This is a genomic window from Acidovorax sp. KKS102 (genome assembly GCF_000302535.1).
Lineage (GTDB): Bacteria > Pseudomonadota > Gammaproteobacteria > Burkholderiales > Burkholderiaceae_C > Acidovorax.
In genome coordinates this window covers 1,595,303-1,652,973 of the sequence record NC_018708.1, presented here as the reverse complement: position 1 = coordinate 1,652,973, position 57,671 = coordinate 1,595,303, and the positions used below count along the sequence as shown (strand labels likewise).

The window sequence follows — 57,671 nt, the reverse complement described above, 5'->3', positions numbered from 1 at the left end:
CCTGGGCCAGACGCAGGAATGGGTGCAGACCCTGGCGCAGTACCCCTTGGCCGGCCTGCTGGTACCGGCACCGCACTACATCCGCCCGTCGCAAGACGGGTTGCTGCTGTGGTTCCGCACCCTCGCCGACGCTAGCGCCGCGCCGCTGTTCATCTACGACATCCCCTACCGCACGGGCGCCACGCTGGCCACCGACACCCTGCTGGCACTGGCCGAACACCCACGCATCCGCGCCATCAAGGACTGCGGCGGCAATGCAGCCAAGACCCAGACACTGATCGCAGACGGGCGCCTGGCCGTGCTGGCGGGCGAAGATGCGCAAATGTTCACCACCCTGGCCCTGGGCGGCCACGGCGCCATTGCCGCCAGCGCGCACTGGCAGGCTCCGCGTTTTGTGGCCTTGATGGAGTTGCTGCGCGCGGGTGACCTGCCGGAGGCCCGCCGGGTGTGGCAGGCCTTGCTGCCCTGGGTGGAGGCGTGCTTTGCAGAACCCAACCCGGCGCCACTGAAGGCCGTGCTGGCCCACGCGGGCTGGATGCGCAATGAACTGCGCGCACCGATGACAGCGGCCTCCGCCGCGCTGGAGCAGCGGCTGCAGGCCCTGCCCGGGCTCAGCCCCCGGTAACCGGGGGGAAGAAAGCCACCTCGGCCCCGTCGGCCAGGGTGGCGGACTCGTCGCTCAAGGTCTGGTTGAGCGCCATGCGCACGGCGCGGCCCCGCGCCAGGCTGCTGGCGTGGGCACCGCCGCGTGCGATGAGTTCGTCGCGCAAGGCGCCCAGCGTGGTGGCGGCGGTTTCGACCGCCTCACTGCCTTGCCCAATGGCTTCGCGGATCGATGCGAAGTAGCGCACAGTGATCTTCATCCCAGCAACTCCGAAAACGCGATGAATTGCACGGTGTCGCCCGGCGCAATCGTCTGGCCCGCCGGGTTGTCCACCACGCCGTCGCCCCAGGCCGCCGAGGTCAGCACGCCCGAACTCTGGTTGCTGAACAGGTCCAGCCCGCCCGCCGCGTTGAGCCGCACGCGCAGAAACTCGCGGCGTTTGTCGGCCTTGGGCCATGTGAAATCGGCACGGACCGCTACGGCTTGCGGCGCCACGTCCTGCACGCCCTGCAGCCGCAGCACAAAGGGCCGCACCAGCAGCGCAAAGGTGAGAAAGCTCGACACCGGGTTGCCGGGCAGCCCCATGAAGTGGGCGGCACCGCCTTCTCGCTGGATCTGGCCGTAGGCAAACGGCTTGCCGGGCTTCATGGCGATCTGCCACAGGTCCAGCGTGCCCAGAGTCTCTACAGCCGGCTTGATGTGGTCTTCCTCTCCCACGCTCACGCCGCCGCTGGTCAGGATCAGGTCGTGTGCGCTGCTGGCCTGGCGCAGGGCGTCGATGGTGGCGTCGCGCCGGTCGGGCACGATGCCAAAGTCGGTGACCTCGCAGCCCAGGCGCAGCAGCATGGCGCGCAGGAAAAAGCGGTTGCTGTTGTAGATGGCGCCGGGGCGCATCTGCTCGGGCGGCACCTCGCCGGGCATGACCAGTTCATCGCCCGTGGAGAACAGTGCCACGCGCGGACGGCGCGCCACCTGCAGCTGGTGCAGGCCAATGCTGGCCGCCAGCCCCAGTTCGGCCGGAGTGAGGCGCGTGCCCGCTGGCAGCACCACCGCACCCCGGGTGATGTCCTCGCCCGCACTGCGAATCCACTGACGCGCTTGGGGCACAGCGTTGATCCGCACCGAACCCAGGCCATCGGCCGCCGCCAGGGCCTCGCAGTCCTCCTGCATCAGGATGGCATCGGCGCCTGCAGGCACCGGCGCGCCGGTGAAGATGCGCGCCGCCGTGCCAGGCAGCAGCGGGTCGCCCGCACTGCCCGCAGGAATGCGCTGCGACACGGGCAACACCACACCGGCCGCCGCCACATCAGCGCAACGCACGGCATAGCCGTCCATCGAGCTGTTGTCCTGCGGGGGCACTTGCAAGGCCGACACGCAGCTCTGCGCCAGCACGCGGCCGTCGGCGTCAAAGGTGGTGACCGTGTCGGTGCCAGGCAGCGGCTGGGCTTGCGCCAACAGATCCGCCAGCGCCTCGTCCAGCGGCTTGAGGGGCTTCATTGCGGGGCGCATGGCAGCAGCCCCCCGTGCAGTTCCCAGTTGTATTCAAAGCGGTGTTCGTACTGGATGAGCCAGTCCACCACCTGGTCGGGAGCGTTGAGGTCCAACAGCGGCAGTTGAGTGGGCACCGGCAGGCTCTCGGGCGCATCGGTGGCCACGGCCACCACAAAGTCATCTTCCGGGTAGCGCACGGGTTTGGCCAGTTGCCCGGGCTCGGGCGCGCGCCAGACCTCGATCTTGAGCAGGTCGCTATCCTTGAAGCCTTCCACCAGCACCCAGTCCACGCCCTGGTACAGCTCGGCCAGCAAGTGGTGCACGCTGAGCGTGGCGGGCTGCTCGAACTCGCGCACCAGCATCAGGCGCTTGTCCGATGCGGCAACCACCTCGAAAGCCCCCGCCTCACGGTGGCGGTAGGTGTCCTTGCCCGGGTGGTCCACATCAAAACTGTGGTGGGCATGCTTGACCACCGATACGCGCAGCCCCCGCAGCCGCAGTGCGGGGATCAACTGCTCGACCAGCGTGGTCTTGCCACTGCCGGAGAACCCGGCAAAACCGACAACCTTCATCCACTGCTCCTTGATTAGCTATGCTATTTATAGCTTGCAGCGCATATCTGACTATCGCTTGGGGCGATTTTGATCACAAAACCGGGCCATCCCGACCTGCAAAGCGCCTACTGGCACCTGCGGCCGGAATGCCCGGGCTGAGCCGTCACCCCACCCGATTCAAGCGCAATGGCGCTCGATGTAGGCCTTGACCAGATCCACATCGGCGGGCATCACCTGCACCCGCTTGGGCAAGTCTTCGATGCCGGCAAACTTGGCTGGCCGCTCGGGCGCATGGCCCAGAGCTTCGACGATGGTCTCGGCAAACTTGATGGGCAGCGCCGTCTCCAGCACGATCATCGGCACGTTGGGGTCCTGATGGTGCTCCAGGGCCACCTTCACCCCGTCGGCGGTGTGGGTGTCGATGGTTACTCCATGGCGCTGGTAGTTGTCGCGGATGGTGGCCAGGCGGTCGGCATGGGTGCTCTTGCCGCTTTCAAAGCCGTACTTGGCAGCAGCATCGGCAAAGCACGGATCCTGGCTCAGATCAAACCGCCCGTCCTTGGACAGGGCATCGCCAAACAACGCCTTGGTGCGCGCGCCGTCGCGGCCCAGCAGGTCGAACACAAAGCGCTCGAAGTTGCTGGCCTTGCTGATGTCCATGGACGGGCTCGACGTTTCGTGCGTGTCCGCGCTGCCACGCACGCGGTACACGCCGGTGCGGAAGAACTCGTCGAGCACATCGTTCTCGTTGGTGGCCACCACCAGCTTGGCAATGGGCAGGCCCATCATGCGCGCCACATGGCCTGCGCACACGTTGCCGAAGTTGCCGCTGGGCACCGTGAAGCTGACCTTCTGGTCGTTGGTCTCGGTGGCCTGGATATAGCCCGCAAAGTAGTACACCACCTGCGCCAGCAGGCGCGCCCAGTTGATGGAGTTGACCGTGCCGATCTTGTACTTGTGCTTGAAGGCGTGGTCGTTGGAGACGGCCTTGACGATGTCCTGGCAGTCGTCGAACACGCCCTCGATGGCGATGTTGTGGATGTTCTCGTCCTGCAGGCTGAACATTTGCGCCTGCTGGAAAGCGCTCATGCGACCGTGCGGGCTGGTCATGAACACACGCACACCCGCCTTGCCGCGCATGGCGTATTCGGCCGCGCTGCCGGTGTCGCCGCTGGTGGCGCCCAGGATGTTGAGCTGCTCGCCACGGCGGCCCAATTCGTACTCGAACAGGTTGCCCAGCAACTGCATGGCCATGTCCTTGAAGGCCAGTGTGGGGCCGTTGGACAGGGCTTCGAGCCACAGGCTGTTTTCCAGGTGGCGCAGGGGCACGATCTCGCCCGTGCCGAACACTTCAGCGGTGTACGTCTTGGCGCACAGGGCCTTCAGGTCGGCAGCGGGGATGTCGTCGATGTAGAGCGACAGGATCTGGAACGCCAGCTCTGCATAGCCTTGCTCGTGGTAGGCCTTGCGCAGGCGCGTGAGCATGGCGTCATCCACCTGCGGGTAGTGCTCGGGCAGGTACAGGCCGCCATCGGGCGCCAGGCCTTCGAGGAGGATGTCGCAAAACTGCTTGCGGTCTGCATGGCCGCGGGTGCTGAGGTACTTCATGAGGGGTTCCCGTCGGTATCGGTGAATGGGGTGAACTGGCTAAAAGCTGATGCCGTACACACGGATGTCAATGTAGAGACGCGAGGCGATCAGCAGGAAGAACCCGCCGATCAGGATGAGCCAGTGCAGTGCACGGTCCTGGCGGTTGTCGGTGCGCTCCAGCAGCACAAAGTAGAGCCACGCGGCCAGAAAGCTGCCCGCCCCGTTGAGGATGGCCTGCAGGGCCAGTGCGACCAGCAGGCCAAACCAGAACGCCAGATGCCAGCGCGGCAGATCGACATGCGCCATCTTGAGCAGCGCCGACAGCGTGAGAGCGGCAACCAGCGTGGGCATGGCGGGGCGGCATCATGGCGCGGCGTGGTCCATCATCAGTTGAGCTCTTCCTTGCGAATGCGCGTGATGGGCGCCAGCACGGTAGGCAGGGCCTGCATTTGTGCAATGACAGCATCCATCGTGCCTTCGCGGGTGTCATGGGTCAGGATGATCAGGTCGGTCTGGGTAGAGCCCTCGCCGCCCACTTCGTCCGCCTCGCGCTGCAGCACGGCGTCAATGCTCACACCCGCTTCGGCCAGCAGGCCCGTGACCTTGGCGAGCACGCCGGCCTGATCGGCCACACGCAGACGCAGGTAGTAGCTGGTGACCACTTCGCTCATCGGCAGCACGGGCAGCTGGTCCATGGCACCTTGCAGCGTGTTGGCCTGGAAGGCCAAGTGGGGCACGCGGTGTTCTGGGTCGGCCGTGTGCAGGCGGGCAATGTCCACCAGGTCGGCAATCACGGCGCTGGCTGTGGGCTCGGAGCCCGCGCCCTTGCCGTAGTACAGCGTGGTGCCCACGGCATCGCCCTGTACCACCACGGCGTTCATCGCGCCTTCCACGTTGGCGATCAGGCGCTTGGAGGGCACGAGGCTCGGGTGCACGCGCAGCTCGATGCCCTTTTCGGCGCGCTTGGTGATGCCCAGCAGCTTGATGCGGTAACCCAGCTGCTCGGCGTACTTGATATCGGCGGCGGAGAGCTTGGTGATGCCTTCCACATAGGCCTTGTCGAACTGCACGGGGATGCCGAAGGCGATGGCCGACATGATGGTGGCCTTGTGCGCGGCGTCCACGCCTTCGATGTCGAAGGTCGGGTCGGCCTCGGCGTAGCCCAGGCGCTGGGCTTCCTTGAGCACCACATCAAAGTCCAGGCCCTTGCTGCGCATCTCGGACAGGATGAAGTTGGTAGTGCCGTTGATGATGCCAGCGATCCACTGGATGCGGTTGGCCGTGAGGCCTTCGCGCAGCGCCTTGATGATGGGGATGCCACCAGCCACAGCGGCCTCGAAGGCGACCATCACGCCCTTGGCCGATGCGGCCGCAAAAATCTCGGTGCCGTGCACGGCCAGCAGCGCCTTGTTGGCAGTGACCACATGCTTGCCCGCCGCGATGGCTTCGAGCACCAGGGCGCGGGCGATGCCGTAGCCGCCGATCAGTTCGATCACGATGTCGATGTCGGGGTTGGCGATGATGGCGCGGGCGTCGTTGACGACCTGGATGCTGTCACCCACCACGGCCTTGGCGCGCGCCACGTCCAGATCGGCCACCATGGTGATCTCGATGCCACGGCCAGCACGGCGGCTGATTTCGTCCTGGTTGCGTGCGAGCACGTTGAACACGCCGCTGCCGACGGTGCCGATGCCCAGAAGGCCTACTTGGATGGGTTTCATAGCAATGGGAAGAGAAAGAAAAACAATGATTCGGGAAGGATGTATGGGGCGAGGTGTCGAGCAGCAGATCCGTCAACGGGTGACATAGGTCGGCAGCTGCCAGGCGCCGCCCGCAAAACCACGGCACATGCCATCGCCAGACTCGCTGCGCAGCACAAAACCCTGGCCGTCGAACTGCCACTCACGCACCCACCAGCAGTCGCCAATGCCACGGCCCTTCATCGCCGAATGCACCATGCCCGAGGCGGGATCGAAATCGCCGTCCACGTCCTGCAAGGGCTCTGGCTTGTAGGGCGGGCGGTCGTTGGCCACCCACAGCAAGCTGCTGAAGTTGTAGGCACCCATGCCGCAGGGCACGGACAGCAGCACCTTGCGATCCGTGAGCCGGTAAACCTGCACGTTGGCGGGGTTGAACGCATCGTCGCCATTGCACTGGCCCTCAGTACTGGCGCGGTCCAGCGCAGCCACCAGCGGCTTGGCCAGCGCGGCATCGCCCTTGCGCGCAGGCAGCGGGGTCACCGCCTTGATCACGGGAGCAGGCAAAGGGGGCAGCACGGCAGCCTCTGGCTTCGTGCCTTTGCGCACCAGGGCGCCCGGTGTGCCCACCCGGCCCTGGGCCTCGTCCATCTTGAGCAGAACTGCGGTGACACCCGCCAGCGACAGTACCCAACGGTCCTTGCCAGCGGCCACCGTGGCCTCTTCATTCTTGAGCAACTCCTGCAGCAGGCGGGGCACCTGGGCCGCAGGCACGCTGGGGGTGTCGCCCTTGAGCCCCGGCAACGAGAGTGCACCCACCTTGAGGTGCAGCGACGCTGGAGAGGCTTTCTCGGTGGACACCTGCAGGTCCACCAGCACCGGAGTATCAGGCCCTGCCTCGCGGGTCATGCGCATGGAGACCGGCTCTGATTCGCCACCCTCCGACTGGTACCCCACGGCCCTGCAAGTGCGGGTGTTGTCGCACTGCAAGGCCCAGTCCTTGTGCTGGAAGCTCACAGGCTCCTTGCCCTTGTCGGCAGCGTGTACGGTGCCGAGCAAGCCCGTCGCCACCAGCACGCAGGCGGCAACATGCCGGGCGAGGTCAAGAGCGGAGGGGCTGCGCATGGAGCGTATCGCCTTGTTGTCCGGGCAACGCGACGGATCAGGCCGCGACGGCTGCCGCAGTGGTCTGCTTGCGCTTTCGGTATTGCTCCAGGAAGCGCGCCACACGGCCAATGGCATCGCGCAAGTCGTCTTCATGCGGCAGAAACACGATGCGAAAATGGTCGGGCGCGGGCCAGTTGAACCCCGTGCCCTGCACCAGCATGACCTTGGTTTCCTGCAGCAGCTCCAGGAAAAACTGTTGGTCGTCCTCGATGGGATACACGGCCGGATCCAGGCGCGGGAACATGTAGAGCGCGGCCTGCGGCTTCACACAGGTCACACCGGGAATGGCCGTGATCAGCTCATACGCCAGGTCACGCTGTTTGCGCAGACGGCCGCCTTCGCACACCAGTTCGTTGATGCTCTGGTAACCCCCCAGCGCCGTCTGCACAGCCCACTGGCCGGGCACGTTGGCGCAAAGGCGCATGTTTGAGAGCATGTTCAGGCCCTCGATGTAGTCCTTGGCAGGCTTCTTGTCGCCCGACACCACCAGCCAGCCAGCGCGGTAACCGCAGGACCGGTAGCTCTTGGACAGCGAGTTGAAGGTGAGTGTGAGCACATCCTCGCTCAGCGAGCCAATGGCCGTGTGCTTGGCGCCGTCGTACAGCACCTTGTCATACACCTCGTCCGCAAAGATCACCAGGCCATGTTCGCGGGCGATGGCCACGATGCCCTTGAGCAACTCGACCGAGTACAGCGCCCCTGTGGGGTTGTTGGGGTTGATGACCACGATGCCTTTGGTGCGCGGCGTGATCTTGGAGCGGATGTCGTCCAAGTCAGGCATCCATCCATTGGCTTCGTCACACAGGTAGTGCACCGGGGTGCCGCCCGACAGGCTCGCCGCAGCTGTCCACAGCGGGTAATCCGGCGACGGCAGCAGCAATTCGTCGCCCGTATCCAGCAACGCATTGGTGGCCATCACGATCAGTTCGCTGGCGCCATTGCCCAGGTAGATGTCGTCCAGCGCAACGCCCTTGATGCCCTGCTTCTGGGTTTCATGCATCACGGCCTTGCGGGCTGCGAAGATGCCCTTGCTGTCCGAATAACCCGCTGAATTGGGCAGGTTGCGGATCATGTCCTGCTGGATTTCTTCGGGGGCATCAAAGCCAAACACGGCCAGATTGCCAATGTTGAGCTTGATGATCTTGTGTCCGTCTTCCTCCATCTGCTTGGCCGCGTCCATGATCGGGCCCCGGATGTCGTAGCAAACATTGGCAAGCTTGGCGGATTTTTGGACGGTTTTCATGCGCTGACAGTAGTGCGGTGGGGTCAGGAGGCCGCCGGGGCCGGCGCCCTCAGGCGAAACCTATAATTTGACCACAGAACCGTTGCCATCCCCCGGCGGAAGGCGCTGCTGCCATGCCCCGGAGCCCCCCAGGCTCACCCATTCACGACATGAAATTCCAGCCCGACCGCTCCAACGCACAGACCATCAGCGGCTACGGCCCCGGCTGGATCGGCATCGACGCCGACAAGATCACCCACAGCGTCGTCATCGGCTCTGGGGGCCTGCGCCAGCCCTGGCCCTGCGCCCGCTTTGAGGACCTGACCCCGGAGCATTTCGCCCAGCTGGCCGGACTAGAGACAGAACTAGTCATATTTGGCAGCGGCCTGCGCAACCGCTTTCCACCGCCCGCCTGGCTGGCCCCCCTGATCACGCGGCGACTAGGGCTGGAGACCATGGACACCCAGGCAGCCTGCCGCACCTACAACATCCTGGCGAGCGAAGGGCGCAACGTGGTCGCAGCGCTGATCCTCGAAGTCTGAGCGCAAGGCGGGCTACCGGCCTAAGGGCTTGCAGCGGGCGAGCTGACAACCTATGCACAGGCATGCCGAAGTACCCACCGACCCGCGCCGGACACACTGTCTTACATTTGGCCGGGAACCGATTTCAGGGTAAAATTACGGGTTGCGGTCGGGGGCACCACCAAGAGCAATAACACACCCACTCCCCCGGCTTACCAACGACTACATCCTGAGAGATTGAAGTGATATGGCGATCGTTGTCAACAAACCCCTCCCCGAATTTGAAGCCAACGCAACCGGTGGTATCAAGGTCTCCAACACCTCCCACCTTGGCCAAATTCTGGTTCTCTACTTCTATCCCAAGGACAACACGCCGGGCTGCACCACGGAGGCCATGCAGTTTCGCGACAAGTACAAGGATTTCGTGAAGGCCGGCGCCGCTGTGTTCGGCGTCTCGCGCGACAACATGAAGTCGCACGACGACTTCAAGGAAAAGCTGGAACTGCCCTTCGAGCTGATCGCTGACACCGAAGAGAAGATGTGCCACATGTTCGGCGTGGTCAAGAACAAGATTATGTACGGCAAGAAGGTCAAGGGCATTGAGCGCAGCACCTTCCTGATTGGCCCTGACGGCCTGCTGGTGCAGGAATGGCGCGGCCTCAAGGTGCCTGGCCATGTGGACGAAGTCCTCAAGACCGTCAAATCCCTCAAGGCCCTGAAGAAGGCCGCCTGAGCCCAGCACGGATTGCACAGGGTTCGATTGCGCTATTGCATTCCATCGGGGGTCATTGGAGCATCCACGCGACACACCGCCCGATTTGCCTCGGCAAGACACATGGAGTGGGCATAATGGATCAATGCCCCTGGTTACTGCACCGCTAGCCCTCACCCAAAAAGCCGCCTTGGCCTCCAGGCGGCTTTTTGCTTTCTGACCCATCCGTTACTCCTTTACCGACCGAGGCCCTGCCACCATGCCCCTGCCCCCCGCCCCCAGCCGGCGCGCTGCACTCCTCGCGCCAGAAGCCTTTGAAGTCACGGCCCGCCCTCGCGTAGCGACCACCTCCGCCAACGAACCGGTGGCCGCGCCCCAGCGCACTGCGGCAACCCCAGCCCGCGCCGGCCGCAAGGCAGACAGTGTGGCCTCTGCGCTGGCAGCGCCCGAAGCCGCACCGCTGGTCCAGGTCGAGACCCGCGCCCGCACACCCGAACCGGTCACCGCTCCCGTGGCTCGCAGCACCGGGACCCGCAAGGCACGAAGCACCAGCGCTGCGGCGGCCGTTACCCCCAGCACCGCACCAGCCACCGCAACCACCACCCGAGCCCGCAAATCTGCATCACAAGGCCCGACCAAGCTCTTCGTGCTGGACACGAATGTGCTGCTGCACGACCCAACCAGCCTGTTCCGCTTTGAAGAGCACGACATCTTCCTGCCGATGATCGTGCTGGAAGAACTGGATGGCCACAAGAAGGGCATGACCGAAGTCGCCCGCAACGGGCGCCAGGCCAGCCGCACGCTCGACGCGCTGGCGGCCGCCCAGGGCGCAGACATGGCCAAGGGTCTCAAGCTCGACTCCACTGGCCAGCGCGCCGCAGGTGGCCACCTGTTCTTCCAGACCGTACCGCTGGACTACAGCCTGCCCACCAGCCTGCCCCCTGGCAAGGCCGACAACCAGATCCTGGGCGTGGTGGAAGCGCTGCGCAAACTGCATGCCCCGCGCGAGGTCGTGCTGGTATCCAAGGACATCAACATGCGCGTCAAGGCGCGCGCCCTGGGCCTGAACGCCGAGGACTACCAGAACGACAAGACGCTGGAAGACGGCGACCTGCTGTACGCCGGCGTGCTGGCCCTGCCACCAGACTTCTGGACCAAGAGCGGCAAGAACGTGGAAAGCTGGCAGAGCGGCGCCCACACCTACTACCGCATTGGCGGGCCCATCGTGCCGCAGCTGATGATCAATCAGTTCGTGTACTTCGAGGCGCCCGGCGAACCCAGCCTGTTCGCGCGTGTGAGCGAAATCCGCGAAAAGACAGCCGTGCTGCAGACGCTCAAGGACTATGGCTCTGCCAAAAACGCGGTGTGGGGCGTAACCACCCGCAACCGCGAGCAGAACTACGCCATGAACCTGCTCATGGACCCCGAGATCGACTTCGTGACGCTGACCGGTACCGCTGGCACCGGCAAGACCCTGCTGGCCCTGGCCGCAGGCCTCACCCAGGTGCTGGACGACCGCCGCTACACCGAGATCATCATGACCCGCGCCACGGTGAGCGTGGGCGAGGACATCGGCTTCCTGCCCGGCACCGAAGAAGAGAAGATGGGCCCCTGGATGGGCGCGCTGGACGACAACCTGGAGTTCCTGGCCAAGGGCGACGGCGGCAACGCCGGCGAGTGGGGCCGTGCGGCCACCAACGAGCTGATCCGCAGCCGCATCAAGATCAAGAGCATGAACTTCATGCGCGGACGCACCTTCCTGAACAAGTACGTGATCATCGATGAGGCGCAGAACCTGACGCCCAAGCAAATGAAGACGCTGATCACCCGCGCAGGCCCTGGCACCAAGATCATCTGCATGGGCAACCTGGCGCAGATCGATACGCCGTATCTGACCGAAGGCTCGTCCGGGTTGACGTACGCGGTAGACCGCTTCAAGGGCTGGCCACACAGCGGCCACATCACGCTGGCGCGGGGCGAACGCTCACGCCTGGCGGACTTCGCTAGCGAGGTGCTCTGAGTTGGCGGCAGGCTGGGTTGCAGCACTGAAGCTGGTGCCCTGGGGCGACGTCATCGAGGCGACGCCCCAGATCCTGCAGGCCGCTAAAAAGCTGCTGGGCACCACACAGAAAGGGAATGCCGACGCTGCAGCGGACGCACTGGAAGGCCGCACTGGTGGCGAACCCGCCATGCCAGTCGCCTTGCAGCTCCAGCATCTGCGCGACCGGGTGGCGCAGTTGGAGCGGGAGCAGCAAGAGTCGGCTGTGCTGATCCAGTCGCTGGCCGAACAGCATGCCCAGGTGGTGCGAGCGGTAGAAGTGCTACGGCAGCGCCAGCAACGGCTCACAGTAGCCGCAGGCATCCTGGCCGTGGCATGCACGGGGTTGCTGGTGTGGATGCTGCAGCAATAGTGCCAATGTGTATGCTGCGCGACTGGCGCCACAGACGCGGGACTGCATAGCTCCCGCCCTCATTCGCTATAAATTCAATAGCTTCCAGCGCATATGAATCGTGCGCTAGCAGCTATTTTTGCTAGAAATCATCGCCCGAACCCATCGCCAGGTTCTCAAAGCGCGTCTGGTTCTTCTGGAAGAACAGCTTTACCGTACCAGTAGGGCCGTTACGCTGTTTGCCGATGATGACCTCGGCCACGTTGGGCTCCTTGGAGTCCTTGTTGTAGTAGTCGTCGCGGTAGATGAACATGATGATGTCCGCGTCCTGCTCGATGGCGCCGGATTCGCGCAGGTCGGACATCATCGGGCGCTTGTCGGTGCGCTGCTCCACCGAACGGTTGAGCTGCGACAGCGCAATCACCGGGCACTGCAGCTCCTTGGCCAGCATCTTGAGGCCCCGGGAGATTTCGCCCAGCTCGGTCGCCCGGTTGTCGGCACTGCCTGCGCCCGAGCCGCTCATGAGCTGCAAATAGTCCACGACGATCAAGCCCAGCTTGCCGCACTGGCGCGCCAGGCGCCGTGCATTGGCGCGCAGCTCGCTGGGCGTGAGCCCGGGGGTTTCATCGATGTGCAGCGACACCGTACGCAGCTTCTCGATGGCCTCAGTCAGGCGCGGCCACTCGTCGTCGGTGAGCTGGCCGGTACGCAAATGCCCCTGGTTCACGCGGCCGATGGAGCCCACGATACGCACCGCGAGCTGGGCGGCGCCCATTTCCATGGAGAAAATGGCGACGGGAAGGCCTTCGTTCAGCGCGACGTGCTCGGCAATGTTCACCGCAAACGAGGTCTTGCCCATGGAGGGGCGCGCCGCCAGCACGATCATGTCCCCCGCCTGCAGCCCCGAGGTCATGCGGTCCAGGTCGGCAAAGCCGGTGGGAATGCCGGTCACGTCCACCGGGTTGTCGGCCATCTCCTGCACCTTGTCGAGCAGGTCGATCACCAGCGTGTCGAGCGACTGGAAGCCCTGTTTGGTCCGCGATCCCTCTTCGCCAATGGCAAAGATCTTGGCCTCGGCCTCGTCCAGAATGCGCTCCACGGTCTTGCCTTGCGGGTTGAAGGCATTGGTGGAGATTTCATCGCTGGCCGTGACCAGCTTGCGCAGGATGGCACGCTCGCGAACGATCTCGGCATAGCGCCGGATGTTGCTGGCGCTGGGCACGTATTGCGCCAGGTTGTTGAGGTAGGCGAGCCCCCCCATCTCCTGTGCCTTGCCCTGGTTCTGCAGGTGCTCGAACACCGTGATCACATCGGCTGGCTTGCTGGCATTGATCAGCGCGCCGATGGCGGTGTAGATCATCTGGTGTTCATGGCGGTAGAAATGGCTCTCCACCAGCAAGTCACCCACGCGGTCCCAGGCGTTGTTGTCCAGCAGCAGCCCCCCCAGCACGCTGGACTCCGCCTCGATGGAGTGCGGTGGCACACGCAACTGGGCAATCTCACGGTCCGGCACGGGCGTGAATCCATCATCAAGGGGTGGGAAAACGGCAGACATGGAATCCTCGGAGTCAACCCGGCATGCTATCGCCCGCACGGCGCGTCGTCATGGCACAAGTCTGTGGATAAGGCGGGGGTAACCCGTGGGCAACCGTGTACAAACCACGGTCACACAAAGACAAAAGCCGCCCGAGGGCGGCTTTGTCGAAAAGTCCGAACGGACGATCAGGCGGTTTCGCCGTAGACCGACACGTTGACTTCCACCACCACGTCGGTGTGCAGAGCCACGCTCACAGCGCTATCGCTCACGACCTTGATCGGGCCGTTGGGCAGGCGGATTTGCGACTTGGCAACCTTGTAGCCTTGCTTGTTCAGCTCTTCGGCGATGTCGTGGTTGGTCACGGAACCAAACAGACGGCCATCCACGCCAGCCTTTTGGGTCAGCTTGACGGTGGTACCGGCCAGCTTTTCGCCTTGGGCTTGGGCTTCTGCCAGCTTGGCAGCAGCGGCCTTTTCGAGTTCAGCGCGCTTGGCTTCGAACTCTGCCTTGGCGGCTTCGGTGGCGCGGCGGGCGCGACCAGCGGGGATCAGAAAGTTACGGGCGTAGCCGTCTTTGACCTTGACGATTTCACCGAGGTTGCCGAGGTTCACAACCTTGTCGAGCAGAATGATTTGCATGGGTTGTGCTCCTTAGATCTTGTGCTGGTCGCTGTAAGGCACCAGGGCCAGGAAGCGGGCGCGCTTGATGGCAGTGTTCAGCTGACGCTGGAAGATGGCGCGCGTGCCGGTCAGGCGTGCGGGGATGATCTTGCCGTTTTCGGCGATGAAATCACGCAGCGTGTCGACATCCTTGTAGTCGATTTCTTCAACACCGGTCACCGTGAAGCGGCAGAAGCGCTTGCGCTTGAACAGCAGGGACTGTGTGTTGCGCTTTGGGCGCTTGTCTTTGTTGAACTTCTTGAACGTGGCCATTGCGGACCCCTTGAAAATTAATTTTGTTGAATATCCTGGATGTGCAGCACTGCAGTCTTGCCGTTGCGCGGCGTGGCCAGAAACCCAGAGAAAGTCCAGAGACTTCCGATGTTCTGCCTTGCCAGTCGCTCGGCCATCGCTCCAAACGCGGTGGCCTTCATGGCAGCCTTGACTTCGCGGGGGCGACCTGCCTCGGTTTGCTGGGACTCGTGTTCGAGGCGCAGCGAGATGGCAGGCAATCCGGCGGGCGTGTATCGCAGGGGTTCAGCCTCTGCGATACAGGCGGTCAAGACGACGCGGTTCTCCACTCCAAAGAGAGAAGAGAATCAGCGCTCGCCAGCCGCTGCGTATTCAGCTTGGCTGGCCTTGCGGGCTTCTTCGCGCTCCACGGTCTTCATCATGGAGGAAGGACCGGTTTCAGCCTTCTTCTTTTGCACGGTCAGGTGGCGCAGCACGGCGTCGTTGAACTTGAAGGCGTGCTCCAGTTCAGCCATCACAGCCTGGTCGGCTTCGATGTTTACGCACAGGTAGTGGGCCTTGGCCAGCTTGTTGATCAGGTACGCCAGTTGACGGCGGCCCCAGTCTTCCACGCGGTGCACCTTGCCACCGCCAGCGGTGATCATGCCCTTGTAGCGCTCCAGCATGGCTGGCACTTGTTCGCTTTGATCCGGATGGATCAACAAAATGATTTCGTAATGACGCATGCAGACTCCTTTTGGGTGAGACCACCCACCGCGTCTAGAAGTGGTGTGGCAAGGGAAAGCCTACGATTATAACCCGGCCGCTCGCGCTTGTACACTCAGCACCTCCGCCACCGCATCGCCCACGTCCCATTTGTTCAGCCCTGGGAGATCCGGCCCTTGCAAAAACGGCGGTTGGGCCGACATGCCCTACAACCACTTGCGCCAGTCCGGGCCGTCACAACGACAAATCCCTGGCGCAGACCTTGATATTGCCCGGCGAGCCCCCAGATGCCGCGCGTACCGCTTTTTTACCTCTTCACTTACTGACATGTCAGACCACAGCCAAACCAACCCCGCCCAGAGCGCCCCTGCCCCCGAAGAAGTCGAAGCCGCCATGGCTGCCCACGCCTCCGATGAGCTGGCTCGCCTGCAGGGCGAGCTGGCCGAGCTGAAGGCCAAGAGCGCCGATCTGGCCGACCAGTTCCTGCGTGCCAAGGCCGAGGCAGAGAATGCCCGCCGCCGCGCTGAAGAGGAAGTGTCCAAGGCCCGCAAATTCGGCATCGAGAGTTTTGCCGAGAGCCTGCTGCCCGTGGCCGACAGCCTGGATGCCGCCCTGGCCATCAAGGAAGCCACCCCCCAGCAGCTGCGCGAGGGCGCCGACGCTACGCTGCGCCAGCTGACCTCGGCCCTCGAGCGCAACAAGGTGGTGGCCATCAACCCCGCTGCAGGCGCCAAGTTCGACCCCCACCAGCACCAGGCCATCAGCGTGGTGCCCGCAGAACAAGAAGCCAACACGGTGGTCGCCGTGCTGCAAAAGGGCTATGTGATCGCAGAGCGCGTGCTGCGCCCCGCCCTGGTCACCGTGGCGGCCCCCAAATAAAAGCCGCAAAAAATCGCCCCGGAAGACTTGAACCCCACCAAGTTATCCACAAGTTACTAGCCATCCAAACCATTCAAGCATTCGGAGAAAAATCATGGGAAAAATCATCGGCATTGACCTGGGCACCACCAACAGCTGCGTCTCCATCATGGAGGGCAACACCACCCGCGTGATCGAAAACAGCGAAGGTGCGCGCACCACGCCGTCCATCGTGGCTTACCAGGAAGACGGCGAGATCCTCGTCGGCGCATCCGCCAAGCGCCAGGCCGTGACCAACCCCAAGAACACGCTATTCGCGATCAAGCGCCTGATCGGCCGCAAGTTCACCGAAAAGGAAGTGCAAAAGGACATCGACCTGATGCCCTACTCCATCGTGGCCGCCGACAACGGTGACGCCTGGGTGGAAGTGCGCGGCAAGAAACTGTCGGCCCAGCAAGTGTCGGCCGACATTCTGCGCAAGATGAAGAAGACCGCCGAGGACTACCTGGGCGAGCCCGTGACCGAGGCCGTGATCACCGTGCCCGCGTACTTCAACGACGCACAGCGCCAAGCCACCAAGGACGCTGGCCGCATCGCAGGCCTGGACGTCAAGCGCATCATCAATGAACCCACGGCTGCGGCCCTGGCCTTCGGCCTGGACAAGCAGGAAAAGGGCGACCGCAAGATCGCCGTGTATGACCTGGGTGGCGGCACGTTCGACGTGTCCATCATCGAAATCGCCGACGTGGACGGCGAAAAGCAGTTCGAAGTGCTGTCGACCAACGGCGACACCTTCCTGGGCGGCGAAGACTTCGACCAGCGCATCATTGACTACATCATCAGCGAGTTCAAGAAAGAGCAAGGCGTGGACCTGTCCAAGGACGTCCTGGCCTTGCAACGCCTGAAGGAAGCCGCTGAAAAGGCCAAGATCGAGCTGTCCAACTCGGCCTCTACCGACATCAACCTGCCTTACATCACGGCAGACGCTTCGGGCCCCAAGCACCTGAACATCAAGCTGACCCGCGCCAAGCTGGAAGCCCTGGTGGAAGAGCTGATCGAGCGCACCATCGCCCCGTGCCGCATGGCCATCAAGGACGCTGGCGTGTCCGTGTCCGACATCCATGACGTGATCCTGGTTGGCGGCATGACCCGCATGCCCAAGGTGCAGGAGAAGGTCAAGGAGTTCTTCGGCAAGGACCCCCGCAAGGACGTGAACCCTGACGAAGCCGTGGCCGTGGGCGCCGCCATTCAAGGCCAAGTGCTGTCGGGCGACCGCAAGGACGTGCTGCTGCTGGACGTGACCCCCCTGTCGCTGGGCATCGAAACTCTGGGCGGCGTGATGACCAAGATGATCACGAAGAACACGACCATCCCGACGAAGTTCGCACAGACTTTCTCGACGGCCGACGACAACCAGCCTGCCGTGACCATTAAGGTCTACCAGGGTGAGCGCGAAATGGCTTCGGGCAACAAGCTGCTGGGCGAGTTCAACCTGGAAGGCATTCCACCAGCAGCCCGTGGTGTTCCACAGATCGAAGTGTCGTTCGACATCGACGCCAACGGCATCTTGCACGTGGGCGCCAAGGACAAGGGCACCGGCAAGGAAAACAAGATCACCATCAAGGCCAACTCGGGCCTGTCGGAAGAAGAAATCCAGAAGATGGTGAAGGACGCTGAACTGAACGCCGCCGACGACAAGAAGAAGCTGGAGCTGGTGCAGGCCCGTAACCAGGGTGAAGCGGCCGTACACAGCGTGAACAAGAGCCTCGCCGAGCATGGCGACAAACTCGAAGCCGGCGAAAAGGACGCCATCATCGCCGCTGTGAAGGCCCTGGAAGAAGCCCTGAAGGGTGAAGACAAGGCTGCTATCGACGAAAAGACGACCGCGCTGATGGCCGCCAGCCAGAAGCTGGGCGAGAAGATGTACGCCGAATCGCAGGCAGCGCAAGGCGCCCAGGCGGCCGGTGGTGCAGACGCCGCAGGCGCATCGGCTGGTGCGGCCAACAAGCCCGCCGATGACGATAACGTCGTCGATGCCGAGGTGAAGGAAGTCAAGAAGGGCTGAACGAGCCCCCGTTGACCCGAGCCGCCGCGCATTGCTCTGAGGGGCTGCGCGGCGTTCCTGTTCCAACTGGGTTCTGAATCACTATGTCCAAACGAGACTTTTACGAAATCCTGGGCGTTCCGAAAAACGCCTCGGACGAAGAAATCAAGAAGGCCTATCGCAAGCTGGCGATGAAGCATCACCCTGACCGCAACCAGGGTGATGCCGCCAAGCCTGCCGAAGAGAAATTCAAAGAAGCCAAAGAGGCCTACGAGATGCTCTCCGACCCGCAAAAGCGGGCCGCCTACGACCAGTACGGCCACGCCGGTGTGGACCCCAACATGCGCGGCCCCGGCGGTGCAGGGGCCGAAGGGTTTGGCGGTTTTGCCGAGGCGTTTGGCGACATCTTCGGCGACATGTTCGGCCAGCAAGGCCGTGGCCGGGGCGCCGGCGGACGCCAGGTGTACCGAGGCTCCGACCTCAGCTACGCCATGGAGATCACGCTGGAAGAAGCCGCGCGCGGCAAGGATGCACAGATCCGCATCCCCTCGTGGGACACCTGCGACACCTGCCATGGCAGCGGCGCCAAACCCGGCACCAGCGCGAAGACCTGCGGCACCTGCCAGGGCGCAGGCACGGTGCAGATGCGCCAGGGCTTCTTCAGCGTGCAGCAGACCTGCCCCCACTGCCGCGGCACGGGCAAGATCATTCCTGAGCCCTGCACCACCTGCCACGGCCAGGGCAAGCTCAAGAAGCAAAAGACGCTGGAAGTGAAGATCCCCGCCGGCATCGACGACGGCATGCGCATCCGCAGCACGGGCAACGGCGAACCGGGCACCAACGGCGGCCCACCGGGCGACCTGTACATCGAGATCCGCTTGAAGAAACACGACATCTTCGAGCGCGACGGTGACGACCTGCACTGCCAGGTGCCCGTGAGCTTCATCACGGCCGCTTTAGGTGGCGAGATCGAGGTGCCCACGCTCGCAGGCAAGGCCGCGATTGACATCCCTGAAGGCACCCAGGCCGGCAAGCAGTTTCGCCTGCGCGGCAAAGGTATCAAGGGCGTACGCGCCAGCTACCCCGGCGACCTGTACTGCCACATCGCGGTCGAGACGCCCGTGAAGCTCACCGAGCACCAGCGCAAACTGCTGCGCGAGCTGGAGGACTCCCTCAAGAAGGGCGGCGCGCGCCATTCGCCCAGTGGCGAGAGCTGGACGGACCGCTTGAAGAACTTCTTCAGCTGATCCCTCACGCACGGGTTTCCTCGCCCCAAACCGCCTGCAGCCCCGAGGCTGCAGGCGGTTTTTTCTTGATGCAAGGCAAGAAACTCCGTGGCAATGTCCACGGGCGCGATCCGATCAGTAGGATGGGCACCATCGATGATCAGCCAGGAGCCTGGACACATGAACGTCAACATCACCTTCCTGGGCGGCTCCGGCACTGTCACCGGCTCCAAATACCTGGTGCGCTACAACGGCAAAAGCCTGCTGGTCGATTGCGGTCTGTTCCAGGGCTACAAGCAGCTGCGCCTGCGCAACTGGCAGCCCCTGCCCGTCACGCCGCACCAGATCGACGCCGTGGTGCTGACCCACGCCCACCTGGACCACAGCGGCTACCTGCCCCTGCTGGCGCGCGACGGCTACACCCACGCCATCCACTGCACGCCGGGCACACGCGACCTGTGCACCATCCTGCTGCCCGACAGCGGGCACCTGCAGGAAGAAGACGCCGCCTTCCTCAACCGCCACCAGCTCAGCAGCCACAGTCCCGCCCTGCCCCTGTATACACGGCTGGATGCACTGCACTGCCTCAAGCAGTTCCAGATCCATCCGTTCCACAAAGCCTTCGAGCCCTTGCCCGGCTGGCGCGTGACCTTTTCGCCTGCGGGCCACATCCTGGGGGCGGCCAGCGTGCTGCTGGAGGTGGGAGGCAGGCGCATCCTGTTCTCCGGTGACCTGGGCCGGCCAGACGACTTGCTGATGAACCCACCGGACGCGCCGCCCCAAGCGGACACGGTGCTCATCGAATCCACCTACGGCGACCGCGAGCACCCGCCTGAGGGTCTGCTCGACGAACTGGGCCCCGCCCTGCAGCGGCTGGCTGCGCGCGGGGGCATCGCCGTGGTGCCTGTGTTCGCCGTGGGCCGTGCACAGGTCGTGCTGCACGCCATCGGGTTGCTGAAGGCGCAGGGCGTAGTACCCGCATCGCTCAAGGTGTTCCTGGACAGCCCCATGGCTGTGAGCACCACGGGGCTATTCCAACACCACATGCAGGAACACCGCCTGAGCGGGCGCGAAGTGCAGGCACTGGAACATGGCGCCACCATGGTCCAGACGACGGAACAGTCCAAAGGCCTGGCCCGGCTGCATGGGCCCATGGTCATCCTGTCGGCCAGCGGCATGGCCACCGGGGGCCGCGTACTGCACCACCTGGCGCTGCACGCGGGCGACCACCGCAACATGATCATCCTGACAGGGCACCAGGCGCCGGGCACGCGCGGCGCCCGCCTGGCCGAGGGCGAGAAAAACATCCGCATCCACGGCCAGGACGTGGCTGTTCGGGCCGAAGTGGTCAAGCTGTCTTCTGCATCGGCCCATGCGGACGGAAACCAGCTCATCACCTGGCTGCGCAGCATGGGTCACGCGCCCGACCAGGTGTATGTGGTGCATGGCGAAATGGATGCTGCCGACCGGTTGCGCCAGCGCATTGAGCACGAACTGCGTTGGCGGGCCTCGGTACCCGAACACGGCAGCACCTGCGCGGCCTGAGCCTCGGTGTCGTTCTGCGCTCCAGAAGAGCAGTTCTCGCGCAGAAAGGCATCGCAGTCATCGTGTATCGCGATGACAAACCGTCAATAATGGGGAGAAAATAGGAAACCTTCTCTTTCCGAGAAGTCAAAACCCCATGAAAAGCTCCGAGCGCAGTTTTGCGCGCCGTATTGACCTGACCTCGCTGCAATTGTTTGTGGCGGTGTGCGAGCTCGGCAGCATCGGCCGCGCGGCCGAGCGCGAGTTCATTGCGGCATCGGCCGTCAGCAAGCGCCTGTCGGACCTGGAAACGGCCGTGGACACCGCGCTGCTCTACCGCCACAGCCGGGGCGTGACCCTCACACCCGCTGGCGAGAGCCTGCTGCACCATGCGCGTACCGTGCTGTTCGGCCTGGAGCGCATGCAAGGCGAACTGAGCGAATACGCCGACGGCGTGCGCGGCCATGTGCGCATGCACGCCAACATCTCCGCCATCTTCCAGTTTCTGCCCGAAGACCTGGGCGCCTTTGCGCGCGAGCACAGCCAGATCAAGATCGATCTGCAGGAGCACCTCTCCAGCGACGTGCTGCACGCGGTGCAAGAAGGCGCCGCCGACCTGGGCATTTGCAACGTCGGCATGGCTAACAACGGGGGCGCCCTGGCGCTGCAATCCCGCCCCTACCGCGCTGACAACTTGGTGCTGGTTGTGCCCCGAGCCCATGATTTGTCTGCGCTGGATGCTATCAATTTTGAAGAAGTTCTGGACTGGGACATCGTGGGCCTGCACGCCAACAGCAGCATCAGCCTGGCCATGCGCGCAGCCGCTGCCGCTGCCGGGCGCCCGCTGCGCCAGCGCATCCAGGTCACCGGGCTCGATGCCATGTGCCGCATGATCGACAACGGCCTGGGCGTGGGCCTGCTGCCCGACCGGGCGTTTGCTCTGATGCGCGGCGTGGGCAACCTGCAAGCCATCCCGCTGACCGATGCCTGGGCGCACCGCGAACTGCGCGTGGTGGCCCGCGACTTTGACGCTCTGCCCATCACGGCCCGTTTGCTGGTGGAACACCTGGCACCGCGGCCGGAGCCGCCCTCGGCGCCAACAGCCCCCGACACTAAAATCCAATCCCCCACCTGAAGCCCGAAAGCAGAAAGAAAGCCACGCCATGGGACGCACCCTGTACGACAAGATCTGGGACGAGCATGTTGTCCACACCGAAGAGGACGGCACCTCCATCCTCTACATCGACCGCCATCTGGTGCACGAAGTCACTAGCCCCCAGGCGTTTGAAGGCCTGCGCGAGGCGGGCCGCAAGGTCTGGCGCATGAGCTCCATCGTGGCCACCGCCGACCACAACACGCCCACCACCGGCTGGGAAAACGGCTACGACGGCATCACCGACCCGATCAGCAAGGAACAGATCACCACGCTGAACGACAACATCGCGCAGATCACGCCGGCAGCGTTCTTCCCATTCATGCACAAGCGCCAAGGCATCGTGCACGTGATCGGCCCCGAAAACGGCGCCACCCTGCCCGGCATGACCGTGGTCTGCGGCGACAGCCACACCAGCACACACGGCGCGTTTGGCGCACTGGCGCACGGCATCGGCACCTCCGAAGTCGAGCACGTGATGGCCACCCAGACCCTGCTGGCCAAGAAGGCCAAGAACATGCTGGTGCAGGTGGATGGCACGTTGGCCAAAGGCGTCACGCCCAAGGACGTAGTGCTGGCCATCATCGGCAAGATCGGCACCGCCGGCGGCACGGGCTACACCATTGAATTTGCAGGCTCTGTCTTCCGCGCCATGAGCATGGAAGGCCGCATGACGGTGTGCAACATGGCCATCGAGGCCGGTGCCCGCGCCGGCCTGGTGGCGGTGGACGACAAGACGATTGAATACGTCAAGGGCCGTCCCCTGTCGCCCACGGGCGTGGAGTGGGACCAGGCTGTTGCGTACTGGAAGACGCTGCATTCCGACCCCGACGCGAAGTTCGACACTGTGGTCAAGCTGGACGCGGCGGAGATCGTGCCGCAGGTTACCTGGGGCACCAGCCCCGAGATGGTGCTGGGCGTGGACGCCCGCGTGCCGGACCCTGACAAGGAAAAGGACGCCAACAAACGTGGCGCCATCGAGCGCGCCTTGACCTACATGGGCCTCACGCCGGGCAAGCCGATCAACGACATCACCATCGACAAGGTGTTCATCGGCAGCTGCACCAACAGCCGCATCGAAGACATGCGCGAAGCCGCCGCCGTGGTGAAGAACCTGGGCCGCAAGGTGGCTAGCAATGTGAAGCTGGCCATGGTGGTGCCCGGCTCGGGCCTGGTCAAGGAGCAGGCCGAGCGCGAAGGCCTGGACCAGATCTTCAAGGCCGCAGGCTTTGAATGGCGCGAACCTGGCTGCAGCATGTGCCTGGCCATGAACGCCGACCGGCTGGAGCCTGGCGAGCGCTGCGCATCCACCAGCAACCGCAACTTTGAAGGCCGCCAGGGCGCTGGGGGCCGCACCCATCTCGTGAGCCCCGCCATGGCCGCTGCGGCTGCCGTGCACGGACATTTCGTAGACATCCGCCAATTTGCCTGAAGGAGCTTTGCCATGAAAACCACCGCTACCCTCATCGCTTTGACCCTCACGTTCCTGCTGGCCGGTTGCAATACCGTCAAGGGTGTGGGCCAGGACATCGGCAAGGCCGGATCGGCCATCGAGCGCGCAGCCAAATAAGGCCCCCTGACATGCAGAAATTCACCCTCCACAAAGGCCTCGTGGCTCCCATGGACCGCGAGAACGTCGATACCGACGCCATCATCCCCAAGCAATTCCTCAAGTCGATCAAGAAGACGGGCTTTGGCCCCAACCTGTTTGACGAATGGCGCTACCTGGACAAGGGCGAGCCGGGCATCCCCGAAAGCCAGCGCAAGCCCAACCCCGACTTTGTGCTGAACCAGCCACGTTACAAAGGCGCCAGCATCCTGATCGCGCGCAAGAACTTTGGCTGCGGCTCCAGCCGCGAACACGCGCCCTGGGCGCTGGACCAGTTCGGCTTTCGCGCCGTGATCGCGCCCAGCTTTGCCGATATCTTCTTCAACAACTGCTTCAAAAACGGCCTGCTGCCCATCGTGCTGCCTGAGGCCACCGTCGCCCAGCTGTTCGACGAAGTGGCGGCCTTCCCCGGCTACCAGCTCACCATCGACCTGGAGCGCCAGGTCATCGTGCGCCCCCAGGGCGAGGAGATCCCGTTCGAGGTGCAGGCCTTCCGCAAGTACTGCCTGCTCAACGGTTTTGACGACATCGGCCTGACCCTGCGCCAGTCGGACAAGATCAAGGCCTTTGAAGCCCAGCGCCTGGCTACCAAGCCCTGGCTGGCACACACCATGGTGTCATAACCTAAATATTCAGCCCAATTGGCCGCAAGCGTTACATCCATATGCGCTGACAGCTATCAAAAACAAAGCAAAACCAATGAAAATCGCAGTTCTGCCGGGTGACGGCATCGGTACCGAAATCGTGGCCGAGGCCGTCAAGGTCCTCAACGCACTCGACCTGAAGTTCGAGATGGAATCGGCCCTTGTCGGCGGTGCCGCCTACGAGGCCCACGGCCACCCGCTGCCCGAATCCACCCTCCAACTCGCCAAGGAAGCCGACGCCATCCTGTTCGGCGCCGTGGGTGACTGGAAATACGACAAGCTCGACCGCCCCCTGCGCCCCGAGCAAGCCATCCTGGGCCTGCGCAAGAACCTGGGCCTGTTCGCCAACTTCCGCCCCGCGATTTGCTACGAGCAACTGGTGGGCGCCTCGAGCCTCAAGCCCGAGTTGATCGCAGGCCTGGACATCCTCATCATCCGCGAGCTGACGGGCGACATCTACTTCGGTCAACCCCGTGGCCGCCGCACGGCAGTGGATGGGCACTTCCCCGGTGCAGAGGAAGCCTTTGACACCATGCGCTACTCGCGCCCCGAGATCGAACGCATCGCCCATGTCGCCTTCCAGGCCGCCCGCAAGCGCAACAAAAAGGTCACCAGCGTGGACAAGGCCAACGTGCTCGAAACCTTCCAGTTCTGGAAAGACGTGATGACTGAAGTGGGCCAGCAGTATCCCGACGTGGAACTGCAGCACATGTACGTGGACAACGCGGCCATGCAACTGGTCAAGGCCCCCAAGGCGTTTGACGTGGTGGTGACCGGCAACATGTTCGGTGACATCTTGAGCGACGAAGCCTCCATGCTCACCGGCTCCATCGGCATGCTGCCCTCGGCCAGCCTGAACAGCAGCAACCAGGGCCTGTACGAGCCCAGCCACGGCAGCGCCCCCGACATCGCCGGCAAGGGCGTCGCCAACCCGCTGGCCACCATCCTCTCCGCCGCGATGATGCTGCGCTTCAGCCTGAACCAGGAAGCCGCCGCCCAGCGCATCGAAGCGGCCGTGCAAAAAGTGCTGGCCCAAGGCCTGCGCACGCCCGACATCTACAGCGAAGGCACGACCAAGGTCGGCACAGCACAGATGGGCGACGCCGTGGTGAAGGCACTGCAAGCGTAAACCGCGACAGCCACGCAAGCTGCTCGTAGCGAGCGGCAAGCGGCATCCATCCAAGGCGACCCTCAGTGGTCGCCTTTTTCATGGGCAGGCACCGGCTCGCAGATGCACCCAGCCCTTTGAGGGGGAATTGCACAGCAGTTAATGGCGCTCGCGCAACGCCGCAAGCTCCGTGCAAGCCGCGATCCATTACAATCACGCCCATGTTTGCCGCCCGCCCGTTCGCCCTGAACACCGCTACTGCCGCCCTGGCAGGCGTGGCTGTGCGCGCAATCACCACCAAAACCACGACCATTATTAAGGGCTGATCCAGCTCCGGTACCGTCGTGCGCCCTCTCCCGGCCAGACGAGCCGGGGCAAACAGTCTGGTCTGGCACTGTTTCTTAATCTGAAAGGGGCGTTGAAATGAGCAAGTTGGTAGGTTTGGTCGGCTGGCGCGGCATGGTCGGCTCAGTGTTGATGGACCGCATGGTCGAAGAAAAAGACTTCGACCTGATTGAGCCATTGTTCTTCTCCACCTCCAACGCCGGCGGCAAGGCCCCTGTGCAGGCCAAGAACGAAACCACCCTGCAAGACGCCTTCAACATCGACGCCCTGAAGCGCTGCGACATCATCATCACCGCACAAGGCGGCGACTACACCACCGAAGTCTTCCCCAAGCTGCGCGCTGCGGGCTGGAACGGCCACTGGATCGACGCCGCCTCCACCCTGCGCATGGAAAAGGACGCGGTCATCATCCTCGACCCCGTGAACATGCCCGTCATCAAGGACGCGCTGGCCAACGGTGGCAAGAACTGGGTGGGCGGCAACTGTACCGTGAGCTGCATGCTGATGGGCGTGGGCGCACTTTACAAGGCGGGTCTGGTCGAGTGGATGAGTACCCAGACCTACCAGGCTGCGTCCGGCGGCGGCGCGCAGCACATGCGCGAACTGCTCACGCAATACGGCACGCTCAACGCCGAGGTGAAGGCCCTGCTCGACGACCCCAAGAGCGCCATCCTGGAAATCGATCGCAAGGTCATTGCCAAGCAGCGCGCCCTGACCGGCGCCGAAACCGCCAACTTCGGCGTGCCCCTGGGCGGCTCGCTGATCCCCTGGATCGACAAGGACCTGGGCAACGGCCAGTCCAAGGAAGAATGGAAGGGCATGGCCGAGACCAACAAGATTTTGGGTCTGGGCGAGGGTTTTGGCTCTGCCGCCATCCCGGTCGACGGCTTCTGCGTGCGCGTGGGTGCCATGCGTTGCCACAGCCAGGCGCTGACCTTCAAGCTCAAGAAGGATGTGCCCGTGGCCGACCTCGAAGCCATGATCGCTGCCGACAACGAGTGGGTAAAGGTGGTGCCCAATACCCGCGAAGCCACCATCAAGGACCTGACGCCCGTGGCCGTGACCGGTACCATGACCATCCCCGTGGGCCGCATCCGCAAGCTGGCCATGGGCCCTGAATACGTGGGCGCCTTCACCATTGGCGACCAATTGCTGTGGGGCGCTGCCGAGCCTCTGCGCCGCATGCTGCGTATCTTGCTCAACGCCTGATAACCCCTGCAAAAAGCGCGCGCAACACCCATTGCGCGCGCTTTTTTGTGCCTGGACCATCGACACACTCGGTTACGCGGCGTTGGCAATTGGCAACAACTGCACGCCCCAATTTGGGGCGCCGGGACCCCTCTCAAAGCTTCGGAGCCACCTCAGCTTGTCAGTGCAAAACATTGATGCTATGGTGCTTTTTACATATTTTCACGCGCCGGGGCGGGATCAGACCATGACAAAAAAAGCACCGCTCGTCCGAGCCGCACAAAATCTTCATCAGTTGTTGGCAAGCATGCATCGTTGGAAATTTTCTGTCCTGGCGGCCGCGGCCGTGGCTTGCGCTGGCTTCTACACCAGCGACGCGTCTGCGCTGGCACTGGGCCGCATCACCGTGCAGTCTGCCCTGGGAGAACCCCTGCGCGCTGAAATCGACCTGCCACAGATCACCCCCGCAGAAGCCGACTCGCTGCGTGCCAAAACGGCTGCCCCCGAAGTCTTCCGTGCCCAAGGCATGGAATACACGCAGACCATGAACAACCTGCAGATCCAGCTGCAGCGCCGCGCCGACGGCACCGCCGTGTTGCGCTTGTCCAGCGACCGGCCCGTGAATGAACCCTTCCTGGACTTGGTGCTGGATGCCAACTGGGGATCGGGCCGCATCGTTCGCAGCTACACCATGCTGTTCGATCCGCCCAGCATGCGCCGCGCAGCGCCTGCGGTCACAGCAGCACCTCAGATTTCTGCACCTGCTGCACCCCAAGTGCCAGCAACCCGCCCAGCAGCAACGGCCCGCGCCAGCGAGCCTACGGCTGCTCAGGCCGCGCCGCGCGCGACAGCCCCCCGCCCCGTACCGGCAGACGGTGTGACGGTGCAGGCAGGCGACACCGCAGGCCGCCTTGCCAACGCGTACAAGCCTGCCGGCGTGTCGCTCGACCAGATGCTGGTCGCCATGATGCGCGCCAACCCCGATGCATTCATCCAGGGCAACGTCAACCGCCTGAGGGCTGGCGCCGTGCTGCAGATGCCTGACCAGGCCGCAGCACAATCCACCCCAGCCCCCGAAGCACGACAGATTCTGGCGGCCCAGGCCCGGGACTTCAATGATTTCCGCCGTAAGTTGGCGGGTGCAGCCCCGTCGACTGAAGTGGCAGCAGCCCAGCGCTCTGCCTCTGGCAGCGTCCAGACGCGCGTCGAAGACAAAAAGCCCGCGACGGCGGCACCTGACAAGCTCACTCTGTCCAAAGGCTCCGTCAAGGGCCAAAAGGCAGCCGAAGAGCAAGTCGCCAAGGACAAGCAGGCCAGCGAAGCCGCCACGCGGATGGCGGAGTTGTCCAAGAACATTACCGATCTGAACAAGCTGAGCGCTGCGTCCGCAGCTGCCGGCAGCAGTGCCGCGCCGGCCGCCGCAGGTGCCGCCAGCGCGCCAGCAGGGGTGGCAGTGCAGACCCCAGCCGTGCCGGCCACACCGACCGCGCCCGCTGCACCTGCAGCCCCCGCTTCTGCCCCCGAGGCAGCAGCCAGCACGCCGGCAGACACCGCAGTGGCAGCAGAAGCGGCTGCCTCGGCTCCCGCCGCAGAGGCATCCGCCCCCGCACCTGCACCCAAGCCAGCGCCTACTCCCAAGCCTGCCCCCGCGCCGGTGGAAGAGCCTGGCTTCTTGTCCACCCTCATGGACGACCCGCTGCTGCCCATCGGCGGCGGCATCCTGGTCGCGGGTCTGCTCGGGTTTGGCGCCTACCGGCTGGTCCAGCGCCGTCGCCAGAACGGCGGGGTGGACAGCTCCTTCCTCGAAAGCCGCATTCAGCCCGACTCGTTCTTTGGCGCCAGCGGCGGCCAGCGCGTAGACACCGCCAACAGCGACATGACCACGGGCTCGTCCATGGCCTACTCTCCCAGCCAGCTGGATGCCGGCGGTGACGTAGACCCTGTGGCAGAAGCCGATGTGTATCTGGCCTACGGCCGCGATCTCCAGGCCGAAGAAATCCTGAAAGAGGCCGTGCGCCACAACCCCGGCCGCGTCTCGGTGCACGTCAAACTGGGCGAAATCTACGCCAAGCGCCAGGACCGCAAAGCCCTGGAGGCTGTCGCGGGTGAAGTGTTCAAGCTGACCCAAGGCGAAGGGCCCGACTGGAACCGGATTGCTGAACTCGGGCGTGACCTGGAACCCGAAAACCGCCTGTACCAACCCGGCGGCCGCCCCGGCATGGCCGAAGATGAATCGCCCTCGGTGCCACCGGGCGGCTTCCCCAGCACCTTCACGGGCGCAGGCAGCCCTGCTGCTGCCTTGCCACCGGACCTGGACCTCGATCTGGATCTGGACCTGCCCGATGACGCGCTGACGGATGCGCCGCCAGCAGCAGCCGGTGGGTTTGCAGCGGCCGCTGCGGCGGCGACTGCAGCCAACAGCCGCAGCGAAGCCAGCGAACCACAAACGCTGCGCCCCGAACTGGACTTGCCCAGCATCCCCGAAGAACCTAGCGCCTCGTGGAACAGCCAGGAAACCGCACCCAGCCCCATGATGGCGCCCCCGCCCGTTGCCAATCTGGACTTCCCCAGCGGTGACGACCTGAGCATGGCTCCGTCGGGCCCCATGCCTCTGAGCGGCGAGCCCCAGGATTCTGGCCCGATGGAGTTTGACCTGGGCGACCTGTCTCTGGACCTGAACGCCCCCTCCAAGCCCATGGCAGCGCCTGCCGCCAAGGCACCTGCTGCCGCAGCGCCAGAATTTGCCGACGACGGATCGGCCGCAGCGCAAGACGCCCCTCTGGCCACCAAGCTGGCACTGGCCGAGGAGTTCAACGCCATTGGTGACACGGATGGTGCACGCACGCTGATTGAAGAAGTGGTGGCAGAGTCCAGCGGTGCCCTCAAGACCCGTGCGCAGCGCATGCTGGCCGAACTGGGCTAATGCCGGTCGGCCCATCCGCTGATCTAGCACCCAGCACTTCCCCAGGCCACCCCATGACCCGGGTGGCGCTGGGCGTCAGCTACAACGGTCAGACCTACAACGGCTGGCAAAGCCAGCTTTCTGGCAACACCGTGCAGGACAAACTCGAAGCGGCCCTGGGCCGCTTTGCTACGCATCCGGTCAGCACGCTCTGCGCAGGCCGCACGGATGCCGGTGTGCACGGGTTGATGCAGGTGGTGCACTTTGATACCCCCCTCAACCGCCCTGCTGCGTCTTGGGTGCGGGGCACCAACACCTTCCTGCCGCCTGACATTGCGGTGCAATGGGCACAGGCAGTGCCTGAGCAATTTCACGCACGCGCCAGTGCGGTGGCACGGCGGTATGCCTACGTGTTGCTGCAGTCTCCGGTGCGGCCCAGCGTAGATGCCGGTCGGGTGGGCTGGGTGTTTCACCCGCTGGACCATGGCGCCATGCGGCAGGCAGCCGACTACCTGATCGGCGAACATGACTTCACCTCGTTCCGCGCGTCCGCCTGCCAGGCCAAGACCCCCGTCAAAACCTTGCATCGCATCGACATCGTGCGACGGGGCGCGAGTGCGCCGCACCCAGAGCTGGGCTGGAGCCCCTGTTACTGGCGTTTTGAATTTGAAGCCAACGCCTTCTTGCACCACATGATCCGCAACATCATGGGCTGCCTGATCGCCATCGGCCAGGGCACGCAGCCTCCCGAATGGATGGCCGAGGTGCTGGCAGCCCGATCCCGCAAGGTGGCTGCGCCGACGTTTTCGCCAGACGGGCTGTACTTTCAAGGGCCCGTCTACGACGCAGCCTGGGGCCTGCCCCAGCGCACGGCTGCGTATGATTGGCTTCCATGAACCAGGCCACCCCACTGACCACAACGGCTCTAGCCGCCAGTCAACGCCTCCACACCCCTTTCCAGGCGTCTGCCAACGTACGCACCCGCATCAAGATCTGTGGGTTGACCCGCGAGGAAGACGTGGATGCAGCCGTGGCTGCGGGCGCCGATGCGGTGGGCTTTGTGCTCTACGCCCCCAGCCCACGGGCGGTCACCCCTCAGCGGGCCGCGCAGTTGGCCCGGCGCCTGCCGCCGTTTGTCACACCCGTGCTGCTGTTCGTGAACGAATCCACTCCTAATGTGATAGCAGCCAGCACAATGATTGCTGGCGCTACAGTGCAATTTCATGGTGATGAAACGCCGCAGGACTGCCTGGCCGCCACCCACCACGGGGCACACCCCTACCTGCGAGCCGCCCGAATTCCCCTTGGCGATGGAGCGGCGCAGTTTGACCTCGTAAAATACGCCCACGATTACTCCCACGCCCAAGCCATCCTGCTCGACGCCCACGTCGACGGGTTTGGCGGCGGCGGCAAGGCATTCAATTGGTCACTCCTTCCACCAAGCGTCAGCTCTCACCTCGTTTTGTCTGGTGGACTCACGCCTGCAAACGTGACCGATGGCATTTTGCAAGTCCGCCCGCGGGGTCTCTCGCTGGCGGTTGATGTCAGCTCCGGCGTTGAAGCCGATGGCCCCGATGGCAAACCCATCAAGGGCATCAAGGACGCCGTGAAGATCCAACGCTTCGTTGCCGCCGTGCGTGCGGCCGATGCACAACTTGCAAAGAACCCCCATGAATTCCTATCAGCAACCTGATGCCTCCGGCCATTTCGGCCCCTACGGCGGCAGCTTCGTCAGCGAAACCCTGACCCACGCCATCCAGGAACTGCGCGAGGCCTACGCGCGCTACCAGAACGACCCGGAGTTTCTGGCCGAATTCCAGTACGAACTCAAGCACTTCGTTGGCCGCCCGTCTCCCATCTACCATGCGGCGCGCACCAGCCGCGAAATGGGCGGCGCGCAGATCTACCTCAAGCGCGAAGACCTGAACCACACCGGCGCGCACAAGATCAACAACGTGATCGGCCAGGCCATGCTGGCCAAGCGCATGGGCAAGCCCCGTGTGATTGCAGAAACCGGCGCGGGCCAGCACGGCGTGGCCACGGCCACCATCTGCGCCCGCTACGGCCTGGAATGCGTGGTGTACATGGGCGCCGAAGACGTGAAGCGCCAGAGCCCCAACGTGTACCGCATGAAGCTCCTGGGCGCCACGGTGGTGCCCGTGGAGTCCGGCAGCAAGACTCTGAAAGACGCACTGAACGACGCCATGCGCGACTGGGTAGCGAATGTGGACAACACCTTCTACATCATCGGCACCGTGGCGGGCCCACACCCCTACCCCATGATGGTGCGCGACTTCCAGAGCGTGATCGGCAAGGAATGCATTGAGCAAATGCCTGCTATGCTGACCGAGCAAAAGGTGCTGGGCCAGCAACCCGATGCCGTCATCGCCTGCGTGGGCGGCGGCAGCAATGCCATGGGTATCTTCCACCCCTATATCCCGTTCGAGAAAACGCGCCTGATTGGCGTGGAAGCTGCGGGTGAAGGCCTGGAGTCGGGCAAGCACTCCGCATCGCTGCAAAAAGGCAGCGCGGGCGTGCTGCACGGCAACCGCACCTTCATCTTGCAGGATGACAACGGCCAGATCACCGAAACCCACAGCATCAGCGCGGGCCTGGACTACCCCGGCGTAGGCCCCGAGCACGCCTGGTTGCAGGAGATCGGCCGCGCGGAGTACGTCGGCATCACCGACCAGGAAGCGCTGGACGCCTTCCACTACCTGTGCCGCACCGAGGGCATCATCCCTGCGCTCGAATCCAGCCACGCCGTGGCCTATGCCATGAAGCTGGCCAAAACCATGCGCCCAGACCAGTCGATCCTGGTCAACCTCTCGGGCCGGGGCGATAAGGACATCGGCACGGTGGCCGACCTGAGCGGCGCCGACTTTTACTGCCGACCCAGCTGCCAGGGGCAGTCCGTCAAGGGCGGCGAGCAACCCATCAAGGTGGTGAAATAAATGAGCCGTATCGCATCCACCTTTTCTGCCCTGCAAGCCCAGGGCCGCAAGGCGCTGATTCCTTATGTGACCGCCGGTTTCCCGTTTGCCGACATCACCCCCGCGCTCATGCACGGCATGGTCGAGGCCGGTGCCGACGTGATCGAGCTGGGCGTGCCCTTTTCCGACCCCATGGCCGACGGCCCGGTGATCCAGAAGGCGGGTGAAAAAGCCCTCAGCCTGGGCATTGGCATGGTGCAGGTGCTCGACCATGTGCGTGAGTTCCGCAAGCGCAACAGCACCACGCCAGTGGTGTTGATGGGCTATGCCAACCCTGTGGAACGCTACGACCAGAAGCACGGTGATGGCGCGTTTGTGCGCGACTCTGCCGCTGCGGGCGTGGACGGCGTGCTCATCGTGGACTACCCGCCCGAAGAATGCGAAGCCTTTGCCGCCAGCCTGCGCGCGCACGGCATGGACCTGATCTTCCTGCTGGCCCCCACCAGCACGAATGAGCGCATGGCCCAGGTGGCGCGTGTGGCCAGCGGCTATGTGTATTACGTATCGCTCAAGGGCGTGACCGGCTCAGGCGCGCTGGACACGGCGGCCGTGGAGCAGATGCTGCCCCGTATTCGCCAGCACGTGACCATCCCGGTGGGTGTGGGCTTCGGCATCCGCGACGCCGCCACCGCCCAGGCCATCGGCAAGGTGGCCGATGCCGTGGTCATCGGCAGCCGCATCATCCAGTTGATTGAAGACCAGGAGCACGCCAAGGTGGTGCCCCTGACCATCGACTTCCTGCGCGGCATCCGCAAGGCCCTGGACGCCTAGTCGCATAATGCAGCCCGGCGCATCCTGCGGGGTGCGCCGACAGATTCACACCCGGCCTGCCCCGCAAACGCCTACGGGCTTTGTAGCAAGTCGCGCCACTGAAGAGGAGAACACCATGTCCTGGCTCGAAAAACTTCTGCCCGCCAAAATCCAGCAAACCGACCCCACCGAGCGCCGCCAGGTGCCCGAAGGCCTCTGGATCAAGTGCCCGAGCTGCGAAACGGTGCTCTACAAGGCGGATCTGGAACACAACCAGAATGTCTGCCCCCATTGCAGCCACCACCACCGCATTGGCGCGCGCGCCCGCCTGGACGCCTTTCTGGACGCCGAAGGCCGCTACGAAATCGGCCAGGAAGTGCTGCCTGTGGATGCCCTCAAGTTCAAGGACAGCCGCAAGTACCCCGAGCGCCTGAAGGAAGCCCTGGAGAACACTGGCGAGACTGACGCTCTCATCGTCATGGGCGGCGCGGTCAAGAGCATCAACGTGGTCGCCGCCTGCTTCGAGTTCGACTTCATGGGCGGCTCCATGGGGTCCGTGGTGGGCGAGCGCTTTGTGCGCGGCGTGGAAACCGCCATCGAGCAGAAGGTGCCCTTTATCTGCTTCACCGCCACCGGCGGTGCGCGCATGCAGGAAGGCCTGCTGTCTCTCATGCAGATGGCCAAGACCAACGCGGCCCTCACCCGCTTGGCCAAGAAGGGCCTGCCCTACATTAGCGTGCTGACCGACCCGACCATGGGCGGCGTGAGCGCCGGCTTTGCCTTCGTGGGCGACATCGTGATTGCCGAGCCCAAGGCCTTGATCGGCTTTGCCGGCCCCCGAGTGATCGAATCCACCGTGCGCGTGACCCTGCCTGAGGGCTTTCAGCGTGCCGAATTCCTGCAGACCAAGGGCGCCGTGGACTTCATCTGCGACCGCCGCGAGCTGCGCAACACCGTCGCCAGCAGCCTGGCCATGCTGCAACGACTGCCCGCCGACGCGGTGATGTGAATAACACCCAGTCCCTGGGAAGGGACTGGGTCGGGCCTATCCCCCACCACCAATGCTATATTTTCAATAGCAATTAAGTCATATGCGCCTGGCGCATTGGGCCGTTTTGGTGCCTCAACGCATCACACTGGCCTGCAAATGGCCCAAAACGATCATCGCGACCTGCAGCACCACCAGCGCCACCAAGGGTGACAGATCAAAGCCGCCCATCAGCGGAATCACCCGGCGAAATGGTCGCAACACGGGCTCGCACAGCCGTGCAATCACATCGGCCAGCGGCGAACGACCGCCTTGTATCCAGGACAGGACCGCATAGACGATCAGCAGGCCGATCAGCCCCGAGACCGCCACGCGCAGCAGACCGAACAAGGCCAGCCAGGGCAACCATGCCCACGCCGAGCCAGCTCCCAGCAGCAACGTCAACAACGCGTACTGCACCAGTTGCACGAGCATCGCTGCCACCAGGCTGGACACATCCCAACGCCCCGCCGGTGGTATCACCCGGCGCAGCGGCATGATCAGCCAGTCGGTCAATGCAAACACCAACCCACCAACGGGGTTGGAAAACGGCACCCGCTGCCACTGCATGTACAGCCGCAAGAGGCAGGCCCCGGTCAGCAAGCCGCCAACAACATCAAGCAGGAAAGAGGCGATCTGATAGAGCATGGATGAGACAAAAGCAGTGGTGCGCAGCAAAAGCCGACAGTGTCATGGGATGATAGCGGGCCAAGGCACCCGCGCGCCCATGACCCCACCCCTCACCTTGTCGTCCCTGCCGCTTTTCCCCCTGGGCTCCGTCCTGTTCCCGGACGGGGTGCTGGCGCTGCGGGTGTTTGAGGTGCGCTACCTGGACATGGTGCGCAAGTGCCACCAAGCAGGCGCACCATTTGGCGTCGTCTCTCTCACCCAGGGACAGGAAGTACGCCAAGCTGGCGCACCGGAGGAACGCTTCAACGACATCGGCACCCTCGCCGTCATCGAGCAACTGGAAACACCACAGCCTGGACTGATCACTGTGCTATGCCGTGGTAGCCAGCGTTTTCGGATCACCCAGCGCCGCCACTTGCCACACGGTTTGTGGACAGCAGACGTAGGCCATATCGAACGGGATCTGACCGTACCGGTCCCAGAGGACCTCAAAAAGGCGTCAACGGCATTGGCGCAGGTTTTAAACACTCTCCAGGTACGCGACCCGGGCATGCCCCACTTGGTAACGCCTACCGCAGCGCAACTGGATGATTGCGGCTGGGTAGCCAACAGGTGGTGTGAATTGCTGCCCGTCCCCCTCGAGCTGAAACAGCGGTTGATGGAGCTGGACAATCCGCTGGTGCGTCTGGAATTGGTGGGGGATGTACTGGAGCGGACGGGGATAGCGCCGTCCTGATGAACGTGCGCCATTTGCTTACGCGTCAGCAACGCCATCGGTCATGACATCAAGTACCCCCATGTTGAGCGCAATCCTCTCGTGGCCGCGTTCCACCAAACGGCTTTTTGTGGTGAGCTTGGACCTGTGCATGAGCCTTGTTGCCATGTGGCTGGCTTTCAGTCTACGGCTCGATACACCACATTCGCCCACGGGACTGCAATGGTTGGTTTATGGCTTGGCGCCAGCATTGGCGCTGCCCATATTCATCCATGCTGGCTTGTATCGAGCCATTTTTCGTTATACCGGAATTGCGGCGCTTATCACCACAGGACAAGCCGTCGCGCTCTACGGAGCCCTACTTTTCTGCATTTTGCTTATAGCGCAATGGGAGGGCGTACCGCGCAGTGTAGGCGTACTACAACCAATAATTTTGCTCCTAATGGTGGGCTCCAGCCGTGCCTTGGGCTGGTTCTGGCTTGCTGGCAAGCCCCGCAATACGACTCATCGGTTGCTGATTTATGGGGCCGGCAGCGCAGGCGCGCAAACTGCAGCCGCCATGCAAAACATGCGGCAGTATCAGCTGATGGGCTTTTTGGACGATGACCCCAAAAAGACGGGCAGCACCATCAACGGCGTACACGTTAGCACTCCCAACAAGCTGCCTGAGCTGATTGAACAGCTCAACATCACTGACGTGCTACTCGCGCTTCCCAGCACCACACGCCAGCGAAGACATCAAATCATTCAGAACCTTGGTCGTTCAGCTGTGCGCGTCCGCACACTACCAGGTCTATCCGACCTAGCCAGTGGTCGCGTGAGCGTGACAGATTTCCAAGAGCTGGACGTTGAAGATCTGCTGGGGCGCGAGCCCGTCGCCGCCCAACATGGCCTGCTTGGGAACGGTCTTACAGGTCAGGTGGTGCTTGTCACGGGAGCAGGTGGCAGCATCGGGAGCGAATTGTGCCGTCAGATCGTTAACGAAGGTCCTGCGAAGCTGTTACTCGTAGACCATAGCGAGTATGCGCTGTATGCGGTCCACCACGAGCTGCAGGCGCTACGGGATCAGGGCGCTCACACCTGCGAACTGATGCCGCTGCTGACCAGCGTGGTCAACCCGCATCGCATTGCCGACATCTGCCGCAAACACCGGCCTGATTCAATCTACCACGCGGCTGCCTACAAGCACGTTCCCATGGTGGAGGCCAACGCAGGGGAAGGTGTGATCAACAATGTCTTTGGAACGCTCAACATGGTGCGAATAGCCCTTGAATACGGAGCGCAAAACTTTGTGCTTGTATCTACTGATAAGGCTGTGCGTCCCACCAACATAATGGGAGCCAGCAAGCGCGTGGCCGAGCAAGTGTTACAAGCAATTGCCGCCAGCAGAGTATCCCCGTTCGAGGATGTATTACCAGAACGAGCCGTCCCATGGTCCTGCCCCACACGCCTTTCCATGGTGCGCTTTGGAAATGTACTGGGCTCTAGTGGTAGCGTGATTCCCCTGTTCCGGCGTCAGATCACGTCAGGTGGCCCACTGACGGTCACCCATCCCGGAGTGACACGCTATTTCATGACCATTCCCGAGGCAGCACAGCTTGTGCTACAGGCGGGAGCCATGGCGGAAGGCGGTGATCTGTTCCTTCTGGATATGGGAGAACCCGTTCGTATCCTTGATGTGGCGCGACGCATGGTAGCTCTTTCAGGCTTGACAGTGCGCGATGCAGAGCACCCACAGGGCGATATAGCCATAGAGTTCACAGGACTGCGCCCTGGTGAAAAACTGTACGAAGAACTGCTGATTGGTGATAACCCCCTAGCTACGGCGCATCCGCGCATCCGGCGAGCCCGTGAGGAATTCTGCCAGTGGTCGGAGTTGCGAGCCACCTTGCAGCCGCTGCAAGAAGCCGCCAATGCGAATGACGAAGCAGCACTCAAGCGCTCGCTCTCTTTACTGGTGAGTGGCTATCTGTCGCATCCCGTACGATCATATAGTCGCTTGTGAAACAGGTGCGGGTGGGTCTGGTACCACTCTTTCATCGCCTGCATCGGCGTACTGCTCTTGAGCGCTGACTGCGGTAACTGGTGGTTGTACAAGGCCACATAGCGCAGCAGGGTTTGCTCCATGTCTTCGCGGCTGTTGAACCTGTGGGTCTTCAAAACGTCCGCAATGCGGCCGTTAAATCGCTCCACCATGCCGTTGGTTCTGGGTGTTCTGGGCTTGGTCAGTCGGTGCTCGATGCCTAACTCCTGGCACAGTTGATCGAATTCATGGTTGCCGCTGGGTTCGCGTTCCCGGCTGGCAAACAGACGGTCCGTGAACTCTTTGCCGTTGTCGGTCAACAGCTTGTTGATCCTGATCGGACAGGCCTTGTGCAACGCCTTGAGGAAGGCCTGTGCACTGGCGGCGGTCTTGTTGGACTTGAGCTGCACAAACACCCAACGCGTGGCCCTATCGATAGCCACGAACAGGTAGCGCCGGCTGCTCTCATCCTGCATCTGGGGCAGGTACTTCACGTCCATGTGCACGTAGCCTGGCTCGTAGCTCTTGAAGGTCTTGTAGGCCAGCGCAGGCTGCTGGGGCTTTAGAGCATTGAGGTTGCCCGCTCCATGGCGGCGCAAGCACCTGTCCAGCCCGGAGCGCGAGACATGGGGACAGATGAACTCCCGTGTCACGGCCAGCAGGTCATCCAAAGGCAGCAGCAAGGTACGCCGCAAGTGAACCACCACTGTTTCTTGTGCTGGCGTAAGCACGGTCTGCAGGTGGTGGGCAGTGTGAGAGCGGTCTGCAAAGACGGAACGCTTCTTCCACTTGTAGACCGTCTGCTCAGTGATCCCAAAGCGCTGGGCCAGGACGCTGGCTGGTTCATTGCTGGCTGCGATCTCGGCGCGCACGGCGGGCGTGGTGCGGGCGTTCTTGTGCAGGGCTATCAACATGGCTTCACTCCCTGGGTGGATTGCAAGGACTCTATCAACTCCTTTAGAACCGCTCGCGCCATGAAGAGTGGATAGCGTTTGGAGTCTATGCAATCGTCCGGGATGTGACAGCTATCAACCAGACCCAATGCAAACACCATGCTGACCTCCATCGCAACAAAACCCCGAATTGCCATCATCGGTCTTGGTTATGTTGGCCTGCCACTGGCCGTCGAGTTTGGCAAGCATTTTCCCGTTGTCGGTTTCGATATACACCAACCACGCATCCTTGAATTGCAATCAGGTTACGACCGAACGCAAGAAACAAGCGCGCAGCAGATACAGGCTGCCACGCAGTTGCAATACAGCTCAAACCCCAAAGATCTAGAAGACTGCAATATCTACATCGTGACAGTCCCCACGCCTGTGGACGATGCCAAGCGCCCAGATTTGTCGACGTTGATCAAAGCGAGTCAAACCATAGGGCACGCCATGCGCCCGGGTGCTCTGGTGATCTATGAGTCCACGGTCTACCCAGGCGTCACTGAAGATGTCTGTGTACCAGTGCTGGAGGGCTCCTCCGGATTGCGCTTCAACCATGACTTTTTTTGTGGCTATAGCCCAGAGCGCGTGAATCCTGGCGACAAGATCAATACGCTAACGCGCATCCGCAAGATCACAAGTGGCAGCACACCTGAAGCCGCGGAGGCTGTTGATCAACTCTACCGTCGCATCATCACTGCAGGCACTTACCAAGCGCGTAGCATCCGGGTTGCAGAAGCTGCCAAAGTCATAGAAAACACTCAGCGTGATCTGAACATTGCCTTGATGAACGAACTTTCAATATTGTTCAACCGGCTGGACATCGACACGCTAGAGGTCCTTGAAGCCGCTGGTAGCAAATGGAATTTCGTTCCTTTCCGACCAGGTCTGGTAGGTGGGCACTGCATTGGTGTGGACCCATACTATCTCACCCACAAGGCCGAGCAGGTAGGCTACCACCCGCAAATCATTCTGGCGGGCCGTCGCATCAACGACAACATGGCAGGCTACGCAGCGCGCAGCACGGTCAAGATGATGCTGCGCGCGGGCATGGATGCACCGCGCTGCAAAGTCGGGGTATTGGGGATCACCTTTAAGGAAAACTGCCCAGATATCCGTAACAGCAAGGTCGTCGATTTGGTGCGCGAGCTGCAAATCTGGGGCATGGACGTGGTGGTTGCCGATCCCGTTGCCAACCCACAAGAAGTGCAACTGGAATACAACATTGCGCTAGGAACCATCGACGAACACCACCCTGTAGACGCACTGATCGTGGCGGTTGGACATACTAGCTACCGAGCGCTTTCTGCCGAGCAACTTCGTGCTTACTGCCGCCATGTCAGCCCTGTGCTGGCAGACATCAAGTCGCTGTATGACCGCGACGAACTGGCCCAGGCAGGGTTTACCGTTTTTCGACTCTGACTCATGAAAAATTTTGCACTGATAGGCGCTGCCGGCTACATTGCCCCACGCCACATGCGCGCCATCAAAGACACCGGCTGCCGCCTGAGCGCTGCCTATGACTTGAACGATTCTGTGGGCATCATCGACAGCCTGGCGCCTGAAGCGGACTTCTTCACCAGCTTTGAGTGCTTTTACGAACATGCCCAAACACTGCGACGTAGCCGGGCTAACGCATTGGACTATGTGACAGTGTGCTCGCCCAATCATTTGCACCATGCGCATATTTGCGCCGGCCTGCGCCTGGGCGCCGACGTGATCTGCGAAAAACCTCTGGTGCCCACCCCGGAACTGCTAGACGAACTGGCTCTGGTGGAGCGCGAAACGGGCAAGCGCGTGTTCAACATCCTGCAATTGCGCCACCACACCGCCATCATTCAACTGCGTGAAAAAGTACGGGCGGCCCCCTCCACCACCAAATTTGATGTCGAATTAACCTACATCACCAGCCGCGGCAAGTGGTATGCCGAGAGCTGGAAGGGCGACCCGCGCAAATCTTTTGGCGTGGCCACCAACATAGGCGTGCACTTCTACGACATGCTGCACTTTATCTTTGGAGCACTGCAGCGCAACGTGGTGCATTACAGGGCCGACTCCAAGGCCGCTGGCTACCTCGAATACGAACGAGCCCGCGTCCGCTGGTTCCTGTCAATCGACGCCAACGACCTGCCCGAAGACGTCAAAGGCAAAAAACCCACCTACCGCAACATCAGCATCAGCGGCGATCAGCTCGAATTTTCCGAAGGCTTTACCGACCTGCACACCGCCAGCTACCGCGAAATTTTGGCCGATCGCGGCTATGGCCTGGCCGATGCCCGTCACTGCATAGAGACCGTCTGCGCTATCCGCACAGCCCAGCCCGTGAGGGGTGCCGACTGCGAAGTGCACCCCTACGTGGCACGGATCGGCAAATAATGACCGCAACCTACACTGTCCACCCCAGCGCCATCGTCGACGATGGTGCGCAGATTGGCGAAGGATCCCGCGTTTGGCACTTTGTCCATGTTTGTGCCGGTGCACGCATAGGCAAAGACGTTTCACTAGGCCAAAACGTGTTTGTAGGCAACAAAGTCATCATTGGTGACCACTGCAAAATCCAGAACAACGTTAGCGTGTACGACAACGTCACACTGGAAGATGGCGTGTTCTGTGGCCCCAGCATGGTATTTACCAACGTCTACAACCCGCGCTCGCTAATTGAACGCAAAAGCGAATACCGCAATACCCTGGCCAAAAAGGGGGCCACCCTGGGCGCCAACTGCACCATCGTGTGTGGCTCCACCATTGGCGAATACGCCTTTGTGGGCGCGGGCGCCGTTGTCAACAAAGACGTGCCTGCCTACGCACTCATGGTAGGCGTGCCTGCGCGACAAATTGGCTGGATGAGCGAGTTTGGCGAGCAACTGGATCTCCCTCTGCAAGGCCCCGCTGAAACCACATGCCCCCATACCGGTGCCCGTTACGTGCTGGATGGCCACACCCTCACCAAATTGCTAGCGTAAACGTGTCAAGCCATGGACTTCATCGATCTCAAAAGCCAATATCAGCGCCTGAAGGCTGAGATTGATGCCGGCATCCAGCGCGTACTACAGCATGGTCAATACATTCTGGGCCCTGAAGTGGCGGAGCTCGAGCAAAAGCTAGCCGCCTACACCGGAGCAAAACACTGCATCACAGTCGCCAACGGGACCGATGCGCTGCAAATTGCCCAAATGGCACTCGGTATAGGTCCCGGCGACGAAGTCATCACCCCGGGCTTTACTTACATAGCCACCGCTGAAACCGTGGCTTTACTGGGTGCTAGGCCAGTGTACATAGATGTGTGCCCCCGTACCTATAACCTTGACCCCGCCTTACTTGAAGCCGCCATCACCCCGCGTACAAAAGCCATTATTCCCGTCAGCATGTATGGCCAGTGCGCCAACTATGATGCCATCAACGCTATGGCCGCACGCTTCAGCATCCCCGTGATTGAAGACGCCGCCCAAAGCTTCGGCGCCACGTACAAAGGCCGAAAAAGCTGCAACCTCACAACGATGGCCTGCACCAGCTTCTTCCCCAGCAAGCCACTGGGCTGCTACGGCGACGGTGGAGCCATCTTTACCAATGACGAAACTCTAGCCACTGCGATACGCCAGATTGCCCGCCATGGACAGGAGCAGCGGTACCACCACATTCGCGTAGGTGTCAACAGCCGACTCGACACCCTGCAAGCCGCCATCCTGCTGCCTAAGCTCGCCGTGCTGGACGAAGAACTCGCCCTGCGCCAACAAGTGGCCCGGCGCTATACCGCATTGCTGACCCAAGCTGGCATCGTCGCCACGCCCTACATCGAAACTCACAACCAAAGCGCGTGGGCGCAATACACCATCCAGGTCAATCACCGAGATGCGGTGCAAGCAAGACTCAAGATCGCCGGCATCCCAACCGCCGTGCATTACCCAATACCGCTCAACCGACAGCCCGCCGTGGCCGACCGCGCCGCCCTGCTGCCTGTGGGCGATGCTGTGGCACAGCGAGTGATGAGCCTGCCCATGCACCCGTATCTGGATGACATAGGCATTCGATGCATCGTAGAGGCGCTGCACGGCGTATAAACAAATGCATGCCCCCTGGAGTGGACTGGCCGTGGTCCGGTAGACGCCCCCCGCCTATCCTTTGAACATAGGAGGAAGTGCGATGGGCACCCCGAGGTTTACACCGGAATCCAAGGAAGAAGCAGTCAAACAGGTTGTCGAGCGTGGGTATACCGTGCCCGATGTTGCAGGTCGTTTGGGCGTCTCGGCGCACAGCTTGTACAAGTGTGTCAAGGCTGTGTCGCCGGACAAGTCTGAGCAGCAGTCCAAGGAGCTGCTCGAAGTCAAGAGCCAGACCCTTCGTCTGCGGGCCCAGATGCGCAGAGTTGAAGAGGAGCGCGACCTTCTAAAAAAAGCCGCGCAGTACTTTGCCTGGGAGCCTGAGTGAAGTACCGCTTCATGAACGAGCATCGTCATGAATATCCGCTGGCCCTGATGTGCAAGGTGCTACAGGTGGGACGCGCGGGCTTCTATGCCGGGTTGAAGTGCCCGCTGTCCGAGCGGGCCAAGGACGATGCCAGGCTGCTGGAGTTCATTCGGCATTCCTACGTTGCCAGTTAGGGTGTTAATGGCGCTCGGCGTGTCTTTGGCGACCTGCGTGAAGCGGGAGAGAGTTGCGGCCTGCATCGTTTGGAGCGGCTCACGCAGCGCCACCAAATCAAGGCCGTACATGGTTACAAGAAGCCACGCTCGATTGCAGGAAGGCCGTCCCTCATTGCGCCCAACCGTCTACAGCGCGAGCTCACCGTGCACGCGCACACCAGGGTCTGGGTCACCGACATCACCTATATCCGGACGTGGCAGGGCTGGCTGTATCTGGCGGTGGTGTTGGACTTCTACGCACGCAAGGTTGGACTGGCCCATGAAGGCAACGCTCGGCAGGGAGCTGGCGCTTGATGCCCTGTTGAGGGCGGTGTGGCGCCGCAAGCCTGCAGGCGCCCGTCCTGGTGCACGGCGACCACGGCAGTCAATATGGGAGCGATGACTTCAAGCGCTTCTGTGCAGCTCACAACCTCGAACCCAGTATGAGCCGGCGCGGCAACTGCTGGACAAATGCTGTTGCCGAGTCATTCTTCAGCAGTCTGAAAAAGGAACGCATCCAGAAGCGCATCTACAAGACCTGGGACCTGGCACGCGCAGATGTCTTCGACTACATCGAAGCGCTCTACAACCGTACCCGCCGCCACAGTCATCTGGGCTGCATCAGCGCCGAGGCGTTTGAACGCGCCGCGGCTTGAGTCGTGGGGTTGTCTACTATACCGGCAGCAGTCCACCCATCGAGTAATCTTGAGCCCGGACTTTCACTTTTGATTGGTACGTCTACAGGGGGCATGTCATGGGGACCGACTCTGCCACCGACAACACAAGCACCAGCACCGGACCTGAGCCAAGGTCACTGACCACTCACCCTGGTTAAATTACATAAGATATATCCAGACTATGCATTTGTCGCAGAGGCTGCTCCCGCTCCCCCCTCTCCAAGGAGCGAGAGCGGCTGCTTGCACCGGTACTACTTCCTCACCCCCTTGGCGGGGGTGGATTTGAGGCTGCAGTTTGATATGAGATATGCCGTGCAATAAAACAGGCTGCCCAAATGACCTGTAGCCCTTCAAATTCATCTGGCAAGCTTAATTAAATGGATCTGGCTGTCCAATTATCAGCAGCCGCAAATCGTCTGCTACCACGCGCCTCATTTGCATGCAGTATAAGAATGATGACAGGTTTAACAACAACGAAGCAGGTCATTAGTTTTTTTGCTGCCATTTACTACCAGCCTGCATCTCCCTGATAATTTCAGCATGCGTGCATATTTTTTATCTATTTTTGGCTTTTTTGCCAAGTGGCCCACTTAAATGCTTCTGCAAAAAATTACATCTCGCTTCCAGCCAGGAAGTGCTGCAAGAGATGTTGCCACCTTGACGTTTGGCACGGTGATTGCACAGGGGATCGCCATCGCAGTCACCCCACTACTCGCACGGTTGTATACGCCCAGTGACTTTGGACTGCTAGCAGTCTTCTTGGCAGTAGTGAGTGTAGGGGCAACACTTGTAACTCTGCGATATGAAACCTCGATACTGCTACCCAAAGTAGATATTGAGTCCGCCAATCTTGTGCTTTTGAGTTTGATTCTTGGCGGTGGGCTATCGATAGTTCTGGCCTTGTTGAGCGCATTGCTACCGATGGCTCTGCAAGAAAAAATGGGGCTAAGTGCATTAGGGAATTGGATTCCAATCGCTATTTTGACGGCTGGGACTGCATCCACGCTGGCAGTCATGCAAGGCTGGATGAATCGACAAAAAAAGTACAGCTACATGGCTTGGTTGCGTGTAGGGCAAAGTGCCGGCGTAGCCGGATTGTCAGTATGTTTAGGCTTGTTGGATACAAGCCATGGTTTACTGATTGCCCAAATTATCGCAAGCGCATGCCTCTGCCTGATTGCCATGTGGTTGGGCCGCTCTGCCACACATCTTTGGCAAAAGCATCAACTACAAGCGACAGCATACGCTCACCAAAATGCTCCCAAATACCTGCTGCCGACAGCCTTGCTGGATGTAATAACACTGCAAGTGCCCGTGGTGCTGATTGCAGCGAGATTTGGCGCAGATGATGCCGGACAACTAAGCATGTCCATGAAAGCTCTGGCCTTACCAGCGGCATTAATTGGCGGGGCGGTTTCACAAGTTTTTTTTCAAAAAATATCCTCCGACATTCATCTCGGCATAGATGCCGTTCGGCATCGATACATTAAAGTAAGCAAAATCCTCGGGGCACTCTCCACACTACCAACCATCACTATTGCATTATACGGAACGGAAGTTTTTTCATTCCTTCTTGGCGATCAATGGCAAAAATCCGGCCAGATGGCCGAGTGGCTGATATTCTCAACAATGATATATTTTATATTTTCACCCACAACCTCGATTTTTATAATCCTTAACAAGCAAAAAATATTGTTATTTTTTGGCTTGATTCAGCCAATTTACAGAATAGGGGCCGCATTGTTTTTTGAGAGCAGCATGGATTATATAAAATGGCTATCACTATGCGAACTCATCAATGTTATTTTTATTGAATCCATTGTCATTTATTATCTAACATGCAAATCAAATCAAAAAAAATCAAAAATGCATTGAAACACATATTGGGCCCCGCGCTCATACAAATCTGGCACATTCGTTGGAAAATTTACCTCTTTCGACTAAAAATAAGCAACCTAGGCAAGGATTCAAAAAAAATTTTCTCCGACTACTGGGCCAAAAATCATTGGAATAATAAAGAGACAAAATCTGGTGATGGGTCAACATTGCTGTACACGGAGCACATTCGAAAGGAAATACCGATACTACTAAATCACCTACATGCCTCCAGTATTCTAGACGCCCCGTGCGGCGACTTCAATTGGTTCAAAGAAATAAAATTCCAGACCCCCATCAATTATATTGGCGCTGACATTGTTGACGGACTAATTTTTGATTTAAACCAAAAATTCGGCAACGATACCCGAAAATTTATCTCACTGGACGTAATTAAAGACAGCCTTCCTGATGCCGATATTTGGATGTGCCGAGATTTGATTTTTCACTTGCCCAATGCAGATGTTTTTAATTTAATAGACAACTTCACCAAATCAAACATCAAATACCTACTCATCACATCGCACGCCACAGAAAATATTAAAAATAAAAACACCTTCATGGGAGGTTTTAGACTAATAAATCTCCTCTCTCCGCCCTTCTCACTACCCGAACCTGATGCACGAATAAAGGACTACATTAAAGGCAGTCACGAGCGTTATTTATTACTATACAAGCGAGAGGCTCTTCGAGCGTGGAAAATTGGATTACAGAAAGATATCTAATTTCAACCACAGGTGATTTCAAAAGCACAAGAACAGCAGTCAATCCCATATTTATTTATCAATTAGGGCATTAAAAAACCAAAGAGCTCAAAACAACCTACACTGCGCTTCACGCTCTCGAAACCGCATGCCACTTTGCCTTCGACTCCGCTTTTACAGGCCAATTGCTGACCAGCTTATATTCACTGCAAAATATAAAAAAATGGCTTAAGAAATCCCCAGCAAATCTGCATACCACACCATTTCAATAATGAATATATTTATTTCAATTTTGCACTCCTTATCTTTCGGTTGCAGGTGAGTTGGTGCGGTATGTCGATTTCAGAGAACCCACAGTGAACCTCTTCCTCCTCCCATCCTGGTACCCCAGCACCAGCGCCCCACTCTCTGGCTCTTTCACCCAAGAGCAAGCACAGGCCATTGCGGCAATCGCCACCGACATACGCGTCATCGTCAGCCTCTGGGGGCAGGGAGACAACGGACTGCCCGTTCGCAATGTGCCCCGGATGTTGCGACAGTTGGGATGGCGCCTACGACAAAAGCACGATGTCGTTAGCGGCGACGGCAATTGGTGGGAGGTATTCAACCCCTCGCTGGAGTTAAGTGAACGCACCCTCTGGGGCCATGCTCGACAGTTTCTTGCCGTGAACCGCCGCAACTTCCAACTCGCGCAGCAGCGCTTTGGCCGGGTGGATCTCATCCACGCTCATGTCAGCTATCCGGCTGGTTACATAGCGTCGCTACTATCACAAGAGTTTGATGTTCCCTATGTGCTGACTGAGCACATGAGTCCTTTTCCGTTTCCCCATTTGATGCGCGGCGGTCAGCCGATACCGGAAATCGCACAGGCTTTTCAAAAGGCAGCGGCCGCTATTGCCGTCAGCCCCTCGCTATCGCAGCGGGTGGCCTCGTTTGGCTATCCGGCGCCGCGCGTTATCCCCAATTTGGTGGATGAGTCCGCCTTTGCCCTGGGTCAGCCCAACAGCAGCAAGACAGTGTTTTTTACCCTGTGCGGTATATCCGAGCAGAAAGGCATCGATCATTTGCTGGATGCCATTGCGCTGTGGAATCCGCCAGCTGAGCATTTTGAATTTCGCATTGGCGGCGATGGCCCGGAACGCGCTGCATACCAAGCGAAGGCGCAGGCCCTGGGGCTGGCTGACCGGGTGCGCTGGCTTGGGCCCGTTAGCCGGGCGCAGGCGCCCAAACTGTTTATCGACTGCCATATCTACGTCATGCCCTCGCGCCACGAAACCTTTGGCGTGGTCTATGCAGAGGCCCTTGCCAGTGGCAAACCCATCATTGCCACCCGCTGCGGCGGTCCAGAATTCATTATCAACGCCACCAACGGCATGCTTGTGGATGTAGATGATGTGCCCGCCCTCAGTCAGGCCATGCAAACCATGGCCATGCACTGGGCAGACTACAGCCCACACTCCATAAGGCAAGATTTTGAACAGCGCTTTTCCCGCGCCGCTGTGGTGCGCCAATTGCGTGCGCTGTATGAAGAAATATTGAAAAAGGACTGATACCCATGTGTGGCATTGCCGGCGGCTGGTGGACACAACCCGCTCCCGCCCAAATCAAGCTGCCCCAAGCGCTGCATGCCATGCGCTACCGCGGGCCGGACGACCAAGGCTACAAGTTTTATCCCTTCAACCCCGCTTTGGTAGGGCTGGGGCAGGTGCGACTGTCCATCATCGACCTGAGCGCAGCAGGCCACCAGCCAATGCACTCGCAAGACGGGCGCTGGGTCATTGTCTTCAACGGCGAGATCTACAACTACCGCGAACTGCGCGCCGAGCTGCGCACGCTGGGGCACAGCTTTACGTCTGACACCGACACCGAAGTGTTACTGGCCGCATGGGCATGCTGGGGCCGGGCCTGCCTTCCGCGCCTGGCAGGCATGTTTGCCTTTGCCGTGCTAGACAGACAAAGTTCCACGCTAACCTGCGTGCGTGACGCTTTTGGTATCAAGCCGTTTTTCTATAGTGCAAAGAATGATGACGGCTTTCGTTTTGCGTCAGAACTGCCCGCGCTGCTGCAACTGCTGCCCGGCAAACCGGCGCTCAATTGGCAGCGCGCCTATGACTATCTGGTGCACGGCGACTACGACAGCACGCCCGATACGTTCTATGCTGGTGTGCATCACCTGCCCCCCGGCCATTGGCTCAGCGTAAATCTAAGCACCGGCCAGCCCAGCACACCGCAACGCTGGTGGGTGCCCAGCATCACCGAACGCCCCGGTTGGACCTTTGACAATGCCGTGGAGCAGGTGCGCGAGCAGTTTTTGCAAAACATTCGCCTGCACTTGCGCAGCGATGTGCCGTTGGGAGCGGCGCTGTCGGGAGGTATTGATTCATCCGCAGTGGTCTGCGCCATGCGCCATGTGGAGCCAGACCTGCCCATCCACACTTTTAGCTACATTGCCTCGGGCAGCGGCATGAGCGAAGAGCATTGGGTCGATCGCGTCAACACCCATGTCCGCGCCGAATCGCACAAAGTCATCGTCACCCCGCAAGAGCTGGCGCGCGACTTGGACGACATGATCCGCACCCAGGGCGAGCCTTTTGGCAGCACCAGCATCTACGCGCAGTACCGCGTGTTCCAACTAGCCAAGGAGAACGGCATCACAGTCACGCTGGACGGCCAGGGCGCCGATGAAATGCTCGCCGGCTACATCGGTTATCCAGGCCAGCGACTGCGCAGTCTGCTTGAGATTGGGCAATGGGAAAAGGCGTGGGTTTTTTGGAATGAATGGGCTCAGTGGCCTGGGCGCAGCCGGATACTAGCGGCCAAATACTTGGCATCAGACACCGTGCAGGGAGACATGTACGCATTACTGCGCCACATCCATGGTCGAAGCCCCATACCCTCATGGGTGCGGGCAGGCCCCTTGCAAGAGGCTCAAGTGCGCTTGAAGGTGCCACGCCAACAGCCGGAGAGCCATACCGCCGGCCGCCGCGTAATGGCTGAGCTGGCGATGGCCCTCAGTCGTCGCGGCTTGCCCGGGCTGCTGCGCCATGGCGATCGAAACTCTATGCGCTTTTCGGTGGAAAGTCGCGTGCCTTTTTTGACGCTAGATATGGTGAATTTGCTGCTCTCTATGCCTGAGGATTACCTTATCTCTCACCAAGGTGAAACCAAACATGTTTTTAGGGCCGCTCTGCGCGGTATTGTGCCTGATGTTGTTTTAGATCGGCGCGATAAAATTGGATTCGAAACGCCAGAAAAATCCTGGATCCTTGGCATGGCGCCGACGGTGACGGAGTGGTTGCGGGAAGATTTGAAATTGCCGTTCTTTGATCAACCCCAAGTAATAAAAGAATTTAATCAAATTGTTACCGGGAAAAAACCCTTTTCATGGCAAGTTTGGCGTTGGGTGAACTTTCATCGATGGCTTGCCCAATCCAACCAATGAAAACTGCAATGCAAAGGAATATTATTCTCATCACATCGAATCGATTGTTGTTTTAATTCAATAAACACAATTAAATGCAAATATATATTAAGGGGCGAGTTTTAAAATGCGTAACGCGCACCTCAACATAAATGAATTCACCAATGCCAGCCGAGTTCTAAAACAGGTGAATTCTTTGATTCGCGCAAGAACTTTCGAAACCATCATAATTATCGCACTAGGATCGCCCTCACTAAAGAAACACGAAATCATCACTCCGGGGATAGAGCTCTATCGAATCCAATTGCTTACCAGGAGTTTGCCGAAAAATTTAATTTTTCAGGCTATAAAATATATCGAATTTTTCATTCGTGCCACTTGGCTATTGGCAAAATTCAAACCCCAGGTGGTGAATGCCCACGCCCTAGGCGTGCTGCCAATCGCCTGCTTTTACAAACTATTTTCCAATTCCCGCCTGATTTATGATGCACACGAACTAGAAACCGAACAAACAGGCGGAAAGAGCTTAAGAAAATCTCTTTCCAAGTGGCTAGAGAAACGACTCATTAATTGCCACGATTTAATGTTTGCCGTCAGCGAAAGCATTGCAGATTGGTATGCCAATGAATACAAAATCGCTCGCCCATCGGTCATTTTAAATGCCCCGCATAAACGGGAAATTAAAATCAACAACCACTTCCGCGAGCAGCTGGGCATTCGCAATAATCAAACCATATTGCTGTACCAAGGCGGCTTAGCCCCAGGGCGAGGCATACACCTGATTTTGGATGCCTTCAAGGCTAGAAGTGATGACAAGGTAGTTGCCGTTTTTATGGGTTATGGCCCATTAGAAGAGCATATCAAGAAAGCCGCCTTACAGCAGCAGAACATATTTTTCCACCCTGCCGTCAAGCCCCAAGTGGTGCTTGAATATACAGCCTCTGCCGACATTGGAATTAATTTAATTGAAAATACCTGCCTGAACCACGAATATTGCATGCCTAACAAATTATTTGAATATATCATGACCGGATTGCCGGTACTGACTTCAAATACAAAAGACATGTCATATTTTGTCAGCAAAAATCAGATCGGCACCGCCATCTGCGATTTATCAGCAACAGGGGTTAACAAGGCTATTGGTGATTTTTTGATACGAGACTTGACGATCATGAAGGCCAATGCCTACCGTGTAGCGTGTGAACATGCTTGGGAAGTGCAAGAGAAAAAAATGCTCGCGGCTTATCAAGACATGCTGGAAGCAAATGGATAAAGGCATGAAGCTTCAGAAAGTCACACACCTCACCTCGGCCCACACTCGCTTTGATACGCGTATCTTTCTCAAGCAATGCACCTCATTGGCCCAGCACGGTTATAGCGTCAGTTTGGTGGTGGCCGATTGCAAGGGCGACGAGATAAAAAATGGGGTTGCGATTCACGATGCAGGGGCATCCAAGGGGCGGCTGGATCGAATGCGCCACGCGCCTGGACGGGTTTTGGCCAAGGCACTGGCATTGAATTCTGATATCTACCACCTGCACGACCCCGAGTTAATTCCAATAGGACTGAGGCTGAAAAAATCCGGTAAGAAGGTGATTTTTGATGCGCATGAAGATGTTCCCAACCAAATTCTAGGCAAGCCCTATCTAAACAAGCCCGCCGGGTGGTTGGTGTCTAAAGTTTTTGCATTTTATGAGCGTTGGGCCTGCCGCAAGATGAATGCGGTGGTGGCAGCCACCCCCTTTATTCGCAACAAGTTTGCCGCTATGGGTGTGCACACGGTAGATATCAACAACTTTCCGATGTTGGGCGAGCTTTCCAGCGACGAACTGGATTGGTCGCAGAAGAAAAAACAGGTGTGCTATGTAGGTGGAATTAGCCGTATTCGCGGCATTTCGGAGCTGGTGCAGGCAATGAGGTTAACGAGCAGTGGGGTGCGTTTGCAGCTTGGTGGCAAATTTTCTGAGCCTGATTTTGAAGTGCAGGTGCGCAACCAAGCCGGCTGGCAATGGGTCGATGAGCTGGGCTGGCTGGACAGAGCCGGGGTGAAGGCTGCACTGGATCGTTCGGTGGCGGGCTTGGTCACCCTGCACCCTGTCATCAACTACATCGATGCATTGCCAGTGAAGATGTTTGAATACATGGCAGCTGGCGTGCCCGTCATCGCGTCCCACTTCCCCCTGTGGCGCGAAATCATCGAGGGCAACGCCTGTGGTCTGTGTGTAGACCCATTGGACAGCGCAGCCATCGCGTCCGCCATCGATTACCTGCTCACCCACCCCAAAGAAGCTGAGCTTTTGGGCCGCAACGGCCAGCGCGCAGTTGCGGAAAAATACAACTGGGCCATGGAAGAGGCCAAGTTATTGGAACTCTATCGAGAACTAGGATGAAACTACGTCAAATCAAGCTTTAGCCCCTGTGTAGCAAGGGCTGGCAGCTATTAAATCAATGAACAAAATTCTCACAATCATCGGCGCCCGCCCTCAGTTCATCAAGGCCAGTGTTGTCTCACAAGCGATTGCAAAAACGTCCGGCCTGCAAGAGGTGCTGGTACACACCGGTCAGCACTTTGATGCGAATATGTCGACCGTCTTTTTCAGTGAATTGGGGATGAAGCCACCTGCACAACAACTGGGGATTCATGGAGGCGGTCACGGCGAAATGACGGGTCGCATGCTGATTGCGATTGAGCGCGTGCTGCAATCCGAAAAGCCCGATGCAGTGCTTGTCTACGGCGACACCAACTCAACCCTCGCGGGTGCATTGGCAGCCGCCAAGCTTCGCATTCCCGTCGCGCATGTGGAGGCGGGCTTGCGTTCGTTCAATATGGCCATGCCCGAGGAGATCAATCGCATTCTCACTGATCGGATGTCGCATTGGCTGTTTACGCCCACTGATACTGCAAGGGCTCATCTGGAAAACGAAGGTTCCCCCCCCCATCGCATAGCCACCGTAGGAGATGTTATGTACGACGTCGCACTGCACCATGGCGCCCAAGTTCAGGCAGAGGGTCGCATCCTCGGCCAACGAGGTATTCAGCCACGCAGCTATGTATTAGCCACAGTGCACCGAGCCGAAAACACCGATAACCCACATCGGCTAGCCACTGTAGTGGCAGCGCTAGAGATGGTGGCTGCGCAATATCCGGTGGTGTGGCCGATGCATCCGCGCACTCGGGCGATTCTAGGCCGCAGTGGACAACTCGAAAGCCTCTCCAGAAACATCCATCTGATTGATCCGGTGGGGTATCTGGACATGGTACAACTGGAGAAGTTTGCGGCACTGATTGCCACCGACTCAGGCGGAGTGCAAAAAGAAGCATTCTTTTACCGCGTACCTTGCGTGACCTTGCGCGACGAAACAGAATGGACGGAACTGGTGGAGGCGGGATGGAACCGCTTGGCTCCCCCGCTTTCGTCAGGCCCAGTGAGTGCCGTGATGCTGCAAGCCATTGGCACTCAGGGAGCAGACATCCGCCCCTACGGTATCGGTGATTCCGCAGCACGTATCGCACAACGCCTGGGCGCGGATTTGTGCTCGTGAACATTGTATACATCAACCACTATGCGGGCGGCCCCAGCTATGGCATGGAATACCGCCCGTACTACCTTGCCCGCGAGTGGGTGCGCGCCGGCCACTCAGTCACTATAGTCGCGGCGTCACAGTCTCATGTGCGTAGCAAGCAGCCCGCTGTCAACGGTCGTTTCACCCGCGAATGTGTGGATGGCGTCGACTTCGTCTGGTGCGAAACACCCAAATACCAAGGCAACGGTGTGGGCCGCGTACGCAACATTGCAACCTTCCTGCTCCGACTAAGCCAATGGCGGCATTGGCTGCGGCGAAAACCAGATGTGGTGATCGCATCCTCCACATATCCAGCTGACATTGGCCCCGCTCGCAGATTGGCCAGAAAGCATCGTGCCAAGCTGGTGTGGGAGGTTCACGACCTTTGGCCCCTGTCCCCTATAGAGCTTGGTGGCATGTCGCGCTGGCATCCCTTCATTCTATGGATGCAGCACGCGGAAAACACTGCTTGCCGCGAAGCAGATGTCATCATCTCAATGCTGCCCAAGGCAGATTCCCATTTGCGCCAACATGGCATGTCAGCCGACAAGTTCGTTCACGTACCCAATGGCATTGAACCTGCCGAATGGAACGAAGAAGCTGGAGAGCCCTTGCCAACGGCCCATACCGCGGCCATTCAGACGGCCCGTAAGCAAGGACACCTGTTGATTGCATATGCCGGCGCGCACGGGGTTGCAAATGCGCTCGAAACTGTGCTGGACGCTGCCTCATTGACGCGCCAGGACCCCATCACATGGATGCTGATTGGCAGTGGGCCGGAAAAGCAACGGCTGCAACAACGCGTTGAATCAGAGAACCTTGACCGCATCGTCATGCTCGATCCCGTACCAAAGGCTGCCATCCCGACGCTGTTGAAATCAATGGACGTGTTGTATATCGGTTTGCAGAACGAGCCATTGTTCCGGTTTGGCATCAGCCCCAACAAACTCATGGACTACATGATGGCGGCTCGGCCCATCCTTTGCGCCATCAGGGCAGGCAACGACCCTGTGACTGAGGCCAGTTGCGGATTGACGATCGAGCCCGAAAATCCGGAAGCGCTGGTTGACGCGATTCGCAAAATACACAACATGTCTGTCGAGCAACGCGGACACATGGGGCGCTCCGGAAAGGCATATGTGGAAAAAAATCATCTCTACCCAGTATTGGCAAACAAATTTCTCGAATCGCTCAAACAGTTTGAGGTGCGCAATTGAGCCGGAACGATGAACTTGCTGCGATCCGGGAGCGCTACCAACGCCGAGCAGAAATGCCCTCGGGCAGATATTCCTACTTCAGCCCGGATGTGCTTCTGTCAGCGCATCAACGTCAACGTGCCACGCTGAACTTGCTTGCATCGAAGGACATACAAACATTACGGGACTTGGACCTGATCGAAGTTGGCTGTGGAAACGGCGGGAATCTGCTGGAGCTTTTGCTTCTGGGCGCAACACCCGAACGGCTCTCAGGCAACGAACTGCTGGACGAAAGATTGCGGCATGCTCGCAGCGTTTTGCCCGACGCTGTGCGCTTGTGGCCCGGAAATGCTGCCGATCTTGCGCTTGGCGAATCCAGCTTTGACATCGTCTACCAATCCACTGTATTCAGCTCCATCCTGGACGATGCGCTGCAAGAAAGCATTTCTGCCGCGATGTGGCGCTGGCTGCGCCCTGGTGGCGCAGTGCTCTGGTACGACTTCACCTACAACAATCCATGCAACCCCGATGTGCGCGGCGTGTCCTTGCGCCGAGTGCAGGCGCTGTTCCCACAGGGGCGCATTACTTCGCGGCGCGTTACGCTCGCGCCACCTTTGGCACGGGTACTCGTGCGGTGTCACCCTGCGCTGTATGGTCTTTTCAACTGCGTACCGTGGCTGCGTACCCATGTGCTGTGCTGGATCGAAAAACAATGACTCCCCCATTAATCCCCTTCGCCCGCCCCGACATCGGCGACGCCGAGATCGCCGCCGTAACCGAGGCCATGCGCTCCGGCTGGGTCACCACCGGCCCCGTCACACGCCAGTTTGAGCAGAACTTTGTGGACTACCTGGGTGGTGGGCTGCAAGGTGTAGCGGTGAATTCGGCCACGGCCGGACTGCACCTGGCACTGGAGGCACTGGGCATCGGCCCGGGGGACGAAGTAATTGCGCCTACGCTCACCTTCACCGCCACGGTGGAGGTGGTACGTTACCTGGGGGCCGATGCAGTGCTGGTGGACGTGGATCCGTTGACACTGAACATCGACCCGAAAAAGATCCGCGCCGCCATCACGCCCCGCACCAAAGCCATCATGCCTGTGCATTACGGCGGCCTGGCATGCGACATGGACGCGATCCTGTCCATTGCCCAAGAGCATGGCCTGAAGGTGGTGGAAGACGCAGCCCATGCGCTGCCCACCACGTGGCGCGGCGCGCTGGTGGGGCAGTTGCAGTCTGACGTGACGGTGTTCAGCTTCTACGCCAACAAGACCATCACCACTGGAGAAGGCGGCATGGCCGTAACGCGCGACGCAGCCCTGGCGCAGCGCATGCGCGTGATGCGCCTGCACGGCATGAACCGCGATGCGTTTGACCGTTTCACTTCCAAAACCCCGGCGTGGTACTACGAGGTCGTAGCGCCAGGCTTCAAGTACAACATGACGGACGTAGCCGCCGCCATGGGCGTCAAGCAGCTGGCGAGGTTGCCGCAATTCTTGCTACGGCGTCAGACCCTCGCCCACCGGTATCACGAACAGCTCGCACAACTACCGCTGACCTTGCCCGCCAGCGCGCCACACGGCGACACCCATGCCTGGCACCTGTACGTCATCCGGCTGAGAGCCGATGCACCGCTGGGGCGCGACGAGGTCATCCAGGCACTGTCGGATCGGGGGATCGGTACCAGTGTGCACTATGTCCCCCTGCACCGACACCCGTACTGGCGCGACCGGTATCAGCTGACCCCCACGATGTTTCCTGTGGCCGATGCAGCCTACCAAGCGATGATCAGCATCCCACTGTTCACCGCCATGAGCGATAACGACCAGGAGCGTGTGATTGCAGCGTTGCACGAGGTGCTGGGCTGACCATGCCCAAACGGTTGTTCGACCTGGTATTTGCTGCGCTTGGGCTGGTATTGCTCACGCCTTTGCTGCTGGCCGTGGCGCTCTGGGTGGTTTGCGACTCACCCGGCCCTGCGCTCTTTCGCCAACAGCGCGTAGGACGCGCAGGCAAGCTGTTTCACATCTACAAGTTCCGCACCATGCACCAGCGTGCAGCGGCTCATGGCCCCGCCATTACGATCGGTGCAGACGCCCGCATTACGCGCGCAGGTAACTGGCTACGGCGTACCAAAGCAGATGAACTGCCTCAGCTGGTGAATGTGCTGCTGGGCCAGATGAGCCTCGTCGGACCACGGCCTGAAGTGCCTCACTATGTCGCGCTTTACCCCAGTGACCTGAGGGAGCTGATACTCAGTGTGCGTCCGGGCATCACAGACCACGCATCCATCGAATTCCGCGACGAAAGCACTTTGCTGGGCCAAAGCAGCGACCCCGAGCGCACGTATGTCGAAGAGATTCTCCCCGTCAAGTTGCGCTACGCGGCGCAGTACGCCCGCTCGCACACGCTGTGGGCGGATCTGAAAATCATCGCCAGAACCATATCCGCGCTTTGGGGCTACCACCCGTCCGGGGGCCGAGGACCTTCAGGCAGTGCGTAACCGATAAAATCAACGGTTCGGCTGAACGCAGCCCTCCACTCCAAGCTCCGCACCGACGGTACCTATGTCAGACCAAATCCACGCCCCCGCACCCCAGGACGACAACCAGCTCATCGCCGAGCGCCGCGAAAAGCTCCGCGCTCTGCGCGAAGCCCAGGCCAACGGCGGTAGCGTTGCTTTCCCCAACAACTTCAAGCCCGCCCACAAGGCGGCGCAGTTGCACCTGGAACACAGCGCGGCCACCAACGAGTCGCTGGAAGCCACGCCGGTGAACGTTTCCGTGGCTGGCCGCATGATGCTCAAGCGCGTGATGGGCAAGGCCAGCTTTGCCACCATCC

The 57,671-nt window shown here is 60.6% G+C and carries 54 protein-coding genes and 1 pseudogene (2 of these 55 running past the window's edge); 40 read left to right on the top strand and 15 right to left on the bottom strand.

The genetic code is table 11. The annotated features are described in order from the left end of the window. A protein-coding gene (gene dapA / locus C380_RS07505) for a 4-hydroxy-tetrahydrodipicolinate synthase (RefSeq protein ID WP_015013261.1) crosses the window boundary here: on the top strand, nt 1–625 show its 3' portion. 263 nt of this gene lie to the left of the window's left edge; 625 of the gene's 888 nt are visible here — the last part of the coding sequence; its start codon lies off the left edge, out of view; the stop codon is at nt 623–625. Here dapA and moaD read toward each other — a convergent pair. From moaD to C380_RS07465, 8 genes are all read right to left on the bottom strand, one after another. Then, the gene (moaD, locus tag C380_RS07500) at nt 612–863 is read right to left on the bottom strand and encodes a molybdopterin converting factor subunit 1 (protein WP_015013260.1); all 252 of its coding nucleotides are present in this window, start codon (nt 861–863) and stop codon (nt 612–614) included. The two genes, dapA and moaD, sit on opposite strands and share 14 nt — an antisense overlap. Then, nucleotides 860–2,113 (bottom strand): gephyrin-like molybdotransferase Glp, encoded by a 1,254-nt coding sequence (gene glp, locus C380_RS07495; RefSeq protein WP_043565253.1) that lies wholly within the window; start codon nt 2,111–2,113, stop codon nt 860–862. The genes moaD and glp overlap by 4 nt, the downstream gene beginning before the upstream one ends. After that, nucleotides 2,098–2,667 (bottom strand): molybdopterin-guanine dinucleotide biosynthesis protein B, encoded by a 570-nt coding sequence (gene mobB / locus C380_RS07490; RefSeq protein ID WP_015013258.1) that lies wholly within the window; start codon nt 2,665–2,667, stop codon nt 2,098–2,100. Before mobB ends, glp begins: the two co-directional genes overlap by 16 nt. Before the next feature lie 159 nt (nt 2,668–2,826). Beyond that, nucleotides 2,827–4,257, bottom strand: a complete 1,431-nt coding sequence (gene thrC / locus C380_RS07485) for a threonine synthase (RefSeq protein ID WP_015013257.1) — start codon at nt 4,255–4,257, stop codon at nt 2,827–2,829. Between the two features lie 39 nt (nt 4,258–4,296). Then, on the bottom strand, nt 4,297–4,590 hold the full coding sequence (locus C380_RS07480; protein WP_015013256.1) for a hypothetical protein: 294 nt from the start codon (nt 4,588–4,590) through the stop codon (nt 4,297–4,299). A gap of 35 nt (nt 4,591–4,625) precedes the next feature. After that, nucleotides 4,626–5,960: a homoserine dehydrogenase gene (locus tag C380_RS07475; RefSeq protein WP_015013255.1), complete on the bottom strand. Its 1,335-nt coding sequence runs from the start codon at nt 5,958–5,960 to the stop codon at nt 4,626–4,628. A 72-nt stretch (nt 5,961–6,032) separates the two neighbouring features. Beyond that, on the bottom strand, nt 6,033–7,061 hold the full coding sequence (locus C380_RS07470; protein ID WP_015013254.1) for a DUF1176 domain-containing protein: 1,029 nt from the start codon (nt 7,059–7,061) through the stop codon (nt 6,033–6,035). Between the two features lie 37 nt (nt 7,062–7,098). Further along, nucleotides 7,099–8,346: a pyridoxal phosphate-dependent aminotransferase gene (locus tag C380_RS07465; protein ID WP_015013253.1), complete on the bottom strand. Its 1,248-nt coding sequence runs from the start codon at nt 8,344–8,346 to the stop codon at nt 7,099–7,101. A 149-nt stretch (nt 8,347–8,495) separates the two neighbouring features. On the opposite strand from C380_RS07465, the gene C380_RS07460 reads away from it, so the two are divergent. From C380_RS07460 to C380_RS07445, 4 genes are all read left to right on the top strand, one after another. Next, nucleotides 8,496–8,867, top strand: a complete 372-nt coding sequence (locus tag C380_RS07460) for an Mth938-like domain-containing protein (RefSeq protein ID WP_043565251.1) — start codon at nt 8,496–8,498, stop codon at nt 8,865–8,867. Nucleotides 8,868–9,093: 226 nt separating this feature from the next. Then, nucleotides 9,094–9,579, top strand: a complete 486-nt coding sequence (locus C380_RS07455; RefSeq protein ID WP_015013251.1) for a peroxiredoxin — start codon at nt 9,094–9,096, stop codon at nt 9,577–9,579. A 238-nt stretch (nt 9,580–9,817) separates the two neighbouring features. Continuing rightward, nucleotides 9,818–11,578 (top strand): PhoH family protein, encoded by a 1,761-nt coding sequence (locus C380_RS07450; RefSeq protein ID WP_015013250.1) that lies wholly within the window; start codon nt 9,818–9,820, stop codon nt 11,576–11,578. A gap of 1 nt (nt 11,579) precedes the next feature. Beyond that, entirely contained in the window at nt 11,580–11,969 is a 390-nt protein-coding gene (locus C380_RS07445) for a hypothetical protein (RefSeq protein WP_015013249.1), read from the top strand. Nucleotides 11,970–12,090: 121 nt separating this feature from the next. Here the strand turns inward: C380_RS07445 and dnaB are convergent, their stop codons facing one another. From dnaB to rpsF, 5 genes are all read right to left on the bottom strand, one after another. Continuing rightward, nucleotides 12,091–13,503, bottom strand: a complete 1,413-nt coding sequence (gene dnaB, locus C380_RS07440) for a replicative DNA helicase (RefSeq protein ID WP_043565250.1) — start codon at nt 13,501–13,503, stop codon at nt 12,091–12,093. Nucleotides 13,504–13,670: 167 nt separating this feature from the next. Beyond that, nucleotides 13,671–14,123 (bottom strand): 50S ribosomal protein L9, encoded by a 453-nt coding sequence (gene rplI / locus C380_RS07435; protein WP_015013247.1) that lies wholly within the window; start codon nt 14,121–14,123, stop codon nt 13,671–13,673. A 12-nt stretch (nt 14,124–14,135) separates the two neighbouring features. After that, nucleotides 14,136–14,417: a 30S ribosomal protein S18 gene (rpsR, locus tag C380_RS07430; RefSeq protein WP_005795932.1), complete on the bottom strand. Its 282-nt coding sequence runs from the start codon at nt 14,415–14,417 to the stop codon at nt 14,136–14,138. Between the two features lie 17 nt (nt 14,418–14,434). Next, the gene (priB, locus tag C380_RS07425) at nt 14,435–14,725 is read right to left on the bottom strand and encodes a primosomal replication protein N (RefSeq protein WP_015013246.1); all 291 of its coding nucleotides are present in this window, start codon (nt 14,723–14,725) and stop codon (nt 14,435–14,437) included. Between the two features lie 18 nt (nt 14,726–14,743). Further along, nucleotides 14,744–15,121, bottom strand: a complete 378-nt coding sequence (gene rpsF, locus C380_RS07420; protein ID WP_015013245.1) for a 30S ribosomal protein S6 — start codon at nt 15,119–15,121, stop codon at nt 14,744–14,746. A gap of 307 nt (nt 15,122–15,428) precedes the next feature. Between rpsF and grpE the strand changes: the two genes are divergently transcribed. From grpE to accD, 16 genes are all read left to right on the top strand, one after another. After that, nucleotides 15,429–15,980, top strand: a complete 552-nt coding sequence (grpE, locus tag C380_RS07415; protein WP_015013244.1) for a nucleotide exchange factor GrpE — start codon at nt 15,429–15,431, stop codon at nt 15,978–15,980. 94 nt (nt 15,981–16,074) lie between these two features. After that, on the top strand, nt 16,075–18,024 hold the full coding sequence (gene dnaK / locus C380_RS07410; protein ID WP_015013243.1) for a molecular chaperone DnaK: 1,950 nt from the start codon (nt 16,075–16,077) through the stop codon (nt 18,022–18,024). An 83-nt stretch (nt 18,025–18,107) separates the two neighbouring features. Then, nucleotides 18,108–19,250 (top strand): molecular chaperone DnaJ, encoded by a 1,143-nt coding sequence (dnaJ, locus tag C380_RS07405; protein ID WP_015013242.1) that lies wholly within the window; start codon nt 18,108–18,110, stop codon nt 19,248–19,250. 159 nt (nt 19,251–19,409) lie between these two features. Then, nucleotides 19,410–20,774: an MBL fold metallo-hydrolase gene (locus tag C380_RS07400; RefSeq protein WP_015013241.1), complete on the top strand. Its 1,365-nt coding sequence runs from the start codon at nt 19,410–19,412 to the stop codon at nt 20,772–20,774. 136 nt (nt 20,775–20,910) lie between these two features. Then, a complete protein-coding gene (locus C380_RS07395) occupies nt 20,911–21,888 on the top strand; it encodes a LysR family transcriptional regulator (protein WP_015013240.1) in 978 nt (325 codons plus the stop codon). Between the two features lie 28 nt (nt 21,889–21,916). Beyond that, a complete protein-coding gene (gene leuC / locus C380_RS07390; protein ID WP_015013239.1) occupies nt 21,917–23,338 on the top strand; it encodes a 3-isopropylmalate dehydratase large subunit in 1,422 nt (473 codons plus the stop codon). A gap of 12 nt (nt 23,339–23,350) precedes the next feature. Further along, on the top strand, nt 23,351–23,476 hold the full coding sequence (locus C380_RS07385; protein ID WP_015013238.1) for an entericidin A/B family lipoprotein: 126 nt from the start codon (nt 23,351–23,353) through the stop codon (nt 23,474–23,476). 11 nt (nt 23,477–23,487) lie between these two features. Continuing rightward, a complete protein-coding gene (gene leuD, locus C380_RS07380; protein WP_015013237.1) occupies nt 23,488–24,138 on the top strand; it encodes a 3-isopropylmalate dehydratase small subunit in 651 nt (216 codons plus the stop codon). A gap of 76 nt (nt 24,139–24,214) precedes the next feature. Continuing rightward, on the top strand, nt 24,215–25,288 hold the full coding sequence (gene leuB / locus C380_RS07375; RefSeq protein WP_015013236.1) for a 3-isopropylmalate dehydrogenase: 1,074 nt from the start codon (nt 24,215–24,217) through the stop codon (nt 25,286–25,288). A gap of 402 nt (nt 25,289–25,690) precedes the next feature. After that, on the top strand, nt 25,691–26,821 hold the full coding sequence (asd, locus tag C380_RS07370; protein WP_015013235.1) for an aspartate-semialdehyde dehydrogenase: 1,131 nt from the start codon (nt 25,691–25,693) through the stop codon (nt 26,819–26,821). A gap of 286 nt (nt 26,822–27,107) precedes the next feature. Then, nucleotides 27,108–29,723, top strand: coding sequence for a FimV/HubP family polar landmark protein (locus tag C380_RS07365; protein WP_043565244.1), 2,616 nt, complete (start codon nt 27,108–27,110; stop codon nt 29,721–29,723). A 53-nt stretch (nt 29,724–29,776) separates the two neighbouring features. Then, entirely contained in the window at nt 29,777–30,598 is an 822-nt protein-coding gene (gene truA / locus C380_RS07360) for a tRNA pseudouridine(38-40) synthase TruA (RefSeq protein WP_015013233.1), read from the top strand. Next, on the top strand, nt 30,595–31,395 hold the full coding sequence (locus C380_RS07355) for a phosphoribosylanthranilate isomerase (RefSeq protein ID WP_015013232.1): 801 nt from the start codon (nt 30,595–30,597) through the stop codon (nt 31,393–31,395). The genes truA and C380_RS07355 overlap by 4 nt, the downstream gene beginning before the upstream one ends. Continuing rightward, nucleotides 31,373–32,656, top strand: coding sequence for a tryptophan synthase subunit beta (trpB, locus tag C380_RS07350; protein ID WP_015013231.1), 1,284 nt, complete (start codon nt 31,373–31,375; stop codon nt 32,654–32,656). The genes C380_RS07355 and trpB overlap by 23 nt, the downstream gene beginning before the upstream one ends. Continuing rightward, nucleotides 32,657–33,466, top strand: coding sequence for a tryptophan synthase subunit alpha (gene trpA, locus C380_RS07345; protein ID WP_015013230.1), 810 nt, complete (start codon nt 32,657–32,659; stop codon nt 33,464–33,466). It begins immediately after the preceding gene. 115 nt (nt 33,467–33,581) lie between these two features. Further along, complete coding sequence (gene accD / locus C380_RS07340; protein ID WP_015013229.1) at nt 33,582–34,454, top strand: acetyl-CoA carboxylase, carboxyltransferase subunit beta; 873 nt, start codon at nt 33,582–33,584, stop codon at nt 34,452–34,454. Nucleotides 34,455–34,568: 114 nt separating this feature from the next. On the opposite strand, the gene C380_RS07335 is transcribed toward accD, so the two are convergent. After that, on the bottom strand, nt 34,569–35,120 hold the full coding sequence (locus C380_RS07335) for a YggT family protein (protein ID WP_015013228.1): 552 nt from the start codon (nt 35,118–35,120) through the stop codon (nt 34,569–34,571). Nucleotides 35,121–35,199: 79 nt separating this feature from the next. Here C380_RS07335 and C380_RS07330 point away from each other — a divergent pair, with 79 nt between their 5' ends. Beyond that, a complete protein-coding gene (locus tag C380_RS07330) occupies nt 35,200–35,838 on the top strand; it encodes an LON peptidase substrate-binding domain-containing protein (RefSeq protein ID WP_015013227.1) in 639 nt (212 codons plus the stop codon). A 61-nt stretch (nt 35,839–35,899) separates the two neighbouring features. Next, nucleotides 35,900–37,822 (top strand): nucleoside-diphosphate sugar epimerase/dehydratase, encoded by a 1,923-nt coding sequence (locus C380_RS07325; RefSeq protein ID WP_015013226.1) that lies wholly within the window; start codon nt 35,900–35,902, stop codon nt 37,820–37,822. On the opposite strand, the gene C380_RS07320 is transcribed toward C380_RS07325, so the two are convergent. Further along, nucleotides 37,783–38,754, bottom strand: coding sequence for an IS481 family transposase (locus C380_RS07320; protein WP_015013225.1), 972 nt, complete (start codon nt 38,752–38,754; stop codon nt 37,783–37,785). The two genes, C380_RS07325 and C380_RS07320, sit on opposite strands and share 40 nt — an antisense overlap. A 138-nt stretch (nt 38,755–38,892) precedes the next feature. Between C380_RS07320 and C380_RS07315 the strand changes: the two genes are divergently transcribed. The 17 genes and pseudogenes from C380_RS07315 to lysS form a co-directional block, all read left to right on the top strand. Next, complete coding sequence (locus C380_RS07315; protein ID WP_015013224.1) at nt 38,893–40,197, top strand: nucleotide sugar dehydrogenase; 1,305 nt, start codon at nt 38,893–38,895, stop codon at nt 40,195–40,197. Nucleotides 40,198–40,200: 3 nt separating this feature from the next. Further along, nucleotides 40,201–41,151 (top strand): Gfo/Idh/MocA family protein, encoded by a 951-nt coding sequence (locus tag C380_RS07310; RefSeq protein ID WP_015013223.1) that lies wholly within the window; start codon nt 40,201–40,203, stop codon nt 41,149–41,151. Further along, complete coding sequence (wbpD, locus tag C380_RS07305; protein ID WP_015013222.1) at nt 41,151–41,738, top strand: UDP-2-acetamido-3-amino-2,3-dideoxy-D-glucuronate N-acetyltransferase; 588 nt, start codon at nt 41,151–41,153, stop codon at nt 41,736–41,738. Before C380_RS07310 ends, wbpD begins: the two co-directional genes overlap by 1 nt. 12 nt (nt 41,739–41,750) lie before the next feature. After that, entirely contained in the window at nt 41,751–42,833 is a 1,083-nt protein-coding gene (locus C380_RS07300) for a DegT/DnrJ/EryC1/StrS aminotransferase family protein (RefSeq protein ID WP_015013221.1), read from the top strand. An 82-nt stretch (nt 42,834–42,915) separates the two neighbouring features. Further along, nucleotides 42,916–44,050: pseudogene (locus C380_RS24375) on the top strand (IS3 family transposase). A gap of 615 nt (nt 44,051–44,665) precedes the next feature. Beyond that, the gene (locus C380_RS24370; protein WP_015013218.1) at nt 44,666–45,946 is read left to right on the top strand and encodes a lipopolysaccharide biosynthesis protein; all 1,281 of its coding nucleotides are present in this window, start codon (nt 44,666–44,668) and stop codon (nt 45,944–45,946) included. Continuing rightward, nucleotides 45,910–46,671: a hypothetical protein gene (locus C380_RS24930; protein WP_148279927.1), complete on the top strand. Its 762-nt coding sequence runs from the start codon at nt 45,910–45,912 to the stop codon at nt 46,669–46,671. The genes C380_RS24370 and C380_RS24930 overlap by 37 nt, the downstream gene beginning before the upstream one ends. A gap of 335 nt (nt 46,672–47,006) precedes the next feature. Beyond that, a complete protein-coding gene (locus C380_RS07275) occupies nt 47,007–48,200 on the top strand; it encodes a glycosyltransferase (RefSeq protein ID WP_015013216.1) in 1,194 nt (397 codons plus the stop codon). 5 nt (nt 48,201–48,205) lie between these two features. After that, the gene (gene asnB / locus C380_RS07270) at nt 48,206–50,092 is read left to right on the top strand and encodes an asparagine synthase (glutamine-hydrolyzing) (protein ID WP_015013215.1); all 1,887 of its coding nucleotides are present in this window, start codon (nt 48,206–48,208) and stop codon (nt 50,090–50,092) included. A gap of 106 nt (nt 50,093–50,198) precedes the next feature. Continuing rightward, the gene (locus C380_RS07265) at nt 50,199–51,344 is read left to right on the top strand and encodes a glycosyltransferase (protein ID WP_015013214.1); all 1,146 of its coding nucleotides are present in this window, start codon (nt 50,199–50,201) and stop codon (nt 51,342–51,344) included. Nucleotides 51,345–51,348: 4 nt separating this feature from the next. Next, a complete protein-coding gene (locus C380_RS07260) occupies nt 51,349–52,461 on the top strand; it encodes a glycosyltransferase family 4 protein (protein ID WP_015013213.1) in 1,113 nt (370 codons plus the stop codon). 58 nt (nt 52,462–52,519) lie between these two features. Further along, on the top strand, nt 52,520–53,614 hold the full coding sequence (wecB, locus tag C380_RS07255; protein ID WP_015013212.1) for a non-hydrolyzing UDP-N-acetylglucosamine 2-epimerase: 1,095 nt from the start codon (nt 52,520–52,522) through the stop codon (nt 53,612–53,614). Further along, nucleotides 53,611–54,852 carry a glycosyltransferase family 4 protein gene (locus tag C380_RS07250; protein ID WP_043566209.1) on the top strand — a complete coding sequence of 414 codons (1,242 nt, stop codon included), beginning with the start codon at nt 53,611–53,613 and terminating at the stop codon, nt 54,850–54,852. Before wecB ends, C380_RS07250 begins: the two co-directional genes overlap by 4 nt. 167 nt (nt 54,853–55,019) lie before the next feature. Beyond that, complete coding sequence (locus tag C380_RS07245; protein ID WP_238544076.1) at nt 55,020–55,547, top strand: class I SAM-dependent methyltransferase; 528 nt, start codon at nt 55,020–55,022, stop codon at nt 55,545–55,547. Continuing rightward, nucleotides 55,544–56,698 carry a DegT/DnrJ/EryC1/StrS aminotransferase family protein gene (locus tag C380_RS07240; RefSeq protein WP_015013209.1) on the top strand — a complete coding sequence of 385 codons (1,155 nt, stop codon included), beginning with the start codon at nt 55,544–55,546 and terminating at the stop codon, nt 56,696–56,698. Before C380_RS07245 ends, C380_RS07240 begins: the two co-directional genes overlap by 4 nt. A 2-nt stretch (nt 56,699–56,700) precedes the next feature. Then, nucleotides 56,701–57,333, top strand: coding sequence for a sugar transferase (locus tag C380_RS07235; protein ID WP_015013208.1), 633 nt, complete (start codon nt 56,701–56,703; stop codon nt 57,331–57,333). A gap of 64 nt (nt 57,334–57,397) precedes the next feature. Next, nucleotides 57,398–57,671 carry the 5' end (the start) of a lysine--tRNA ligase gene (gene lysS, locus C380_RS07230; protein WP_015013207.1) on the top strand. It continues 1,271 nt past the right edge of the window, so the window shows 274 of its 1,545 coding nt (coding positions 1–274); the start codon lies at nt 57,398–57,400; the stop codon falls past the right edge of the window.

Coding starts and splice junctions, on each gene's coding strand:
- moaD (WP_015013260.1), bottom strand. CDS start 863: ATGAAGATCACTGTGCGCTACTTCGCATCGATCCGCGAAGCCATTGGG.
- glp (WP_043565253.1), bottom strand. CDS start 2,113: ATGCGCCCCGCAATGAAGCCCCTCAAGCCGCTGGACGAGGCGCTGGCG.
- mobB (WP_015013258.1), bottom strand. CDS start 2,667: ATGAAGGTTGTCGGTTTTGCCGGGTTCTCCGGCAGTGGCAAGACCACG.
- thrC (WP_015013257.1), bottom strand. CDS start 4,257: ATGAAGTACCTCAGCACCCGCGGCCATGCAGACCGCAAGCAGTTTTGC.
- C380_RS07480 (WP_015013256.1), bottom strand. CDS start 4,590: ATGCCCACGCTGGTTGCCGCTCTCACGCTGTCGGCGCTGCTCAAGATG.
- C380_RS07475 (WP_015013255.1), bottom strand. CDS start 5,960: ATGAAACCCATCCAAGTAGGCCTTCTGGGCATCGGCACCGTCGGCAGC.
- C380_RS07470 (WP_015013254.1), bottom strand. CDS start 7,061: ATGCGCAGCCCCTCCGCTCTTGACCTCGCCCGGCATGTTGCCGCCTGC.
- C380_RS07465 (WP_015013253.1), bottom strand. CDS start 8,346: ATGAAAACCGTCCAAAAATCCGCCAAGCTTGCCAATGTTTGCTACGAC.
- C380_RS07460 (WP_043565251.1), top strand. CDS start 8,496: ATGAAATTCCAGCCCGACCGCTCCAACGCACAGACCATCAGCGGCTAC.
- C380_RS07455 (WP_015013251.1), top strand. CDS start 9,094: ATGGCGATCGTTGTCAACAAACCCCTCCCCGAATTTGAAGCCAACGCA.
- C380_RS07450 (WP_015013250.1), top strand. CDS start 9,818: ATGCCCCTGCCCCCCGCCCCCAGCCGGCGCGCTGCACTCCTCGCGCCA.
- dnaB (WP_043565250.1), bottom strand. CDS start 13,503: ATGTCTGCCGTTTTCCCACCCCTTGATGATGGATTCACGCCCGTGCCG.
- rplI (WP_015013247.1), bottom strand. CDS start 14,123: ATGCAAATCATTCTGCTCGACAAGGTTGTGAACCTCGGCAACCTCGGT.
- rpsR (WP_005795932.1), bottom strand. CDS start 14,417: ATGGCCACGTTCAAGAAGTTCAACAAAGACAAGCGCCCAAAGCGCAAC.
- rpsF (WP_015013245.1), bottom strand. CDS start 15,121: ATGCGTCATTACGAAATCATTTTGTTGATCCATCCGGATCAAAGCGAA.
- grpE (WP_015013244.1), top strand. CDS start 15,429: ATGTCAGACCACAGCCAAACCAACCCCGCCCAGAGCGCCCCTGCCCCC.
- dnaK (WP_015013243.1), top strand. CDS start 16,075: ATGGGAAAAATCATCGGCATTGACCTGGGCACCACCAACAGCTGCGTC.
- dnaJ (WP_015013242.1), top strand. CDS start 18,108: ATGTCCAAACGAGACTTTTACGAAATCCTGGGCGTTCCGAAAAACGCC.
- C380_RS07400 (WP_015013241.1), top strand. CDS start 19,410: ATGAACGTCAACATCACCTTCCTGGGCGGCTCCGGCACTGTCACCGGC.
- C380_RS07395 (WP_015013240.1), top strand. CDS start 20,911: ATGAAAAGCTCCGAGCGCAGTTTTGCGCGCCGTATTGACCTGACCTCG.
- leuC (WP_015013239.1), top strand. CDS start 21,917: ATGGGACGCACCCTGTACGACAAGATCTGGGACGAGCATGTTGTCCAC.
- C380_RS07385 (WP_015013238.1), top strand. CDS start 23,351: ATGAAAACCACCGCTACCCTCATCGCTTTGACCCTCACGTTCCTGCTG.
- leuD (WP_015013237.1), top strand. CDS start 23,488: ATGCAGAAATTCACCCTCCACAAAGGCCTCGTGGCTCCCATGGACCGC.
- leuB (WP_015013236.1), top strand. CDS start 24,215: ATGAAAATCGCAGTTCTGCCGGGTGACGGCATCGGTACCGAAATCGTG.
- asd (WP_015013235.1), top strand. CDS start 25,691: ATGAGCAAGTTGGTAGGTTTGGTCGGCTGGCGCGGCATGGTCGGCTCA.
- C380_RS07365 (WP_043565244.1), top strand. CDS start 27,108: ATGCATCGTTGGAAATTTTCTGTCCTGGCGGCCGCGGCCGTGGCTTGC.
- truA (WP_015013233.1), top strand. CDS start 29,777: ATGACCCGGGTGGCGCTGGGCGTCAGCTACAACGGTCAGACCTACAAC.
- C380_RS07355 (WP_015013232.1), top strand. CDS start 30,595: ATGAACCAGGCCACCCCACTGACCACAACGGCTCTAGCCGCCAGTCAA.
- trpB (WP_015013231.1), top strand. CDS start 31,373: ATGAATTCCTATCAGCAACCTGATGCCTCCGGCCATTTCGGCCCCTAC.
- trpA (WP_015013230.1), top strand. CDS start 32,657: ATGAGCCGTATCGCATCCACCTTTTCTGCCCTGCAAGCCCAGGGCCGC.
- accD (WP_015013229.1), top strand. CDS start 33,582: ATGTCCTGGCTCGAAAAACTTCTGCCCGCCAAAATCCAGCAAACCGAC.
- C380_RS07335 (WP_015013228.1), bottom strand. CDS start 35,120: ATGCTCTATCAGATCGCCTCTTTCCTGCTTGATGTTGTTGGCGGCTTG.
- C380_RS07330 (WP_015013227.1), top strand. CDS start 35,200: ATGACCCCACCCCTCACCTTGTCGTCCCTGCCGCTTTTCCCCCTGGGC.
- C380_RS07325 (WP_015013226.1), top strand. CDS start 35,900: ATGTTGAGCGCAATCCTCTCGTGGCCGCGTTCCACCAAACGGCTTTTT.
- C380_RS07320 (WP_015013225.1), bottom strand. CDS start 38,754: ATGTTGATAGCCCTGCACAAGAACGCCCGCACCACGCCCGCCGTGCGC.
- C380_RS07315 (WP_015013224.1), top strand. CDS start 38,893: ATGCTGACCTCCATCGCAACAAAACCCCGAATTGCCATCATCGGTCTT.
- C380_RS07310 (WP_015013223.1), top strand. CDS start 40,201: ATGAAAAATTTTGCACTGATAGGCGCTGCCGGCTACATTGCCCCACGC.
- wbpD (WP_015013222.1), top strand. CDS start 41,151: ATGACCGCAACCTACACTGTCCACCCCAGCGCCATCGTCGACGATGGT.
- C380_RS07300 (WP_015013221.1), top strand. CDS start 41,751: ATGGACTTCATCGATCTCAAAAGCCAATATCAGCGCCTGAAGGCTGAG.
- C380_RS24370 (WP_015013218.1), top strand. CDS start 44,666: ATGCTTCTGCAAAAAATTACATCTCGCTTCCAGCCAGGAAGTGCTGCA.
- C380_RS24930 (WP_148279927.1), top strand. CDS start 45,910: ATGCAAATCAAATCAAAAAAAATCAAAAATGCATTGAAACACATATTG.
- asnB (WP_015013215.1), top strand. CDS start 48,206: ATGTGTGGCATTGCCGGCGGCTGGTGGACACAACCCGCTCCCGCCCAA.
- C380_RS07265 (WP_015013214.1), top strand. CDS start 50,199: ATGCGTAACGCGCACCTCAACATAAATGAATTCACCAATGCCAGCCGA.
- C380_RS07260 (WP_015013213.1), top strand. CDS start 51,349: ATGAAGCTTCAGAAAGTCACACACCTCACCTCGGCCCACACTCGCTTT.
- wecB (WP_015013212.1), top strand. CDS start 52,520: ATGAACAAAATTCTCACAATCATCGGCGCCCGCCCTCAGTTCATCAAG.
- C380_RS07240 (WP_015013209.1), top strand. CDS start 55,544: ATGACTCCCCCATTAATCCCCTTCGCCCGCCCCGACATCGGCGACGCC.
- C380_RS07235 (WP_015013208.1), top strand. CDS start 56,701: ATGCCCAAACGGTTGTTCGACCTGGTATTTGCTGCGCTTGGGCTGGTA.